49 protein-coding genes and 1 pseudogene are annotated in these 52,676 nt (G+C 39.8%); 47 read left to right on the plus strand and 3 right to left on the minus strand.

Annotation, left to right across the window (positions count from 1 at the left end; all coding sequences use genetic code 11):
- The 30 genes and pseudogenes from tnpA to pyrE all read left to right on the plus strand — a co-directional run.
- On the plus strand, nucleotides 1-294 hold a 294-nt coding region (tnpA, locus tag LMB57_RS06315; RefSeq protein ID WP_229278044.1), incomplete at its 5' end, for an IS200/IS605 family transposase.
- Nucleotides 295-645: 351 nt separating this feature from the next.
- On the plus strand, nucleotides 646-2,109 hold the full coding sequence (locus LMB57_RS06320) for an ABC transporter substrate-binding protein/permease (protein WP_229272535.1): 1,464 nt from the start codon (nucleotides 646-648) through the stop codon (nucleotides 2,107-2,109).
- A gap of 1 nt (nucleotide 2,110) precedes the next feature.
- Nucleotides 2,111-2,854 carry an amino acid ABC transporter ATP-binding protein gene (locus LMB57_RS06325; protein WP_229272534.1) on the plus strand — a complete coding sequence of 248 codons (744 nt, stop codon included), beginning with the start codon at nucleotides 2,111-2,113 and terminating at the stop codon, nucleotides 2,852-2,854.
- A gap of 305 nt (nucleotides 2,855-3,159) precedes the next feature.
- Entirely contained in the window at nucleotides 3,160-4,509 is a 1,350-nt protein-coding gene (locus LMB57_RS06330; protein ID WP_229272533.1) for an amino acid permease, read from the plus strand.
- 951 nt (nucleotides 4,510-5,460) lie between these two features.
- Entirely contained in the window at nucleotides 5,461-6,666 is a 1,206-nt protein-coding gene (locus tag LMB57_RS06335; protein WP_229272538.1) for a NupC/NupG family nucleoside CNT transporter, read from the plus strand.
- A gap of 81 nt (nucleotides 6,667-6,747) precedes the next feature.
- Nucleotides 6,748-7,656: a ribonucleoside hydrolase RihC gene (gene rihC, locus LMB57_RS06340; RefSeq protein WP_035157597.1), complete on the plus strand. Its 909-nt coding sequence runs from the start codon at nucleotides 6,748-6,750 to the stop codon at nucleotides 7,654-7,656.
- A 102-nt stretch (nucleotides 7,657-7,758) separates the two neighbouring features.
- Complete coding sequence (locus LMB57_RS06345; RefSeq protein WP_229272532.1) at nucleotides 7,759-8,643, plus strand: 3-hydroxyacyl-CoA dehydrogenase; 885 nt, start codon at nucleotides 7,759-7,761, stop codon at nucleotides 8,641-8,643.
- A 180-nt stretch (nucleotides 8,644-8,823) separates the two neighbouring features.
- The gene (rsmG, locus tag LMB57_RS06350) at nucleotides 8,824-9,549 is read left to right on the plus strand and encodes a 16S rRNA (guanine(527)-N(7))-methyltransferase RsmG (RefSeq protein WP_229272531.1); all 726 of its coding nucleotides are present in this window, start codon (nucleotides 8,824-8,826) and stop codon (nucleotides 9,547-9,549) included.
- A 17-nt stretch (nucleotides 9,550-9,566) separates the two neighbouring features.
- The gene (locus LMB57_RS06355) at nucleotides 9,567-10,535 is read left to right on the plus strand and encodes a ParB/RepB/Spo0J family partition protein (RefSeq protein ID WP_229272530.1); all 969 of its coding nucleotides are present in this window, start codon (nucleotides 9,567-9,569) and stop codon (nucleotides 10,533-10,535) included.
- A 12-nt stretch (nucleotides 10,536-10,547) separates the two neighbouring features.
- On the plus strand, nucleotides 10,548-11,318 hold the full coding sequence (locus LMB57_RS06360) for a ParA family protein (RefSeq protein WP_229272529.1): 771 nt from the start codon (nucleotides 10,548-10,550) through the stop codon (nucleotides 11,316-11,318).
- On the plus strand, nucleotides 11,305-12,189 hold the full coding sequence (locus LMB57_RS06365; protein ID WP_113896987.1) for a ParB/RepB/Spo0J family partition protein: 885 nt from the start codon (nucleotides 11,305-11,307) through the stop codon (nucleotides 12,187-12,189). The genes LMB57_RS06360 and LMB57_RS06365 overlap by 14 nt, the downstream gene beginning before the upstream one ends.
- 13 nt (nucleotides 12,190-12,202) lie before the next feature.
- On the plus strand, nucleotides 12,203-12,400 hold the full coding sequence (locus LMB57_RS06370; RefSeq protein WP_229272528.1) for a DUF951 domain-containing protein: 198 nt from the start codon (nucleotides 12,203-12,205) through the stop codon (nucleotides 12,398-12,400).
- An 83-nt stretch (nucleotides 12,401-12,483) separates the two neighbouring features.
- Complete coding sequence (gene ychF, locus LMB57_RS06375; RefSeq protein ID WP_229272527.1) at nucleotides 12,484-13,581, plus strand: redox-regulated ATPase YchF; 1,098 nt, start codon at nucleotides 12,484-12,486, stop codon at nucleotides 13,579-13,581.
- A 32-nt stretch (nucleotides 13,582-13,613) separates the two neighbouring features.
- Nucleotides 13,614-14,384: a DUF1129 domain-containing protein gene (locus LMB57_RS06380; RefSeq protein ID WP_229272526.1), complete on the plus strand. Its 771-nt coding sequence runs from the start codon at nucleotides 13,614-13,616 to the stop codon at nucleotides 14,382-14,384.
- A gap of 213 nt (nucleotides 14,385-14,597) precedes the next feature.
- Complete coding sequence (gene deoC / locus LMB57_RS06385) at nucleotides 14,598-15,272, plus strand: deoxyribose-phosphate aldolase (protein ID WP_229272525.1); 675 nt, start codon at nucleotides 14,598-14,600, stop codon at nucleotides 15,270-15,272.
- A 52-nt stretch (nucleotides 15,273-15,324) separates the two neighbouring features.
- Nucleotides 15,325-16,518, plus strand: a complete 1,194-nt coding sequence (locus LMB57_RS06390) for a phosphopentomutase (RefSeq protein WP_229272524.1) — start codon at nucleotides 15,325-15,327, stop codon at nucleotides 16,516-16,518.
- 28 nt (nucleotides 16,519-16,546) lie between these two features.
- Nucleotides 16,547-17,845 carry a pyrimidine-nucleoside phosphorylase gene (locus tag LMB57_RS06395; protein ID WP_229272523.1) on the plus strand — a complete coding sequence of 433 codons (1,299 nt, stop codon included), beginning with the start codon at nucleotides 16,547-16,549 and terminating at the stop codon, nucleotides 17,843-17,845.
- Nucleotides 17,846-17,865: 20 nt separating this feature from the next.
- Nucleotides 17,866-18,576 (plus strand): purine-nucleoside phosphorylase, encoded by a 711-nt coding sequence (deoD, locus tag LMB57_RS06400; protein ID WP_229272522.1) that lies wholly within the window; start codon nucleotides 17,866-17,868, stop codon nucleotides 18,574-18,576.
- Nucleotides 18,577-18,686: 110 nt separating this feature from the next.
- The gene (locus LMB57_RS06405) at nucleotides 18,687-19,625 is read left to right on the plus strand and encodes a sugar-binding transcriptional regulator (RefSeq protein ID WP_229272521.1); all 939 of its coding nucleotides are present in this window, start codon (nucleotides 18,687-18,689) and stop codon (nucleotides 19,623-19,625) included.
- 78 nt (nucleotides 19,626-19,703) lie between these two features.
- Nucleotides 19,704-20,846, plus strand: a complete 1,143-nt coding sequence (gene guaB / locus LMB57_RS06410; protein WP_003665395.1) for an IMP dehydrogenase — start codon at nucleotides 19,704-19,706, stop codon at nucleotides 20,844-20,846.
- Between the two features lie 180 nt (nucleotides 20,847-21,026).
- Nucleotides 21,027-21,716, plus strand: coding sequence for a response regulator transcription factor CroR (croR, locus tag LMB57_RS06415; RefSeq protein WP_003665397.1), 690 nt, complete (start codon nucleotides 21,027-21,029; stop codon nucleotides 21,714-21,716).
- Between the two features lie 31 nt (nucleotides 21,717-21,747).
- A complete protein-coding gene (locus tag LMB57_RS06420; protein ID WP_229272520.1) occupies nucleotides 21,748-22,893 on the plus strand; it encodes a sensor histidine kinase in 1,146 nt (381 codons plus the stop codon).
- Nucleotides 22,894-23,028: 135 nt separating this feature from the next.
- Entirely contained in the window at nucleotides 23,029-23,937 is a 909-nt protein-coding gene (locus tag LMB57_RS06425) for an AzlC family ABC transporter permease (RefSeq protein ID WP_229272519.1), read from the plus strand.
- Nucleotides 23,938-23,939: 2 nt separating this feature from the next.
- Nucleotides 23,940-24,284: an AzlD domain-containing protein gene (locus LMB57_RS06430; protein ID WP_229272518.1), complete on the plus strand. Its 345-nt coding sequence runs from the start codon at nucleotides 23,940-23,942 to the stop codon at nucleotides 24,282-24,284.
- Nucleotides 24,285-24,370: 86 nt separating this feature from the next.
- Entirely contained in the window at nucleotides 24,371-25,255 is an 885-nt protein-coding gene (locus LMB57_RS06435) for a LysR family transcriptional regulator (RefSeq protein WP_229272517.1), read from the plus strand.
- Between the two features lie 345 nt (nucleotides 25,256-25,600).
- Nucleotides 25,601-26,530 (plus strand): aspartate carbamoyltransferase catalytic subunit, encoded by a 930-nt coding sequence (locus tag LMB57_RS06440; protein ID WP_229272516.1) that lies wholly within the window; start codon nucleotides 25,601-25,603, stop codon nucleotides 26,528-26,530.
- 13 nt (nucleotides 26,531-26,543) lie between these two features.
- A complete protein-coding gene (locus tag LMB57_RS06445; RefSeq protein ID WP_229272515.1) occupies nucleotides 26,544-27,836 on the plus strand; it encodes a dihydroorotase in 1,293 nt (430 codons plus the stop codon).
- A pseudogene (locus tag LMB57_RS06450) lies at nucleotides 27,836-28,767 on the plus strand (dihydroorotate dehydrogenase). The gene LMB57_RS06445 and the pseudogene LMB57_RS06450 overlap by 1 nt, the downstream one beginning before the upstream one ends.
- Nucleotides 28,749-29,495 (plus strand): orotidine-5'-phosphate decarboxylase, encoded by a 747-nt coding sequence (pyrF, locus tag LMB57_RS06455; RefSeq protein WP_229278138.1) that lies wholly within the window; start codon nucleotides 28,749-28,751, stop codon nucleotides 29,493-29,495. Before LMB57_RS06450 ends, pyrF begins: the two are co-directional and overlap by 19 nt.
- Nucleotides 29,492-30,133 carry an orotate phosphoribosyltransferase gene (pyrE, locus tag LMB57_RS06460; RefSeq protein ID WP_229272514.1) on the plus strand — a complete coding sequence of 214 codons (642 nt, stop codon included), beginning with the start codon at nucleotides 29,492-29,494 and terminating at the stop codon, nucleotides 30,131-30,133. Before pyrF ends, pyrE begins: the two co-directional genes overlap by 4 nt.
- A gap of 66 nt (nucleotides 30,134-30,199) precedes the next feature.
- Here the strand turns inward: pyrE and LMB57_RS06465 are convergent, their stop codons facing one another.
- Nucleotides 30,200-30,859, minus strand: a complete 660-nt coding sequence (locus tag LMB57_RS06465; protein ID WP_324255230.1) for an HAD hydrolase-like protein — start codon at nucleotides 30,857-30,859, stop codon at nucleotides 30,200-30,202.
- A 123-nt stretch (nucleotides 30,860-30,982) separates the two neighbouring features.
- Nucleotides 30,983-32,158 carry an SAM-dependent methyltransferase gene (locus LMB57_RS06470; protein WP_229272396.1) on the minus strand — a complete coding sequence of 392 codons (1,176 nt, stop codon included), beginning with the start codon at nucleotides 32,156-32,158 and terminating at the stop codon, nucleotides 30,983-30,985.
- 170 nt (nucleotides 32,159-32,328) lie between these two features.
- Here LMB57_RS06470 and LMB57_RS06475 point away from each other — a divergent pair, with 170 nt between their 5' ends.
- The 16 genes from LMB57_RS06475 to LMB57_RS06550 all read left to right on the plus strand — a co-directional run bounded on the left by LMB57_RS06475 (nucleotide 32,329) and on the right by LMB57_RS06550 (nucleotide 50,412).
- Nucleotides 32,329-33,363 (plus strand): AI-2E family transporter, encoded by a 1,035-nt coding sequence (locus LMB57_RS06475; protein WP_229272397.1) that lies wholly within the window; start codon nucleotides 32,329-32,331, stop codon nucleotides 33,361-33,363.
- A gap of 169 nt (nucleotides 33,364-33,532) precedes the next feature.
- Nucleotides 33,533-35,194: a formate--tetrahydrofolate ligase gene (locus LMB57_RS06480; protein ID WP_229272398.1), complete on the plus strand. Its 1,662-nt coding sequence runs from the start codon at nucleotides 33,533-33,535 to the stop codon at nucleotides 35,192-35,194.
- A 274-nt stretch (nucleotides 35,195-35,468) separates the two neighbouring features.
- Nucleotides 35,469-35,954: a 5-(carboxyamino)imidazole ribonucleotide mutase gene (gene purE, locus LMB57_RS06485; RefSeq protein WP_229272399.1), complete on the plus strand. Its 486-nt coding sequence runs from the start codon at nucleotides 35,469-35,471 to the stop codon at nucleotides 35,952-35,954.
- Nucleotides 35,917-37,071, plus strand: coding sequence for a 5-(carboxyamino)imidazole ribonucleotide synthase (gene purK, locus LMB57_RS06490; protein WP_229272400.1), 1,155 nt, complete (start codon nucleotides 35,917-35,919; stop codon nucleotides 37,069-37,071). Before purE ends, purK begins: the two co-directional genes overlap by 38 nt.
- 71 nt (nucleotides 37,072-37,142) lie before the next feature.
- Entirely contained in the window at nucleotides 37,143-38,438 is a 1,296-nt protein-coding gene (gene purB, locus LMB57_RS06495; protein ID WP_065533559.1) for an adenylosuccinate lyase, read from the plus strand.
- Nucleotides 38,439-38,663: 225 nt separating this feature from the next.
- Complete coding sequence (purC, locus tag LMB57_RS06500) at nucleotides 38,664-39,383, plus strand: phosphoribosylaminoimidazolesuccinocarboxamide synthase (protein WP_229272401.1); 720 nt, start codon at nucleotides 38,664-38,666, stop codon at nucleotides 39,381-39,383.
- The gene (gene purS / locus LMB57_RS06505) at nucleotides 39,384-39,632 is read left to right on the plus strand and encodes a phosphoribosylformylglycinamidine synthase subunit PurS (RefSeq protein ID WP_003669720.1); all 249 of its coding nucleotides are present in this window, start codon (nucleotides 39,384-39,386) and stop codon (nucleotides 39,630-39,632) included. It begins immediately after the preceding gene.
- Nucleotides 39,633-40,313, plus strand: coding sequence for a phosphoribosylformylglycinamidine synthase subunit PurQ (purQ, locus tag LMB57_RS06510; protein WP_229272402.1), 681 nt, complete (start codon nucleotides 39,633-39,635; stop codon nucleotides 40,311-40,313).
- A gap of 3 nt (nucleotides 40,314-40,316) precedes the next feature.
- The gene (gene purL, locus LMB57_RS06515) at nucleotides 40,317-42,545 is read left to right on the plus strand and encodes a phosphoribosylformylglycinamidine synthase subunit PurL (protein ID WP_229272403.1); all 2,229 of its coding nucleotides are present in this window, start codon (nucleotides 40,317-40,319) and stop codon (nucleotides 42,543-42,545) included.
- Nucleotides 42,521-43,975, plus strand: coding sequence for an amidophosphoribosyltransferase (purF, locus tag LMB57_RS06520; RefSeq protein WP_229272404.1), 1,455 nt, complete (start codon nucleotides 42,521-42,523; stop codon nucleotides 43,973-43,975). Before purL ends, purF begins: the two co-directional genes overlap by 25 nt.
- Nucleotides 43,976-43,979: 4 nt before the next feature.
- Complete coding sequence (purM, locus tag LMB57_RS06525; RefSeq protein ID WP_229272405.1) at nucleotides 43,980-45,017, plus strand: phosphoribosylformylglycinamidine cyclo-ligase; 1,038 nt, start codon at nucleotides 43,980-43,982, stop codon at nucleotides 45,015-45,017.
- A 9-nt stretch (nucleotides 45,018-45,026) separates the two neighbouring features.
- On the plus strand, nucleotides 45,027-45,599 hold the full coding sequence (purN, locus tag LMB57_RS06530; RefSeq protein ID WP_229272406.1) for a phosphoribosylglycinamide formyltransferase: 573 nt from the start codon (nucleotides 45,027-45,029) through the stop codon (nucleotides 45,597-45,599).
- Nucleotides 45,600-45,602: 3 nt separating this feature from the next.
- The gene (purH, locus tag LMB57_RS06535; protein ID WP_229272407.1) at nucleotides 45,603-47,141 is read left to right on the plus strand and encodes a bifunctional phosphoribosylaminoimidazolecarboxamide formyltransferase/IMP cyclohydrolase; all 1,539 of its coding nucleotides are present in this window, start codon (nucleotides 45,603-45,605) and stop codon (nucleotides 47,139-47,141) included.
- Between the two features lie 15 nt (nucleotides 47,142-47,156).
- Entirely contained in the window at nucleotides 47,157-48,416 is a 1,260-nt protein-coding gene (purD, locus tag LMB57_RS06540; RefSeq protein ID WP_229272408.1) for a phosphoribosylamine--glycine ligase, read from the plus strand.
- Between the two features lie 95 nt (nucleotides 48,417-48,511).
- Nucleotides 48,512-49,198 carry a 2,3-diphosphoglycerate-dependent phosphoglycerate mutase gene (locus tag LMB57_RS06545; RefSeq protein WP_003665449.1) on the plus strand — a complete coding sequence of 229 codons (687 nt, stop codon included), beginning with the start codon at nucleotides 48,512-48,514 and terminating at the stop codon, nucleotides 49,196-49,198.
- Between the two features lie 167 nt (nucleotides 49,199-49,365).
- Nucleotides 49,366-50,412 (plus strand): MFS transporter, encoded by a 1,047-nt coding sequence (locus tag LMB57_RS06550; protein WP_229272409.1) that lies wholly within the window; start codon nucleotides 49,366-49,368, stop codon nucleotides 50,410-50,412.
- A gap of 92 nt (nucleotides 50,413-50,504) precedes the next feature.
- On the opposite strand, the gene LMB57_RS06555 is transcribed toward LMB57_RS06550, so the two are convergent.
- Entirely contained in the window at nucleotides 50,505-50,729 is a 225-nt protein-coding gene (locus tag LMB57_RS06555) for a hypothetical protein (protein WP_229278139.1), read from the minus strand.
- A 210-nt stretch (nucleotides 50,730-50,939) separates the two neighbouring features.
- Between LMB57_RS06555 and tyrS the strand changes: the two genes are divergently transcribed.
- Nucleotides 50,940-52,190: a tyrosine--tRNA ligase gene (tyrS, locus tag LMB57_RS06560; protein ID WP_113896925.1), complete on the plus strand. Its 1,251-nt coding sequence runs from the start codon at nucleotides 50,940-50,942 to the stop codon at nucleotides 52,188-52,190.
- Nucleotides 52,191-52,676: the final 486 nt, after the last annotated feature.

Consider the following 52,676-nt stretch of genomic DNA (forward strand, 5'->3'; position numbering starts at 1 on the left):
GGTCATATGATGCCAGATCATGTGCACTTGTTAGTAAGTATTCCGCCGAAGCTAAGTGTATCGCAGTTTATGGGATACTTAAAAGGGAAAAGTGCATTAATGATGTTTGATCGACATGCAAACTTAAAATACAAATATGGGAACCGACATTTTTGGGCTGAAGGCTACTACGTAAGTACAGTTGGATTGAATGAATCCACGATAAAGAAGTATATCCGAGATCAAGAGAAACATGATATAGCAATGGATAAGCTAACAAGTGTGGAATATTCGGACCCTTTTAAGGGTAAGTGAAGTAGTACAAACACCGCTTAAAGCGGTGGCAAAGTAGTCAGAGCATTTTGGCTTGAGCAAAGCGAAAGCCAGCGCCTTGAGACGCCGGCTTTTATTATCGGCTTATAGCCGATGTGCAAACCACCCGTTTGACGGGTGGTTATGATTAAAAATGTCTAAGAAAAAATCGAAAAACAAATAACTTATACTTAATAAAATTAACTTATCGCTAGTTCCTATCTTTAAAAATTATTGTTTGAAACGCTGACATCTTAGATAAACACAAACTTTAATGAAGGATATTTATTTTATTTTCTAGCGATGATAAAGTAATATCAACGTTAAAATTTGATTAAAAAGGAGTCGGTGTAGATGCATAGCAGCAAGATAAAAAATATGATCATCACCATTGTTGCAGTTCTTGGAATTGTAGTGGGGTGGCAAATGGTCGAACCTCAGCAGGTATCTGCTGCTGAACCGACTTATACGTTTGCAACTAACAACACCTTTGAGCCCTTTGAAATTCAAGATAGTAAAGGTGGGTACTCAGGAAATAATCCTGGGATTGAAATTGAAATGCTTAAGAAAATTGCTAAGCATGAGCATTTTAAGTATGAATTGAAGCCAATGAGCTTTAATGGTGATTTACAAGCTCTTGAAGCAGGACAAGTTGATGCAGTAATTGCCGGAATGAGCGTTACTGATGAACGAAAAGAAAAGTATGATTTTTCAACACCTTACTATACTAGTGGTGTTGTTATGGCTGTTGCAAAAGATAGCAATATTAAGTCGATGAGCCAATTAAAAGGCAAAACAGTTTCGGCTAAATCTGGAACGAGTGCGGCATTATTTTTGAAGAATAACCAAAAGAAATATGGTTACAAGATTCGTTACTTTGATTCTTCAAATACGATGTGGAATGATGTGAAGACTGGGAACACGGCAGCTACTTTTGATGATGGTCCTGTTCTTGAATACGGAATTAAAGAAGGGGTTCCGCTTAAGGTTGTGACGAAGAAGCCAATTGACGCACAACCAGTTGCCGTTGGCTACCAAAAGGGCAAGAACTTAGAATTACAGAAAAAGATGAATGATGGGATTAAGTGGCTAAAGGATACTGGCCAAATGGATCAAATCATTGATAAATATACTAAGAGTGACAAAACAACGAAGGACAGCGCGACTGATAGGACAATCTTAGGATTAATTCGCGCCAATTATCCAGCCTTACTTCGTGGATTATGGATGACAATTGAATTAACCGTTGTCGGCATTATTTTTGCGATGATCTTTGGAGTAATTCTAGGGATATTGGGGATTGCACAAAACAAATTCGCCAATGCTGTTTCTAGTACCCTGATTTATATATTCCGTGGTATTCCAATGATTGTGTTAGCCTTCTTTATTTACATGGGGATTCCGAACGTTATTGGCCATAAAGTTCCATTGTTCTTGGCAGGAATCTTAACGTTGACTTTTAACGAAGGAGCTTATATTGGAGCCATTGTTAAAGGTGGATTTGAATCCGTTAATATTGGCCAATGGGAAGCAGCACGGAGCTTAGGATTGCCATATAGCAAAGCCCTGATTAAGGTCATCGCTCCCCAAGGATTTAAGTTAATGATTCCTTCGTTAGTTAACCAGTTTATTATTACCTTGAAAGATACCTCAATTCTTTCTGCAATTGGTGTAATGGAACTTACACAAACAGGGACTGTCATCATTTCCCAGAACATGGAAGGATTTAAGATGTGGTTAATCATTGGGACGATGTATATCATCATCATTACCCTGTTGACTTGGTTATCAAACTACGTACAAAAGAGGATGGGTTAATATGGATAAAAACTATAAAGTACAAGTAAAAAATCTGCACAAAAGTTATGGAAGTAATGAAGTGCTGAAAGGTATTAGCTTGGACGTAAAAACCAATGAGGTGGTTTGCATGATTGGACCATCAGGATCGGGTAAAAGTACCTTTCTTCGTTGTATTAATAAGCTTGAAGAGCCAAATAGCGGTCATATTTATATTGATGGCTACGATATTGCTGATCCGCAAGTAAATATTAATAAGGTTCGGGAAAATATCGGGATGGTTTTTCAGCACTTTAATCTCTTTCCAAATATGAATGTTTTGGAGAATATTACTTTGGCGCCTGTTCAGCTTGGAAAAATGTCCAAGGAAGAGGCGGAAAAGGATGCGATGCACTATCTCGACTTAGTTGGGCTAGCTGATAAAGCAGAAGCGGATCCAACCAAGCTCTCTGGAGGCCAAAAGCAACGGGTAGCGATTGCCCGTGCCCTTGCGATGAAACCGGATGTAATGCTCTTTGATGAACCAACGAGTGCCCTTGACCCTGAAATGGTAGGGGATGTTTTGGAAGTAATGAAACGGTTAGCGCAAGAGGGAATGACCATGATCGTGGTAACTCATGAAATGGGATTTGCTAAGCAGGTTGCCGATCGAGTTGTTTTCTTCCATAATGGTGATATTCGGGAACAAGGTACCCCAGAAGAAATTTTTGATAATCCGCAACATCCAGATACGAAGAATTTCTTGGATAAAGTGCTAAATATTTAATTATCGACTGACTTTCAGTAATTTAAATTTGACAAAGTTAGGATAATCATTATAATAATGAGTAACTTCTAATAATTGGCTAACAGAGAATCCAGTATTTGCTGAAAGCTGGATCCAATTAAATGGCATGAGCGTTTGAAATGGAGTGGTTTCCTTATCAACCTAGAGGTAGTTCGCAAAGGTGAGCTATAAAGATGGGTGGAACCGCGTTAAAAAACGTCCCTGGTATATTGATTACCAGAGACGTTTTTATTTGTTTAAGAAAACGTTTTTGTTATTAACTAAATTTTTTAAGGAGGCATATTATGGACGAAAAACAACAACAGAAGTTAGAACGATCGCTTAAAAGTCGTCACGTGACGATGATTGCTATTGGTGGGGCTATTGGGACCGGTCTTTTTCTTGGATCAGGAACAGCTATTCATCAAGCAGGTCCATCAATCATTCTTTCATACCTAATCGTCGGTATCTTTTGCTTCTTTATGATGCGGGCGTTAGGGGAACTTATTTTAGCTGATACTTCAAAGCATTCCTTTATTGATTCAGTTAAAGAATATCTTGGTGACCGGATGGAATTTGTTGCCGGCTGGATGTATTGGGCATGCTGGCTGACATTAGCAATGGCTGATCTTACGGCAACTGGTATTTACTTGAAATATTGGTTTCCTAATTTACCACAATGGGTCGGGCCGTTAATTATTGTTATTTTATTAATGTTAGTAAACATGGTAAACGTTGGACTGTTTGGTGAACTAGAAAGTTGGTTCTCCATGATTAAGGTGATTGCAATTTTAGCCTTGATAGCAGTGGGAATTGTCTTACTTGTAATGCGTGGTCATGTTGAAGGACGGCCAGTAACCCTTTCGAACTTAGTTAATCAGGGTGGCTTTTTCCCTACTGGTCCAATGGGATTCTTGATGTCCTTCCAAATGGTAGTCTTTGCCTTTGTAGGAATTGAAATGGTCGGATTAACAGCTGGAGAAACTAAGAATCCAGATAAAGATATTCCTAAGGCGATCAATACCTTACCAGTCCGGATTGGTTTATTCTATATCGGATCAATGATTGCGATGATGTCAATTTACCCATGGTTCCAGATCAAGACTACTTCTAGTCCGTTTGTTCAAGTGTTTGCAGCAATTGGAGTTCCGGGAGCAGCCGCAATTCTAAACTTTGTGGTTCTGACTGCTGCCATGTCTGCAACTAACAGTGCGATCTTTAGTACTAGTCGTTCCCTCTACTCATTAGCTCGAAGCGGGAACGCCCCAAAACGTTTTGGGGAATTAAGTGCAAAGGCTGTGCCTAATCATGCATTAACCTTTTCTTCATTGATCCTTTTTATCACAGTTATCCTAAATTACATTATGCCGGCAGGAATATTCGATGTGATTGCTGGAATTTCAACAATTACCTTTATCTTTACGTGGATTATTATTTTGGTTGCCCACGTTAAATTCCGGCAACAAAATCCTAAGGGAGTTGCAAACTTCAGAATGCCAGGATATCCAATTACTAGTTGGTTAACAATTATTTTCTTCTTGGCAGTCCTAGTGATTTTACTATTTATTGATTCAACACGAATTCCATTAATCCTTTCAATCGTTATTTTTGTAATGCTCGCTTATGGTTACGGATTTTTGAAGAAGAAAAATTAAAAATCTGGAAGAGACTCGAAGAAATTTGGGTCTCTTTTCTTTGCATTTGATAATTATTAGTTTAAGAGAGTGGTAAAAAGTAATAGAAAAGAAGGTTTTGTTTAATAATTGTAAGGAGGATAAATCCCGCCATGACGCGGTTTTATTGTCTTTTGAGAGGGGAGGGATTATACTAAAAGTGTGGAAAGATAGAAGGCCGAATTTAACAAACATCTTCTCATAATAAAACTACTTTGAAGTACGTTAATTAGACTTTTTGCATGAAAATACCAACACCCCACTCCACATGAAACGCTTTAGTTTCCGTAAAAAGTATGTTAGCTAAAAGTAATTAGTGGCCATATCTACAACGAACCTATAATGATAAGCTTAAGTTCCTCGTATTAAGCAGATAGATAAGTTACCAAAAATTAAAATAATACTCGGCCTTTCTTCCCACTTCTTCATGGTTGAGAAGCCCGGAATGTTATTTCGATAAACGTCCCGGGCTTCTGCCAGTTTAAACCCTAAAGATTTTATATTATTTCCTGGGAAATACTAAAGTTAGTGAAACTGTAAATTCCTTCTTTAAATGTCTGAACATTTGCTCAATTGGGTTTATTGAGTATAATCGAAAAATTTGGCAGGAGCAACGGAAAGACACGTAGCAAAGACGATCTGCTACGTGCACCTTTCCGTTTATTTTCGCTAACAAATGATAACGTTTTCATAAGTTCTGAAAAAACTTTGTGAAATTTTAAAAAGCTGAAAAGTTAATAAAATGAGTGAATTGTAAAATTATAATTTAAAAAATAATAAAAATTCACAAATTGTCTACAAAACAGCGCTTTACAGGAATCAAATTTAAAGATATTCTTAAATAGTTAACTCGCCACAATTGCAATTATATTGTCTTAATTTGGAACGGCTGTTAACGAATATTCTATTTAAGGAGGGTACACAGCCATGTCTATGTATCTTATTATCAACATTATTGGGTTGATTGTCTTTCTTGGAATTGGATGGCTTTTCTCCAAGAATCGAAAGGAGATCAACTGGAAGACTGTAGGAATCATGGTAGTATTGAACTTACTTTTAGCATGGTTCCTAGTAAGTTCAGCAGCTGGTCGTGCTGGGGTTAAAGCGGCCGCTGATGGTTTTGCTTGGATTGTTAACGTCTCTGCAAAAGGAACTGTGTTTGCATTAGGTGATTGGTACACACCAAAGAACCTTAACTTCATTTGTTCTGCATTGATGCCAATCCTTATGATTGTTCCATTGTTCGATATCTTAAACTACATTGGTATATTGCCATGGATTATTAAGTGGATCGGACGTGGACTTTCCTTCATTACTGGTGAACCTAAGTTTGAATCATTCTTTGCTGTAGAAATGATGTTCTTAGGTAACACTGAAGTTTTGGCTGTTTCTGGTATGCAATTACGTGCCATGAACAAGGAACGTAATTTGACAATTGCCATGATGTCAATGTCTTGTGTTACTGCTTCAATTCTTGGTGCATATATTGAAATGATGCCAGGACAATATATTCTGACTGCTGTTCCAATTAACATTATTAATTCATTGATTGCTGTAAGTATGTTAAACCCTGTTAAGGTTCCAGCTGAAGATGACACCATCGAAAAGGTTGGTGCAGAAGTTGATTCTGATAAGCGTGAACCATTCTTCAGTTTCTTGGGAGACTCAATTTTAGGTGCTGGTAAGTTAATCCTTATCATCATTGCTAATGTTGTTGCCTTCGTTGCTTTGGCAGCCTTGATCGATGCTATCTTAGCATTGTTCTGGAAGGACCTTTCACTTGAAAGTATCTTAGGTGTTATCATGTTCCCATTCTCATGGTTGCTTGGGTTACCTGTTCACCAAGCATGGATGCTTTCTCAAGATATGGGTATGAAGTTAATTACTAACGAATTCGTTGTTATGGGTAAGGTGACTGGCGAAATCAACAGTTACGCACCTCACTTGCGAGCTGTCTTGACTGTCTTCGTAACTTCATTTGCCAACTTTGGTACTTTAGGTATGATTATTGGTGCCTTCAAGGGATTAGTTGACAAAGAAAACAACGATTACATCGCTTCAAACATTGGTTACTTAATGCTTTCTGGTATTTTGGTATCATTATTATCAGCCGCATTTGTTGGTCTCTTTGTTTGGTAGAAATGGAAAAGCAGCTGGTAAGGCTGCTTTTTTCAACATTAAATTCGAAAACGCTTGCACGAGAAAAAGGAGATAAAAATTATGACTACAAAGATTATTATGGATACTGATCCAGGTATTGATGACGCAGCTGCTTTAACAATGGCTATTAATGACCCATCATTAGACTTGAAATTAGTTACAACAGTTGCCGGTAACGTTACTGCTGATAAAACAACTGCTAACGCCTTGAAGATTATTCACTTCTTTGGTAAGGATATTCCCGTTGCAGCAGGTGCTAAGCAACCATTGATTAAGCCATTTGAAGATGCTGCCCGAATTCATGGTGAATCGGGAATGCCTGGTTATGATTTCGGTGACGACTATGGTAAGCCGCTTGATAAGACTGCTGTTGAAGCACTTCATGACGCAATCATGGCTGAAGATGAAGTCATCCTGGTTCCAACTGGTTCGTACACTAATATTGCATTACTCTTTAGCGAATACCCAGAAGTAAAGAGTCACATTAAGCAAATCGTTGCGATGGGTGGTTCATTCTCTGGCGGTAACATGACCAGTGTAGCTGAATTTAACGTCTTCACTGATCCAGATGCTGCTAAGATTATGTACAATGCGGGCGTTCCAATTGTAACTGTTGGATTGGATGTTACCTTAAAGGCTCTCTTAACTGCTGATACAATTGAAAAACTTGGTAGCCTTAATAAGACCGGTGAAATGTTGCATGGATTAATTACGCACTATAATGATGGTAATGATCAAGGTCGTCCAATGCACGATGTTAATACTATCTTCTACCTTCTTCATCCAGAAGCATTTACTACCAAGGATATGTGGGTTGACATTCAAACAGATGGCCCAGCAATCGGTGCTACTGTTGGTGACATTCGTGCTGCTTATCATGATGGTAAGACCAACGCAAAAGTTTGCTTAGATATTGATGCTGAATACTTCAATAAGTGGTTCTTAGAGGAAGTAAGCAAAATGAAATAAGATACTGAGAGCTGAGAGCTTGCTTTCGGCTCTTTTTATTACTTTCTTGTGTAAGCGCTTCACGATATAATGGCAGTAATTAAAGTAAGGAGGAAATGAAAAATGAAGAATATTATGATTGCTGGCGCTGGTGTATTAGGTAGTCAGATTGCATATCAAACGGCTTTATCTGGCTTTAATGTCAGTGTATATAACCACCATATTGATACTGCTGAACGACGAATTAAGGCGCTGAAAAGTGATTATGAACGTGACTTGCATTTGACAGATAAGGAATTTCAACAGGGCCTTGATAATATTAAAGTAATTACTGATGATATTGCGACTGCAGTTAAAGATGCTGATTTAATGATTGAAGCATTACCGGAATCATTAGAGTTAAAAGAACAGTTTTACGAAGCAGTTTCAGGATTAGCCCCTGAAAAAACAATCTTTGCCAGTAATTCCTCTACATTTATCCCTAGTCAACTAGCTTCTTATACTGATCGGCCAGAAAAATTTCTTAATATGCACTTTGCTAACCAGATTTGGAAATTTAATGTGGTCGAAATTATGGGTACCTCCCAAACAACTCCAGAGGTGATTGAAGAAGCTACAAAGTTTGCCCGGGAAATAAAGATGATTCCTGTTATCCTTAACAAGGAACAACACGGTTATATTCTGAATTCCCTTTTAATTCCGTTACTTGCATCTGGTCTTAGCTTATGGGCTAAAGGAGTTGCTGATCCAGAGATGATTGATAAGGATTGGATGATTTCGACAGGTGCACCAATGGGACCATTTGGTATTTTAGATATGGTCGGTTTACGGACGGCAGCGCAAATTGAACGGAATGCCTATGCTCAGACTAAGGATGAAAGTCATAAGGAAATTGCCGATAAGATGGAAAAGATGATTCAAGAAGGGCACGAAGGAAAAGAATCAGGACAAGGATTTTATAATTATCCCAATCCAGCCTTCATGGCTCCAGACTTTTTGAAACATTAAGATTAAGTATTGAAAACGCTAGGAAAGGGAGCAAGATAAAAGTCGCTCGTGACTGATATCTTGCTCCCTTATTTTGCGCTCCAATTTTTACGTAATCCGGTTGCAACAATGGCAAAATTACGGTACAGTAGTAGAGAACGTGAAACAAAAAATGTTTCACGAAAGGAGACCTAATAAATAATGAATCCTGAACAATTTCAACAAGCATTAGCTGATCATGGGATTACCTTATCAGTAGAACAAATGCAACAATTTGCTGACTATTATCAATTATTAGTTGAAACTAATGAACATGTAAATTTGACACGGATTACTGAAAAGGATGAAGTGTATTTAAAGCATTTTTATGACTCAATTACAGGAGCGTTTGCTGATCCATGCTTAGAGAGCGAAGAACTGACATTATGTGATATCGGTGCTGGGGCCGGCTTTCCTTCCTTACCGTTGAAGATCGCTTTTCCGCAATTAAAGGTAACGATTGTTGATTCGTTAAATAAGCGGATTGCTTTTCTTGAAGCCTTAGTTGCCAAGCTCGGTTTAACCGATGTTACTTTGATTCATGATCGAGCAGAGACTTTTAGTGCTAAGAAGAGTCCATATCGGGAGAAATTCGATATTGTTACCGCCCGTGCAGTTGCCCGCCTATCAGTTTTAAGCGAATTATGCTTGCCCGCCGTTAAAGTTGGTGGGGAATTCATCGCTTATAAGGCAAGTGCAGCTCCCGAAGAACTTCAACAAGGTGGGACAGCAATTAAACAGCTTGGGGGAAAAGTTCAAAAAACAGTGACATTGACCTTACCGGAAACTGATGAAGAACGTAATATTATTGTGATTGATAAGATAAAGGCGACCCCTAATAAATATCCACGGCGTCCAGGATTACCAAGCAAAAAACCAATTCAATAAGATAAGGAGTTGAAAGTATGGCTTTTTCATTATTTGGCATTGGAAAAAATAATTCCGATAATACAAAAAATAAGGTCGTAGAAGTAAAAATTGATCAAATTATTCCTAATCGTTACCAACCACGGAAGGTATTTGATCAAGACGGGATTCGTGAATTAGCACAAACAATTGACGAACACGGGTTGTTACAACCAATTGTTTTACGTGAATACGAACCAGCAAAATATGAAATTATTGCTGGGGAACGTCGATACCGGGCGATGAAGCTCTTGAAGTGGGAAAAAGCACCAGCAATAATTGAAAAGATGAGTGATCAAGAGACTGCTTCACTTGCCCTCATTGAAAATCTGCAACGGTCGCAATTGAGTTCAGTAGAAGAAGCGCAGGCTTACCGGCAATTAATGGACTTGAACCATCTTACTCAATCGCAATTAGCAAAAGGAATGGGGAAGAGTCAGTCCTTTGTTGCCAATAAATTACGGTTGCTCCGTTTAATTACTCCGGTCCAAACAGCTATTTTAGATCACCGGATTACGGAACGTCATGGTCGAGCATTGTTAGATTTAGATGAAAAGCAACAACGTGATATGTTAATGCGGATTGTTAATGAGCGGTTAACAGTTCGGCAGACGGAAGATGAAGTTGCTCGCTTGTTAGGGCGTCCTTTACCTTCAGAGATTGCAGAATTAAAAGCAGCTGCTAAGCGCAAAGAATTAGCTTCTATTGAGGGCCATACTGAAGAAACAGCAGAGGTTGCAGAGGTACCAGTAGAAAAACCGGCTGAAAAGAAGCGAGCTCCTAAACGAAAGACAACTAAGAGGGCCCAAAACAAAAAAACTCAGCAGGCTAATGATGCGCGTTTAGCTTTAAATACGATTAAAAAATCAATTAAGCTGGCGACAAATGAAGGCTTTGAAATTAAAATGCATGAGGAAGAAAACGGCGATACTTATCAATTAACAATTGAGATTCCGAAGAAACAGTAGGGAGGCCAAAAAATGGGTTCTGTAATTGCCCTTGCAAATCAAAAAGGCGGTGTTGGTAAAACAACAACGAGTGTTAATTTGGGTGCATGCTTAGCTGAGACTGGCCAGCGCGTCTTATTAATTGATCTTGATCCTCAAGGGAATGCCACTAGTGGTTTAGGCGTTGAAAAGCAGAATATTAAGCAAAGTATTTATGATGTCTTAATTAATGAAGTGCCATTAGAGAATGTCATTCAAAAGACAAGTCATGAAGGGGTTGATATTGCTCCAACGACAATTGCCTTATCTGGTGCCGAAGTAGAATTAACTAATTTAATGGCCCGGGAAACACGGCTTAAAGATTCTTTTGGGGAAATTCGCCAAAAATATGATTTTGTTTTAATCGATTGTCCACCATCCCTAGGGCTACTGACAATTAATGCATTTACTGCTTGTGACTCAATTCTAATCCCTGTCCAAAGTGAATACTATGCACTGGAAGGCTTAAGTCAACTTTTAAATACCATCAAGCTTGTTCGTAAGCACTTTAATCCTCAACTTAAGATTGAAGGAGTTCTTTTGACAATGTTTGATCGGCGCACAAACCTTGGACAACAGGTAAATTCTGAGGTTAAAAAGTTTTTTGGTGACCAGGTTTATGATACGATTATCCCTCGTAATGTCCGTTTATCAGAGGCCCCAAGTCACGGCTTAGCAATTATTGATTATGATAAAAATTCAACGGGGGCGCACGTCTACCAACAATTAGCAAAGGAAGTGTTGGCTAACCATGGCAAAGAATAAAAAAGGTGGGCTTGGTCGAGGCATTGAGGCCCTCTTTGCGGAAAATGAAGTAACTGAGCTTGCGGATGAAACGGTTCAAGATATCAAGCTATCGTTAATCCATCCTAATCCCTACCAACCACGGCGAACGTTTGACAAGAAAGCTTTAGCAGAATTAGCTTCATCGATTGAAAAATCAGGGGTGTTTCAACCAATTATTCTTCGACAAACGGATCCCCAAATTAATCGTTATGAGTTGATTGCTGGGGAACGACGGTTTAGGGCTTCTAAGATTGCTAAACAAAAGACTATCCCAGCAATAGTGCGTAAGATGAGTGATGAGCAGATGATGGAAATCGCGGTTCTTGAAAATCTTCAACGTGAAGACCTCACGCCACTTGAAGAAGCGCAGGCCTACCAAATGCTAATGGACAAGTTATCATTAACTCAAGCACAGGTGGCAAGCAGACTAGGGAAGAGTCGACCTTATATCGCTAATTACTTGCGGTTACTAGGTTTACCAAAAGTAATTAAGGAATTTCTTAATACTGGCAAACTTTCGATGGGCCAAGCACGAACAATTCTCGGCTTAAAAGATAAGTCAAAACTTGTTCCACTTGCCCAACGAGCTGTTGAACAAAACCTTACAGTGCGACAATTGGAAGAGATTGTAACGCAAACTAACGGAACAGCAAAAAAGAAAGAAGAACGGCGAACGCAACGCAAACCAGTTTATATTCGAGAAGCTGAATCACAGTTACAGAGTAAATTTGGTACAAAAGTTGCTGTCGCCCAAAGTCGTAAAAAGGGCGCAGGAAAGATTGAAATACCTTATACGTCAAATGAAGATTTAACCCGTATTCTTGAATTATTAAACATAACCCTAGATTAAGGAGGAATAACTCATGGCAGCATATGATAAGGGTGACATTGTAATGATGAAAAAGGCTCACCCATGTGGAACTAACCGTTGGAAGATTACACGAGTGGGTGCAGACATTAAAATTGAATGCCAAGGCTGTGGTCATATTGTCATGATGACCCGTCAGAAATTTAATAAGGGATTAAAAAAGGTTATCGAAAAAGCTGCTCAAGCTGATTAATATTTTTAATGATTGATGATCACAAATAACTAATTGTAGATTAAAATAATAAATGATTAATTGAAAAGGAAAGTGAACAATTTATGTCATTAACTGCAGGAATCGTTGGTTTGCCAAACGTTGGGAAGTCAACACTTTTTAACGCAATTACTAAAGCTGGTGCCGAAATGGCTAACTATCCATTTGCAACAATTGACCCCAATGTGGGGATGGTTGAAGTTCCGGATAGTCGACTTGACCGGATTCAAGAATTAATTCCAGCGAAGAAGATCGTCCCAACTACCTTTGAATTTACCGACATTGCCGGAATCGTTAAGGGTGCTAGTAAGGGTGAAGGGCTTGGGAACAAGTTCTTGGAAAATATTCGTCAAACTGACGCAATTGTTCATGTTGTGCGGGCATTTGATGATAATGATATTACTAGTGTTTCTGGTAAAGTGGATCCAATTGAAGATATCGATACTATCAACTTAGAATTAGTAATGGCGGACTTAGATGCTGTTAATAAGCGTTTGGCAAAGGTTCAGCGGGCTGCTAAGGGGCGTGATAAGGATGCTTTAGCAGAATTAGAAGTGCTCGATAAGATTAAGCCAGTTCTTGAAGATGGCAAGAGTGTTCGCTCAATTGATTTTAGTGATGCTGAACAAAAGATTGTCAAAGGGCTTTTCTTATTAACAAGTAAACCAGTCCTATACGTTGCTAACATTGCCGAAGAAGATATGGCAGATCCAGATAGCAACAAATACATGGATGCAATTAAAGAACATGTAAAAGATGACGGAGAAGTTATTGGTGTTGCAGCAGCTGCTGAAGAACAAATTGCTGAAATGGATGAAGCGGATAAGGCTGATTTTCTTGAAATGGAAGGCGTTACTGAACCAGGTTTGAACCGGTTGATTCGGGCAGCCTATAAGCTCTTGGGTCTTGAAACATTCTTTACTGCTGGTGGTCCTGAAACACGGGCCTGGACTTACAAGAAGGGTACAAAGGCTCCCCAAGCAGCGGGAATTATTCACTCTGATTTTGAACGCGGATTTATCCGGGCGGAAGTAATGAGCTTTGAAGATCTTGATGAATTAGGTTCTGAATCAGCAGTAAAGGAAGCGGGAAAGCTCCGTCTTGAAGGAAAAGATTACGTAATGCAAGATGGCGATATTGTTGAATTCCGGTTCAACGTTTAAACCTCTGAAGCTAAGAGAGGAGTAGTATTATAGTGAGTGAAGAACAACCACGGAATGCACAAGCTGGTCAACGTCAAAAACAACTAGAAAAAGAACGACGGCAAGCAAATGGAAGGGTTTTTAGCAACTATGATCTAACACGAAAAAATGAAGATTTTATGTATCAATTAAATAAACAGTTGGATCGTCTCGATGTTCCTTCAGATAAGAAAGACTCAATGCTAAAGGAAACCATTGATAAATTGTTAGCAGGACAAAAGAAGGGACAAACTGCGCGGGCATTATTTGGTACGCCAACCGAATATGCTAAAGAATTGAAGAATCCTAAGCCAACTCCTGCTGAAGCAAGTAAGCAATCAATTAAGTTGTTAGCAATTGATAATATGCTGATTTTCTTAAGTATCTTTACTTTTATGTTTGGCTTAATGTTCTGGTTATCACCAGCTGCAATGCAAACAAAGAATGCTGGAAGCAGTGGTATTACTGCAATCTTAATCGTGGCGATCACTGGAGGATTGATTTTTGGTTATGTGGCTACCCAAGTTCAACCGCAAATTGATAAGAACGGTAAACGAGTAAGTAAGAAGCCATTATGGCAACGAATCCTTTTGATAGTTGCTGGATTAGCAGCTTGGTTGATTATTTACATGCTCGTAAGTATGTTGCCAAATGTAATCAACCCACGGCTCAATCCATGGGTCTACATTGGCATCGGAGTTATTACTTTCATTGGGGATATGTATTTCAGGTCTAAATTCCATGTTACAGGTTCCCTTTACGGTAATCGTGCGCCACGGCGTTAAACAACAAATAGTCTCAGCAATGGAACTATTTTCCAAGGTATCTTTAAAATAAATGAGGGTGAGAAAAGGCAAAAGTTTTTTTCTCACTCTTTTCTTTTTTCTCTTTTTGAAATAAATTTCTCTAATTATATGGACAAATGTTCATTAGGTTGTTAAGATATAAATGTAAACTTATGAAACCGCATTCAAAAATTGAGAGGAGATCATATTATTATGAAGTTAACGCAAGCACAATTAGCAAAATACATGGATCACACAATGCTTAAACCAGAAGCTACCCCCGAAATGATAGATAAGACAGTGGAAGAAGCTCGAAAATACAATACAGCTTCCGTTTGCATTAATCCTTACTGGGTTAAGCGAGTTCATGAAGGCTTAGAAGGTACGGATATTAATACTTGTACAGTTATTGGCTTTCCTCTGGGGGCAACTTCAACAGAAAGCAAAGTTTTTGAAACTAAGCAGGCAATTGAAGATGGCGCCGATGAAATTGATATGGTTATTAATATCGGCGAATTAAAAGCCGGAAATGATGATGCGGTTGTTGCTGATATTAAAGCGGTTGCTGACGCTACTCACGAAAAGGGTAAACTTCTTAAAGTTATTATTGAAAATGCTCTTCTTACTGACGAAGAAAAAGCACGTGCAAGTAAGCTTACTGTAAAAGGTGATGCTGACTTTGTGAAGACCTCAACTGGTTTTTCAACTTCAGGAGCTAAGGTAAACGACGTTAAGATCATGCGTGAAGCAGTTGGCCCAGACTTTAAGATTAAGGCTGCTGGTGGAATTCACAGCCTTCAAGAGGCTTACGATATGATTGAAGCTGGTGCTAACCGTTTAGGGGTTTCTGCTTCAGTTCAAATCTTGGAAGAAGCTGCAAAACAATAGGAATAAAGTTTAATTACTAATCTTAATTTACAGAAATAGGAGGAGTCAGAAAATGTCATATAAACGTGTTTTTGTTATTGTAATGGACTCAGTTGGTACAGGTGCCGCTCATGACGCCGCAAAGTTTGATGATGTTGGATCAGATACACTTGGCCATGTTGGTGAGTATTACAAAGGTGCCTTGAAGTTACCAAACCTTGGCAAATTAGGGATTAGTAATTTACGTGATACTCCGATTGAAAGTGTTCCAGTTGCTGATCCAGCTATTGGTCATTACGGGAAAATGGAAGAAATTTCTGCCGGAAAAGATAGCATGGATGGTCACTGGGAAATGATGGGCTTACCAGTAATGAAGCCATTGTCAACGTTCCCTAATGGTTTCCCACAAGAAATTGTTGATAAGCTTGAAAAATTCTCGGGACGAAAGGTTATTGTTAACAAGCCATACTCAGGAACCGAAGTAATTCATGACTATGGTGAACGTCAAATGGAGACTGGAGAATTAATTCTCTACACGTCTGGTGATTCAGTAATGCAGATTGCTGCTCATGAAGATGTTATTCCTGTTGAGGAACTCTACAAAATTTGTGAATATGCTCGGACACTTGTTAATGGACCAGAATATACTGTAGGTCGGATTATTGCCCGTCCATATGTTGGTCCCGATAAAGATCACTTTACTCGGACTGCTAATCGCCATGACTTTAGTTTGAAGCCAATTGGTGAGACTGATATGGATCGCCTTCGTGCAGCTGGGTACGATGTAATTGGGGTTGGTAAGATTAATGATATCTTCTCTGGTGAAGGGATCGATAAAGGATACCATAACGAAAGTAACATGGACGGAATGGATCATGTTGATGAAGTAATGAAACAAGACTTTACTGGTTTCTGCTTTACAAACTTGGTTGATTTTGATGCAATGTATGGTCACCGTCGTAATCCAAAGGGCTTTGGTCAAGCATTAATGGACTTTGATAAGCGTCTAGGCAAAGTTCTTGATGAAATGAAGCCGGATGACCTTTTGATGGTAACTGCTGATCACGGTAATGACCCTGGCTTTAAGGGAACTGATCATACGCGTGAAAATGTTCCATTGTTGGTTTACTCCCCTTCAATGAATAAGCCAAATCAATCACTTGGATTACGGAAAACATTCTCAGACCTTGGTGCAACTATTTTAGAGAACTTTAATGTTGAACCAGTAAAAGGTACCAGCTTCTACAAAGAAATCAGTAACGATTAAGATTAATTAGGGGAAGAGGCGAAACGCGATGCGAATGGTTGATATCATTGACACCAAGAGAAATGGCGGAGTTCTAAGCGATGAGCAATTACAATTTTTTGTTGATGGCGTCGTTAATGGAACGATTCCTGACTATCAAATTAGTGCTCTCCTCATGGCAATCTATTTTCAGGATATGACCAAAGAAGAACAGACGAGTCTAACGATGAAAATGATGGCGTCTGGTGAACGATTGGACTTAAGCCGAATTCCTGGTATTAAGGTTGATAAACATTCAACGGGTGGTGTTGGTGATAAGGTGAGCTTGCCACTTGCAGCAATGGTCGCCGCTACTGGAATTCCAGTTCCGATGATTTCAGGTCGTGGCCTTGGTCATACAGGAGGCACGCTGGACAAGTTGGAGGCGATTCCGGGATTTCGGGTAGAACTTTCTGAAGATGAATTCATTAATCAAGTTGCTAAAGAAAAGTTAGCAATAGTGGGTGCGACTGGTGAGGTTGCGCCAGCAGATAAGAAGATTTATGGATTACGAGATGTTACCGATACTGTTGACTCGATTCCGTTAATTGCTAGTTCAATTATGAGTAAGAAAATTGCTTCTGGAACAGATGCGCTTGTAATCGATGTTAAAACTGGTAGCGGGGCCTTTATGAAGACGCTTGATCAATCAAGACTATTAGCTAAAGCGCTAGTTGAGATTGGTAAACAAGCGGGATTAAAGTGCATGGCAGTAATCTCAGATATGAATCAGCCGCTGGGGAATAAAATTGGCAATACCCTTGAAATTGAAGAATCAATTGATGTCTTAAAAGGAAAGGGACCAAAAGATCTTACGGAATTAGTTTTGACGCTTGGTAGTTATATGGTAGTAATGGGTGAAAAAGCACAAAATACTACTGAGGCGCGAGAAATGTTAGAGCAAACTATTCAGGATGGCTCTGCTCTTGAACGATTTGCGGCAATGATAAAAGCACAAGGAGGAGATCCTGCTGTTGTTGATAACTATCAATTGATGCCGCAAGCTAAATACAAGATTCCTTTCAAAGCTGATCGGGATGGAGTATTGACAAAACTTTCAGCGGATGAAGTTGGAACTGCTAGCATGTTATTAGGAGGAGGCCGTCAAAAAGCAGATGATGCCCTGGATTATAGTGTAGGAATTGAATTACATCATAAGCTAGGGGATTACGTTAAAGACGGCGAACCAATTTTAACCATCTATAGTAACCGCCAAGAAATTCCAGACGTAGAACAGTTATTAAGAGAAAGTATTAAAATTAGCGATGATGGCAAAGTACCAACGCTAATTCATGAAATTATTGAATAAAGAGACAGGAGGATACTTCAATGAGTACACATATTAATGCTAAAATGGGTGATTATGCAGATACTGTATTACTGCCAGGGGATCCGCTACGTGCAAAATATATTGCAGAAAACTTCCTTGAGAATGTTAAACAAGTAAATTCAGTTCGGAATGCCTTTGGTTATACTGGTGAATATAAGGGGCACCGGATTTCAGTACAAGGATCTGGGATGGGAATTCCTTCGATGTCAATTTATATTAATGAATTGGTACGTGAATTTGGCGTTAATACGATTATCCGGGTTGGTTCTTGTGGAGGGATTGCTCCAGATGTTCATGTTCGCGACGTTCTTCTTGCTCAAGGGTCTTCAACCGATTCAGCAGTAACGGTAAATACATTTGGACCAGGATTCCATTACGCACCATTAGCTGATTTCAAGTTGTTAGATACTGCTTACCATGTAGCTGGTAAATTAGGTATTGAAACAAAAGTTGGGGATATTTTTGCTGCCGATCGTTTCTACAATGATGAGCTTGATATGGAAAAGCTTCGTGACTATGGAATTTTAGGAACAGAAATGGAATCGGCTGGACTTTACTTATTAGCGGCCAAGCTTCATTTCCGGGCACTTTCAGTTTTGACTGTTAGCGACCTAATCTTTGGCGACGAAAAGGCAACTGCTGAAGAACGTGAGCGAACATTTAATGATATGATTAATATTTCGCTTGAAACGGCGATTGCTGGAAAGTAAGTCCTTGCATAGGCTAGGGAATGTATTTTATAGTAAGATGTAACTTAGATAGTGAAAGAGACTGAGGTAATGCCCAGTCTCTTTTAGTATGGAGAAAGGAGGGAAATTAGATGGATGATAAAAATAAGATCGAATTAGCGCTAAAAGTAGCAACCTTATATTATCGTGACGGATGGAACCAAAGTGATATTGCAACTGAATTGAATATTTCCCGGGCAACAGTGTCCCGATTATTACAATTTGGTCGAGATCGCGGATTAGTAACCATTAAAATTAATAATCCAGTTGCTCCGCTTCACCAGTTGGAAGTGGACTTGCTTGCTAAATATCCATCATTGCATAAAATTATTATTGTTCCAGGCACGGATGATCCGCTTGAAGAAGTTGGCGCAGCCGGTGCTAAATATATCGAACAAGTTGTGGAAGATAAAGATATTATTGGATTAGGCTGGGGAAAAACAGTTTATCAAGTAGGGTTGCATTTGAAACCTAAAGACGTTACTGATATTACTGTTGTTCAAATGAAAGGCAGTATGGCAAATACTAATACGCGAAATTATGCGTTTGAAACTGTTAATATCTTTGCAAATGCTTTTAATACCGTTCCACAGTATTTGCCGTTGCCAGTTATCTTTGATCATGCAAAGACGCGTGAACTAGTCGCCAATGATACTCATATCAAGCATATTATGAAGTTAGGGGAGCAATCCAATATTGCCATTTTCACAGTGGGGACAGTACGTGACTCAGCATTATTATTTAAATTAGGTTACTTCACCAAGCAGGAGCAATTAACGTTACAACATGAGGCGGTAGGGGACGTTTTCTCTCGTTTCATTGATAGCAAGGGCCAGATAGTAAATGAAGATATTAACCAACGAACAATTGGGATTGCGCTTCCAGAACTGCGAAAGAAAAAACATAGTATTTTAGTGGCAGCAAATGTTGCTAAGGTACCAGCAGTGCATGGTGTTTTGACTGCCGGGTATGCCAATACATTGGTTATTGATCAAGAGAGTGCGAATAGCCTAGTTAATTTTTTAAATTAATTTAAATATTTAGATTGACCTCAGTGCGAAATCCTAGTAGAGTATACCTAATTAAAAATCAAAGGAGTTGCACTACAGATGTCAAATTGGGACACGAAATTTGCCAAGAAGGGCTTAACCTTCGATGATGTATTACTTATTCCAGCCGAAAGTCATGTATTACCAAATGAAGTTGACTTGAGTACACAGTTAGCTGATAATTTGAAGCTTCATATTCCGTTGATTAGTGCGGGAATGGATACTGTTACTGAAGGACCAATGGCGATTGCAATGGCCTTACAAGGTGGCTTAGGGGTTGTTCACAAAAACATGTCAATCCAGGCCCAAGCAGGAGAAGTAGCTAATGTAAAGAGCGTAGTGGTACCTGCAGGCGCAACTAAGGCTGCTGTTGATGATAATAATCGATTATTAGTTGCTGCAGCAGTTGGGGTTACTAGTGATACTTTTGAACGGGCTGAGGCCCTTTTGAAGGCGGGCGCAGATGCAATTGTTATTGATACAGCTCATGGACATTCCGCAGGTGTTCTTCGTAAGATTGCAGAAATTCGCGAACACTTCCCAGACGCAACCTTAATTGCCGGTAATGTTGCTACTGGTGAAGCTACTCGTGCTTTGTTTGATGCTGGTGTTGACGTTGTAAAAGTTGGTATCGGTCCTGGTTCAATTTGTACTACTCGGGTAGTCGCTGGAGTTGGTGTTCCACAAATTACTGCTATTTATGACGCTGCTAGTGTTGCTCGTGAATATAACAAGCCAATTATTGCTGATGGGGGTATTAAGTACTCTGGTGACGTTGTGAAAGCTCTTGCTGCTGGTGGTAATGCAGTAATGCTCGGTAGTATGCTTTCTGGTACGACCGAAGCACCTGGCGAAGTTTTTGAAGACAATGGCAAGAAGTACAAGGCTTATCGTGGAATGGGTTCGGTTGGCGCAATGGCTCAAGCACATGGTTCTTCCGACCGTTACTTCCAAGGTGGGGTAAATGAAGCCAACAAGCTTGTTCCAGAAGGGATTGAAGCTCGGGTAGAATACAAGGGCGATGTTTCTGATATTATTTTCCAAATTGATGGTGGCCTTCGCTCAGGAATGGGTTATGTTGGTGCTGGTGATATTCCAACACTAATCGAAAAAGCTCAATTTGTCCAAATTACCAATGCAGGACTTATCGAGTCACACCCTCATGATGTCCAAATTACTCGTAGTGCACCTAACTATAAATAACTAATTCAATAAGAAACTGCTATGGCTTTATTCGTGAAGAGATAGTCACAGCAGTTTTTATTTCCCGAGAAATAATGGAGGGTAAACTTTTTGTTAAGGCTATCTTAGAATGATCGCTTTTTTCGCATAGTTAGTTATAATATTCAATAGGATATTATGCTGTAAAAAGGAGTACCTCTTATGAAAATTCTAGTTGTTGATGATGATAAAGAAATTGTTCAATTACTTGAAATTTACATCCGAAATGAAGGATATGAGCCAATTTCTGCTTACGACGGAAAAGAAGCATTAACAAAGCTAAATACTAATCCTGATATCGGTTTGATTATTCTTGACTTAATGATGCCAGAAATCGATGGAATGGATGTAATTAAACGGGTGCGGAAAGATTCTGATATTCCAATTTTAGTGCTTTCAGCTAAGACGGCAGACATGGATAAGATACAAGGTCTAATCACTGGTGCGGACGATTATGTTACTAAGCCATTTAATCCGCTTGAAGTAATGGCACGAGTTAAATCATTACTTCGTCGGAGCCAAGGAGAAGTGACGAATGATCAACCGGATATTCTTAATGTTGGGCCATTATTAATCAATAAAGATTCCCACGAGGTTAAGACGATTAAAGGGGATGTAATTCAGTTAACAGCCCTTGAATTTGGTATCTTATACTTACTTGCCAGTCACCCTAACCGTGTTTTCTCAGCAGATGATATTTTTGAGCGAGTATGGCAACAAGAAAGTGTCGTATCAGCTAAAACAGTCATGGTTCATGTGAGTCATTTACGGGATAAAATTGAAGAAGCAACTAACGGTGAAAAAGTTATTCAAACTGTTTGGGGTGTTGGTTACAAGGTGGAAGACCACTAAAGCGTAGCCTTAATGATGTGGAGGAAAAATTGTGAAGTTAACGGGGCGTGAAAAGAGTTCGCTTATTTTAGAAGGGGTAGTAACGGTTATTCTATTGTTATTGCTGAATATGGCGATTATTGTAATTGTTCAAGATGCCATTCAGTCAAATCCAGGAGTAACTAATGGAATCTTTATGATTAAGCAATCATTGAAGATTGGCCCTCTTCAAGCACAAATATGGAGCTATCAGCGGATCTTAATTGCCTTTTTAGTAATTATTGATGTGTGGGTGGTATGGTGGCGATTGCGTCGACGGTACCACCTTTATCAAATGGATCATATTATCGCGGAATTACACTATATTGCGCAGGGACATTTGGATCACCGGATTCCATTTCGGCTAAAAGGAAATCAACAGCATGTTATTGCTAGTGTAAATGCATTAGTTGATAGCGCGGTGCGTTCAATGGATGATGAACGGAAGATTGAGAAGTCAAAAGATGAGCTGATTACTAATGTGAGCCATGATTTACGGACGCCATTGACTAGTATTATTGGCTACTTGGGATTGATTGAAGATAAGCAGTATCGTAGTGAGGAAGATATTCTAAAATACACCCATACTGCTTATGAGAAGGCTAAACAAATGAAGACCTTGGTTGACGATTTGTTTGAATATACAAAAGTTCAGCAACATGGGGCGCCAGTAAATATTATGAAAATCGATCTTAACCAGTTAATTGAACAGTTAACGGCAAGTTTTGAATTAGAAGCCCAGCATCGCGGAATCGAAATTACTTCCTCAGTTATTCCTAATCCCTTAATGATTGAGGCGGATCCGGAGAAACTTGGTCGAGTTTTTAATAATTTAGTTTCAAATGCCTTTAAGTATGGCAATGGCGCAAGTTACATTCGGATCGATGCCCGGCAAGAAAATGATATGGTGGTCGTCAAAGTTGCTAATGATGGTACACCAATTCCTGAAAAAGCACTTGACCACCTATTTGAACGTTTCTACCGCGCAGAAGCTTCCCGTTCACGAGCTACTGGTGGAACGGGATTAGGTTTAGCGATTGTCAAAAGCATTGTTGATCTTCATCACGGGAGCGTCAAGGTTACCTCAAATGAAGACGAAACAGCATTTGTTGTCACATTGCCTTTAAAACAAGAAGTTAAAGAAAACAAGCAAAAATGAGAAAAAAGTCTAAAATCATTTGATTTTAGACTTTTTTCTTTTTCAATTATATTCAACTAATTTTATATGTGGTAGACTAAAAGAGCATTGTGTCACTTGATATTATAAAAGATACAAATTATTGGAGGAAATTCTGTGGCTAAAGCACAAATAAATCCAGAAAGGACACGCTGGCTTGAGGTGCTTGGTGTCTCAATGCCATTGTGTCTTAGTTATATTCCGATTGGATTGGCCTGTGGAATCTTACTACACGCAGCAGGTTTAAACTTTATAATGATTTTATTGGTGTCGGTATTAGTGTTCTCTGGTGGGGCACAATTTATTCTGGCATCGTTATTAGCAAGTAACGCTCCATTAGGGACTATCTTTATCTCACTTTTCTTCTTGGAGTTACGATATGCATTGTTAGGATCGAGTTTATCTAAATATATTAAGGATAAATCAGCACGTTTCATCCTCATCTTTTCTGCATCAATGAACGATGAAAACTATGCTGTTAACTATATGAAGTTTGCAACTGATAAGAAATGGGATCCCGATGACGCGTTGTTAGTGGAGTATTATTCACTTGCAGCATGGTCGATTTCAAACATGGTTGGTGGTTTGATTGGTGGTGCAATTTCGATTGACCTTGAAGTGGTTGATTTTGCATTAACGGCCTTATTCTTATATATGATCGTAATGCAGGTTCAAAACCACTTGACCCTAGTTATTGGAATCTTGGCAGCTGTTCTTGGTGTATACTTCCAGGCGTTGACTAAAAGTACACTTGGGATTATTATTGCAACCTTAATTGCTTCCTTTGTTGGATTCTTGATTGAAAATACAGTTCGTCACCATAGTAAGCATCCAAATTCGAACTGGTTCTTGACAAAAATGTTTAGGCCGAAGATCACAAAGACTACGATCGAGGATAAACAAGCTCAACAAAAAGAAGTTAAGGAAGTTGAAAAACTGGAAACTAAGATTGAAGATGTTATTGAACACCATGATGAAAAACATGAAGAGAAAAAACATGATGATCAACATCCTGATGAGGGCTAGACATGGAACAACTATTAAGTAATAAAATCGTTTACCATATTATAGTGATTATCTTGGCAGCTTTAGCGGCATTTATTCCCCGTTATCTACCAGTATTATTCTTCTCAACGCGAAAAATCCCAGAATGGTTTAATGAATGGATGAAATATGTCCCAGTTAGTTTATTTGCGACCCTGGTTGTGAAGGGGATCTTCTTAACTGGCTCTTATCATTTTACTTTATTTGGTTATCCAGAACGAATTATTGCAGCAGTGATCGTGATTGTGATTGCATACTTTACACGGTCAATGTCGATTTCAGTAATTGCTGGATTACTTGCTGTTTGGCTTCTGAGTTTAGCGTTATAAGAGTAGTTTTGTTATAATTAAATTAAGCTTTAAACAGTGGATTGGTTTCTAACTTGCGAAGGAGCCAATCCCTTTTATTTTAGGAAGTGAGTACGTTGGATTTTAAGCAAACAATTGCATTTGTTAATCTTGCTAATACTTTGGATTATCAATATGCGGCAAAAAAATCAGGGATAACGGTTGATGAATTGGTTCGCACAATTAAGGCACTTGAAGATGAGCTTAACATCAAGCTTATTAGACCAGAAGGCGGCGTAGTTGAATTAACTGAAATCGGGGCAAAACTTTTACCGTTGATCACTGAAATTGCTCAAAAACATGCTAAATTATTATCGGTGGTTACGGATTATCGAAAAAAGGAAGCAGAAGAAGCGATCAAAGTTGCTGTCGTCCCAGGCTTTGCTAATTATCAAGCAGCTCCGGTTGTTAAAAAATTAGCCCAACAACATAAAATGAATATTGTTGAAGATGTTGATCCAATGGAACAGCTACAACAAGGGGACAGTGAGCTGGCATTTATTAGTTATGCTGGTAAACTTCCTGATGATTTTGAGGTGCTTTCAGTGGGAACTGATGATTTAGTAGCTTATATTCCAGCGCGGAATCCACTTTCTAAACAAAAGGAATTAACGCTTATGGATCTAAAAGCAGAAAAGTTCTTAACACTAAACCATCAAAATCCGTTTGCGGTCTTTGTTCAACAAGTTTGTGCTGCGGCTGGGTTTGACCCATATTCCGTTTTTGAAGGCGAAAAAGGAAGAACATTAGTAAATATGGTTGCTTTGGGGATGGGGATAACCTTGTTGATGGAACAATCAATAAGTGAAAACTTAGATAGCAAAGTGGTTAAAGTGCCAATTGTTCCCCACGTTACCCAAAAACTTGCTTTTGTTCGTCGCAAAAATAATGTCGAACAGACACCAAGGCAGGAAAAGCTATGGCAAGCTCTAAAAGAATCTTTTGCAAAATAGAAAAAAAGATTTGACATTTTCATGAACTACGCTTATTATCATAAATAACAAAAATACCTTTAACTTAGTCCCGTGAGGCTAGGAAGGATTTAATTGAGCGTTTAAGTACACCTTCTTAGCTATTGCTGAGGAGGTTTTTCTTTTAAGCAGTAGTACCAAGAATACGCCAGTAAAATCAATAGGTATTTTGAAACGACCGACCATTTAATTGTTTCCAGAGAGAGCAGAACGGTATGTTGTTTTTAGCCTACTTATATCCTAAAAGCAAACAGTGATGACTCTCGAAATCTAAATGGGAAGTTATCACTGTTTTGTTGTAATTAGACTGGAAAAGGAGCGCTATTGATGATTAGTACAGAAAGAATTCAACCAAATTTAGTAACAGTTGCCGACATGGATGCAGCAGATGCAATTGATTTAATTCATGAAGCTCAAGCATATAAGGCTGGAAAGCAAGCAGTTCTCACTGCACCTGCATACGCGGTTAACCTCTTCTTTGAAAACTCAACCCGAACAAAGACCAGTTTCCAAATGGCACAAATGAAGTTGGGGATGAATGTACTAGAATTCGAAGCGGGTACGAGTTCAGTGAAAAAAGGGGAAAGCCTCTATGACACTGTTAAGACAATGGAATCAATTGGTGTAAATGTTGCGGTAATCCGTCATCCTGAAAATGAATATTACAACCAATTGCTTAACCATTCAGACCTTAAGATCGGAATTGTAAATGGTGGTGATGGCAGTGGTCAACACCCATCGCAATGTTTACTTGATATGATGACAATTAATGAAGAATTTGGCGATTTCAAGGGCTTAAAAGTACTAATTATTGGTGATCTTAGTCACTCCCGAGTAGCGCACTCAAATGCAATGATGCTTAATCGCCTAGGAGCAGAGGTTTATTTTGCTGGCCCAGAAAAATGGTATGATCCTACGCTGGAACAATATGGAACTTTTGGTAACTTTGACGAATTGCTGCCCCAGATGGATGTGGTTAATTTATTACGAGTTCAAAATGAACGATTAACGACTGCTGACGGTCAGGCTTTTGATGCTAATCAATATCACCAAGCTTATGGTTTAACTTTAGAACGGGCCGCAAAGATGAAGCAGGGCGCAATCATTATGCATCCAGCGCCAGTTAACCGGGGTGTTGAAATTGATAGCTCCCTTGTTGAAGCGCCTAATTCCCGCATTTTCCAACAAATGACAAACGGCGTATATACCCGGATGGCAATTCTTAGTCGAGTTCTTCGTTACCAAGGATTGATGTAAAAAGGTGATTGCGATGAGTAAGGCAATTTTACTAACGAATGGCCAGCGAATTTATAATGATGAATTGGTTAAGAGTGAAGTTTTGATTGTAGATGGCAAGATTAAGGCAATTGGCGAGCATATCCAGGCACCAAGTGATGCAGAAATAATCGACCTGGATAATGGCTTGATTACACCAGGACTAATTGATGTTCATGTTCATCTTCGCGAGCCAGGCTATACCAATAAAGAAACGATTGCCACAGGAAGTAAAGCTGCTGCACACGGTGGCTTTACGACAATTGCTGCAATGGCCAACCTTAATCCGACATGTGACACACCAGAAAAATTTAAAGAACAGGTTGATCGAAACGAGAAAGCTGGACTGGTAAAAATCCTCCAATATTCACCAGTTACAGTTGGTCGGGCTGGAAAACAAGCAGTTAATGTTGCTGAGCAGTATGCTGCAGGTGCCCGTCTTTTTAGCGATGACGGTGCGGGAATTCAAGATGCTGGAGTTGTATACCAAGCAATGCAACAACTAGCTAGAGTTAACGCACCGTTATGTGATCATGCTCAAGATAATCAGCTTGCACAAAATGGAGTAATTAATGATGGGGCAACTATTGCTAAAAAATTAGCTCTACCGGGAATGCCAGCGATTAGTGAAACAGCGCAAATTGCCCGGAATTTGGTGATTGCGCAGGCAACTGGGGTTCATTATCATGTTTGCCATGTTTCAACTAAAGAAAGTATTGACCTGATTCGTCATGCCAAACAACAAGGAATTAACGTTACATGTGAAGTGACTCCCCATCATTTACTTTTAGCCGATGCTGACATTAAGGAGGATGATGCTGAATTTAAGATGAATCCACCTCTTCGGCAGCGTCTTGATCAACAAGCTTGTTTAATTGGGTTATTAGATGGCACGATTGATTGTATTGCTACCGATCATGCACCCCACACCGATGCGGAGAAACAACAAGGATTTCTTAAATCACCAAATGGCATTGTTGGCTCAGAAACAGCTTTTGCCTTACTCTATACACACTTTGTTAAAACGGGTATCTTTACGCTTGCCCAATTGATTGACTGGATGGCCGTTAAGCCGCAAGCGATTTTTAACCTTGATAACGCTGGATTATTAAAGGTACGGGACCCAGCAGATATTGTTGTATTTGACATTGATCATCAAGATGTAATTCAACCAGACCAGTTTTTCTCTAAGGGTCACAATACTCCATTTGTTGGTGAACAAGTATACGGAATGACTAAGCGAACTTATGTCGATGGAAAGCTCGTATATCTGGAGGGAGAAGGCTAATGCAAGAAACACAACGATTAGCAGTTGAATTGCCGGGATTATCACTAAAAAATCCGATTATTGCGGCAAGCGGGACTTGTGGATATGGGCAAGAAGCAGCTAAAAAGTATAATCTTAATCATTTAGGCTCCCTGGTGTTAAAATCCACGACCCTTCATCCCCGCCAAGGCAATCCGCGTCCGCGAGTTTGTGAAACCAGTGCCGGTTGGCTTAATGCTAATGGTCTTCAGAATGTGGGCATTACCGTAGCAACTAATGAAAAAATTCCGTGGTTACGAAAAAACTATCCGCAACTACCGATTATTGCAAGTGCTGCTGGTTTTTCTGAAGATGAATACGTTAAAGTCGTTAGTGAATTCGCTAATACGGCTGGGGTGAAAGCAATTGAATTAAACGTATCATGTCCGAATGTAAAACACGGTGGGATGGCAATGGGAACTGATCCAGAAGTACTTCAACGACTAGTAAAACAAGTAGTTAAAGCTGCCCGAGGAATTCCCATCTATGTAAAGTAAAATTGACGCCGAATGTAACTAATATCGTGCCCCTCGCGCAAGCAGCTGAGCAAGGTGGCGCTAATGGCCTGACGATGATTAATACGTTAACGGGATTAAGCATCGACTTAAAAACGCGGCGCCCGGCTTTAGCTAATGTAACTGGCGGTTTATCAGGTCCTGCAATTAAACCTTTAGCATTAAGAATGATTCACCAAGTACGCCAGGTTTCTTCTTTACCTATCATTGGCGTAGGTGGAATTGAGTCAGCTGAAGATGTCCTTGAATTTATGATGGCAGGTGCTAATGCTGTTCAAATCGGCGCGGCTAGCTTTCATGATCCATTGGCTTGTCCCAAGATTGCAGCTGATTTACCGATCGTAATGGATAGATACGGGATTAAAAAACTGACGGATTTATGGGAGGTAAGATTTTGAAACGCTTTGTACCGATGGTGGCGATCGATGTTGCAACTAAGCAGGAAGCAATTGACCTATTTGACAAATTAATGGTAAAACCGCAGCCGATCGTAAAAATTGGGATGGAATTGTATTATGGCCTAGGACAAGTAATTGTTAAAGAGGCAAAAAAGCAGGGATTTAAGGTATTCCTTGATTTGAAATTATACGATATTCCAAATACTGTTCATCGCGCAATGGCAGCTATTGGCCGATTGGGAATTGATTTTACGACAATTCACGCAGCGGGGGGCAGTGAAATGCTGATTGCCGGATTAGCCGGTTTAGAAGAAGGAGCTAAGGAAGCAGGCGTTGAACCAGCAAAGTTATTAGCAATTACCCAACTTACTTCGATTGATGAAAAAATTCTTCATGAACAACAGCATGTTGATTTGTCGTTGATTGAGTCAGTTCAAAGCTACGCACAACTAGCAGAGAAAGTAGGATTGGCCGGCGTAGTATGCTCAGCCCATGAAATCAAGGCGATTCGTGAAGTGACGGGGGATGATTTCCTATGTGTAACGCCAGGAATCCGCCCGACTCATGCAATAAAAGATGATCAAAAACGAGTGGTTACCCCTGCCCAAGCAAGAATAGATGGAAGCAATGCGATTGTGGTTGGACGGCCGATTACTCAGAGCTTTGACCCAGTTGCTGCTTATCAAGAAGTCCAAAAAGCATTCTTAAATGAGGAGGAAGAAAAATGACATATTCACAACGCGTTGCAAAAGCATTATTAGATATTCATGCTGTTACCCTTAACCCAGACCAACCATTTACCTGGGCAAGTCGTCTAAAATCCCCAATCTATACAGATAATCGATTGACGATTTCTTATCCAGAAGTTCGGCAAGCAATTTTTAATGGGATGGTTGAACAAATTAAACTCCATTTTAGTGAGGCTAATGTTATTGCCGGGACAGCAACTGCTGGAATTCCTCATGCGGCATGGGTTGCTCAGAATATGGAATTACCGATGATTTATGTTCGGACTAAGCCGAAAGATCATGGCCAAGGAAAGCAAATTGAAGGGGTGCTTAAAGAAGGACAAAAAGTCGTTGTGATTGATGATCTTATTTCAACTGGTGGTAGTGTACTAAATGCTGTACGGGCGGTTAACAATGCCGGTGGAAAAGTAATTGGCGTTGTTTCTGTCTTTACTTATGATTTGCCTGCCGCTGAGCAAAACTTTATGGCAAATGGGCTGAAGTACTATTCAGTAACAGATTATATGACTTTGATTAAGGTTGCAAAGGAAAATAACCAAATTAGTGCAGATCACCTCAAATCTCTGCAAGAATGGCGAAAAGACCCGTTAAGTTGGAGTAAAGAGCAAGCATCATAATAAATTAATTATCAAAAAAGCCTAAGATTGATTCAGAAAAAAGTTGAATTAATCTTAGGCTTTATCTTATTGCTTATCTTCCCAAATCTTTTGGAGCATTGGGTAGCGTAAGTCACCAACTTGTACTACTTGATAATCTGCACTTGCTAATGTTTTGGCATCACCAACACCAATTGCAATCGCATTTATGTGATGAATATTCTCGATATCATAAGCTGTCGTTCCAACTCCAATGCAATTAGCGCCGATAAGGTTTAATTGATTAGCAGCAGTTAGATATGGGTTTTCTTTATCATTAGTCTTAACGATACTATCGACATAGTTATCAAGCCCAATTTGTTTGAGGACATTTTGCACATCTCCATTAGCATCTAAAACGGCAATTTTAACGTAATGATCATAGAGATTTAGTAAAAGACGCTTAATCCCTGGAAGTTGATCTTTTTCGCTTAGGCTATCCGCTTCTTCGTTAAGAAATTTTTGCCATTCTGCAATCATTGAAGCCCTTTCGCTTGGGGCAGGATTAGCATTAAAATGTGCTAAGACTAAGGTTAGCCCTTGTGAAGGGGTAAGGTTATTGAATTGAGAAGCAAATTTTCCGGGTAATCCCATCCCAAATTCATACATTGCAAAACGTTGCCATGCAGTAAAAGATAACTTATTTGAATTAACAAAGATATTATTAAATGAAAAAATCGCACCGTCCATGATTAAACATCCCTTCATAGGTAATTATGTCTATATTTTAACGTAATCGAAAATGAAAGGGAATACATCTATAATGGCGAACGATATAATAATGGTCCCCATCGACCAGTTAAGCTGAATGATGGAGACCATTTGTTTTTTCTATTTTGTCATGTAATCCCGAGTCATTGGTAAGTTTTTACCTGAAGGACCCTTAGTAATCAAGTATTGAATAACATCAATGTTTCCAGATTCGAATGAGGCAGCACATGCTTGAAGATATAAATCCCACATCCGTGTAAACCGTTCACCCATCATATCAAGGATTTGGGCACGATGTTCATTGAAGTTCATATCCCAGATTTCGAGGGTGCGTTGATAGTGACGGCGAAGCATTTCGATATCAGCGATTTGCATATGATTTTCTTCAATGTGACCGATCATTTCTTCAAGACCAGGTACATAACCGCCAGGGAAGATATACTTGTTAATCCACCCGTTATATGCGCCGCCTTGTTGACGAGTAATCCCATGAATCAAGGCAACACCATCATCGGCAAGGTAACCTTGGATATCTTTAAAGTAAAGACCTAGATTTTCTTTTCCAACGTGTTCAAACATACCAACGGATGTAATGTAATCCCACTTTTGATCACCGAGTTCACGATAATCAACAAGCTTAACTTCGGCAACGTTTTGCAAACCTTCTTTTTCAATCCGTTCCTTAACAAAGCGATATTGTTCTTCACTTAAAGTAACCCCAGTAACTTTTAAGCCGTATTCTTTTGCAGCCGTTAACATTAATGTTCCCCAACCACATCCAATATCCAGCAATGTTTTGCCAGGTTTTGGATCAAGCTTCTTTAAGATGTGATGAACCTTATCAACTTGTGCTTTTGTAAGATCATCATGGTTGCCATCAGTAAAATAAGCACATGAGTAAGTTAGCGTATCATCAAGCCATAACTTGTAGAAGTCGTTTCCCACATCATAATGACTTTGAACATCATTTTCGCTCTCTTTTTCTGAGTGGCCTTGTTTAGGTAAAAATTTGCGGAACTTAGAACTCCGCATAAAACTATCGGCACTTTCATATGCTGATTCGATCAATTCTTGAATGCTACCCTGGATCTCAATCTTCTTATCCATGTAGGCTTCCCCAAGTGCAATTGAGGCGTTCTTGGTAATATCACGCATTGGAATTTTCTCATTAAAGGTGATAGTTACCTCAGGAGTTCCGTCACCATAGATAACACTTGATCCATCCCAAAATACGATCTTTACGGGAATGTTAAATGAGTGCTTTAGTAGTGACTTATAGAACGTCTTTTCTAACATGAAACGCATCCTTCTTTCTGCAATAATAATATTAATTATAACACCCTTAAAATAAAAGTGTTTCAAGACAATTAATAAAAAACATTTCATAAGAAAGCGATAAACTAATTGCTGAAAAAATGAAAGCTTGCTACTATGCTAATTAGTAGGGAAAATAGGGAGATGATTGAATGACGAATGCCTGGAAGCATTTTATTGAGAATGTAAAACTACGGCGTTTCACCGTCTTATTATTAGTCATTGTCGTACTCTGGCTAATGAGATCAATGATGAATTTAATTTTATTTACATTTATTCTTACTTATCTTGTTGTTAGTTGGGTAAGACTCGTCCAGCGATGGTTACCACGAATGTCGACGAGTTTAATTGTAATCGTTACTTATGTATTGTTAATTGTTCTTTTATACTTAGGGGTGACACGCTATTTGCCAGTTTTATCTCGGCAAGTTATTAAAATGGTCAATTCAGTAGTTCATTTCTATAGTACGCATCAAGCGACGATGATATATCGTTATGTCAGCCATTATGTAAGTACCGCCACTATTATGAGTCAGGTTCGACATGGGATAACAATCGCGGTTAGCACTTTGACAAGTATTGGTGCAATTACCGTTTCATTTGTAATGTCTTTAATCTTGAGCTTTTTCTATACGCTTGAATTAAAACAGATGAATGAATTTTCACATAGCTTTTTAGATAGTGATTTTGGTTGGCTTTTTCAGGATATTGATTATTTTGGCAAGAAATTTGTCAATACTTTTGGGGTAGTATTAGAAGCCCAATTTTTTATTGCTATTTGCAATACAGTGATTACCACGATTGGCCTATTATTTATGCGGATGCCACAGATTTTCGCCCTATCGTTGATTGTATTTATCTTTAGTCTGGTTCCGGTTGCCGGAGTAATTATTTCAACAATCCCATTGGCGATGGTTGGTTACTCAGTCGGTGGAATTCGCGATGTGGTTTACATTATTATCATGATCATCATCATCCATACTTTGGAGGCCTACGTCTTAAATCCTAAGTTTATGTCTAGCCGGACAGATCTGCCAATCTTTTATACTTTTATTGTCTTGCTGATTGGTGAACATCTTTTTGGTACATGGGGATTGATTGTTGGGGTACCAATCTTTACCTTCTTACTTGATGTATTAGGAGTAAAGCCCATTCGTGGTGCAAAAAAAGAAGTAAGTAAAAAATAAAATTCCATAGCGGAATTTTATTTTTTACTTTTTTGTTATCCGAACAATCGATGCTGTTTAGTTGGATAAAGTTAATAAAAATCGAACTTATTTTGCAAAACAGCTGAAAAAGTCTTGAGCTAGTGTATAATAAAATGAAGATAGGTCTAAAGAAAGGAAGCTGATATTCATGACAGATATCGAGATTGCAGACCAAGCGACACTGGAACCAATTACAAAAATTGCCGAGAAACTCGGACTTTCAGAAGACGAAATCGAACAATATGGTAAGTATAAAGCTAAAATTGATTTAAATATAAAGCCTTTACCTGATAAAAAACATAAATTAATTTTAGTTACGTCCATCAATCCAACTCCTGCTGGCGAAGGAAAGTCAACAGTGTTAATTGGCTTAGGGGATGCAATGAACCAGTTGAACTATCAAACAACAATTGCAATGCGTGAACCATCAATGGGCCCCGTATTTGGGATTAAAGGTGGTGCAACTGGTGGTGGCTATAGTCAGGTTGTTCCAATGGAAGATATTAACCTGAACTTTACCGGTGACTTGCATGCTCTTACAAGTGCTAATAATACCTTGGCCGCTTTAATTGACAACTACATTATGCGTGATAATGCAATGAATCTTGATCCGCAGCGAATCATTTGGAAACGGGTAGAAGATGTTAATGATCGGGCTTTGCGAAATATAGTTACTGGTCTTGGTGGTCCGATGGATGGTGTTCCACGTGAAACAGGCTTTGACATCACAGCTGCTTCCGAGTTGATGGCAATTTTATGCCTTTCAACTAGTCTTCATGACTTGAAAGAACGGATTAGTCGAATTGTAGTAGGATATACATATGATAAAGAGCCGGTTACAGTTGGTCAGCTTAATTTTCAGGATGCAATTACAATTATCTTGAAAGACGCATTAAAGCCTAACCTTGTTCAAACTTTAGACCATACCCCAACAATTGTACACGGGGGACCATTTGCCAACATTGCGCATGGATGTAATAGTGTTCTGGCGACGCAAACCGCCCTTAACCTTTCTGACTATACTGTAACGGAGGCTGGTTTTGGGGCTGACCTTGGCGGAGAAAAGTTCCTTGATATTAAACAACGTGTACTTGGTAAGCATCCAGATGCAATTGTCATCGTAGCTACTGTCCGAGCACTAGAATACAATGGCGGTGCCAAGCTTGCAGACTTAAATGAAGAAAATCTTGATGCACTGAAAAAAGGAATGGCAAACCTTAATCGGCATATTAAGAATATGCAATTATATGGGTTACCAATCGTAGTTGCAATCAACCATTTTGTCAGTGATACCGATAAAGAAATCCAAATGATTAAGGATGATTGTGCTAAGCAAAATGTTGAAGCAATTTTGACTGATGCTTGGGCTAAGGGCGGTAAAGGCACCCATGATTTGGCCAATAAAGTAGTCGAACTTGCTGATAGTCCAAGTGAATTTACTCATATCTATGACGTTCAAGTTGATGACCTTCAAACTAAGTTAGAGAAGATTGCTAAGCAGATTTATGGTGCTAAAGAAGTATCATTTAGCCGTAAAGCACAAAATCAATTGAAGCGGTTTGCTAAGTACGGATGGAATGATTTGCCAGTATGTATTGCTAAGACCCAGTACTCATTTACAGATGACCAAAAACAACTAGGTGCCCCAACTGACTTTACTTTCCATATTCGGGAATTGGTACCAAAGATCGGTGCCGGCTTTGTCGTGGCCTTAGCTGGTAATATGATGACAATGCCAGGTCTCCCTAAAGAACCAGCTGCAGTAAACATGACGATTGACGATAATGGTAAAATTACCGGATTATTCTAAATAACCAACATGAAACATCGATTGTGTAATGACGTACATCGATGTTTTTTTGTGATGGTATTGCCAAATCGGAAGGTAATGCTGAATAGGACGCTTAACCCTCCGTTCTTCGGGGGTGGGACTGAAAACTCGCAAGTGAGTTCAGTCCCACTCCCTTTCTTTTTCACTTATTAAACACGAACTATCTATTGCTTATTTAATTTAAAGTTCGAATTTATATTGAATTACGGAAAATGATTTGCTATCCTTAAAGCAGATTTTAGGAGGCGTTGTTATGAGTGATATTAGTGTTGTGATGGGCAGCAAATCGGACTGGCCAACTGTTAAAGAAACTTGTGATATTTTAGATGAATTTGGTGTTTCATATGAAAAGAATATAATTTCTGCTCATCGGATGCCAAATGAAATGTTCGCGTTTGCGCAAAACGCAGTTGATAATGGCATTAAAGTGATTATTGCTTGTGCCGGGGGAGCAGCTCATCTTCCAGGGATGATTGCAGCAAACACCCCCTTACCAGTAGTTGGGATTCCGGGACAAACAAAGGCTCTCGGTGGAATGGACTCGCTTTTATCAATTGTTCAAATGCCAGCGGGAATTCCGGTGGCAACTACTGCGATTGGGAAAGCAGGCGCTAAAAACGCTGCGTTATTAGCATTGCAAATTCTGGGGATCACAGATAAGCATATCCAACAACAAATCATCGAGTATCGACAGGCAATGCATGATCAAGCAAAAGAAAGCGGGCAGTATCTTGAATAAATTTATTCCACAAGGCTCAACGATTGGCATTATTGGTGGTGGCCAATTGGGACAGATGATGGCATTGGATGCCAAACAGACGGGGATGAAGGTTATTATTTTAGATCCGACACCTCATTGTCCAGCGGGGCAGGTTGCTGATGAACAAATTGTTGCTCCTTATGCCGGTACTAAAGCGATTGAAAAGTTAGCTGATAAAGCGGATGTACTAACTTACGAATTTGAAAATGTTGATTTAAACGCTTTGGAAGATGTACAGGATCGCGTTTATCTTCCCCAAGGAACTAACTTGCTTTACACGACCAAAAATCGTTTGCGAGAAAAGAACTTCTTGCGTCAGGCAGGGGTAAAAACAGCACCTTTCATGGCAGTGCACACTTCTGCTGAATTAAAGGATGCGGTAAAGAAAATCGGTTACCCGGCAGTTTTGAAAACCAGTGAAGGGGGATATGATGGACACGGGCAAGAAGTGTTACGTAATAAGGATGATCTCGATAAGTGTGCGCCTATTTTAGCCACTGGCGACTGTATCTTAGAGGGATGGGTGCCTTTTAGCCGCGAATGTTCAGTGATGGTCGGACGTAATGAAGATGGAGAAATAACGGTTTTTCCGGTTTCAGAAAATATTCACCATGATGAAATTTTACATTTAAGCATTGTCCCAGCAAGGATCTCTTCTGAATTACAACAAAAGGCGCAAAAAATAGCGGTGCAGATTGCCCAAGCGATTAATTTACGAGGAATTTTAGGGGTTGAAATGTTTGTAACAGATGATGGAGAGATTTATATTAATGAGCTTGCTCCCCGCCCGCACAATTCCGGCCATTATTCAATTGAAGCTTGTAACTTCTCCCAGTTCGCCATCCATAACCGAGCAATTTGTAACTGGCCACTCCCGCAAGTAGAGTTATTAAAGCCGGTGGTAATGGTAAATGTTTTAGGTCAGCATGTTAATGGAGTCCGACAACAGATTCAGAAAAAGGCAAATTGGCATTTTCATGATTATGGGAAAGCAGAAGTTCGTCATAACCGGAAAATGGGCCACGTTACAATCTTGACTGATGATATTGAAGCTACTTTAGCAGAAATTGACAATGTAGGAATTTGGAGTGCATAAAGTTCGGCTTTACGTAACCGCTTTTTCTGTGCGATAATACATTTAGAAAAAATAGAGAGGATTTTTAACTGATGATTGATCGTTATACCAGTCCAGAGATGAAAAAGATTTGGAGCTTAGAAACACAATACCAATGTTGGTTAGATGTTGAGATTGCTGCTGATGAAGCGTGGAGTAAGCTTGGACATATTCCGGCAGAAGATGTGGAAAAGATTAAAAAGAATGCCAAATTTTCTGTTGAGGGAATTGCAGAGATTGAAGCAGTGACCCATCATGATGTGATTGCTTTTACCCGAGACGTTTCTAAATCATTGGGGCCTGAACGAAAGTGGGTTCACTATGGAATGACGAGTACAGATGTAGTTGATACTGCACAAGGCTTGCGTTTAAAAAAGGCGAACGATATCCTTCGTCAAGATATCGATAACTTTATGGATGTCCTTAAAGAACTAGCTGAAAAGTATAAGTACACAGTTTGTATGGGACGGACGCATGGTATCCACGCTGAACCAACAACTTTTGGCTTAAAAGCTGCTCGTTGGTATTCAGAAATGAAGCGCAATAAGGAACGTTTTGAACATGCTGCTAAGGGTGTTGAAGCGGGTAAAATTTCTGGTGCAGTAGGAACTTTTGCGGAAATTGATCCATTTGTTGAGGAATACGTCTGCAAAAAACTTGGCTTACGTCCCCAAGAAATTTCCACGCAAGTTCTTCCTCGCGACTTGCATGCTGAATATATTGCTACCATTGCGCTTATTGGAACAAGTATGGAAGAAATGGCAACCGAAATTCGCTCGCTGCAACGGACGGAAATCCATGAAGTCGAAGAACACTTTGCCAAGGGACAAAAAGGATCTTCTGCTATGCCACATAAACGTAATCCAATTGGCTCAGAAAACATTACTGGTTGTGCGCGGATGCTTCGTGGCTTTATGGTACCTGCTTATGAAGATGTTTCACTTTGGCATGAACGGGATATTTCTCATTCCAGTGCAGAGCGAATGATTTTACCAGATGCCACTTCATTACTTGATTACATGTTGCGGCGCTTTGGTCGAATTTTAAAGAATCTCGATGTATTCCCTGAAACAATGAAGAAGAATATGGATAAGACATTAGGCTTGATTTACAGTGGCCGAGTTCTTTTGAAGCTGGTTAATAGTGGGATGACGCGGGAAGCAGCTTATGATTTGATTCAACCATATACCGCTAAGTGCTGGGCAGAACAGATTCCGTTCCGCCCGCTATTGGAAGATGACCCAACGATTCAAAAACAATTAACCAAAGAAGATCTTGACGATGCCTTTGATTACCATTGGCATCTTCGCCATGTTGATGACATTTATAAGCGATTGGGACTAGACTAATCTAAGCTAGTTTCAGGGGCTAGACGAACAAAAAGTTTGTCTAGCCTTTTTTTTGTTATGCTTTATTCCGCAAAACACGAACTATAAAACTAAATAACAAAATAAATATCGTGATTTGTGTTGACAAGGGAAAGGGAGAAAGAGTATATTGTTGTCATAAAATATCGAATTAAATTTCGGATTATAAAATGATTGTTCGTATTTTATTGAAAGGAAGTTCCGTAAATGGAGAAGTTATTGTATACCGGTAAGGCAAAACAGATGTGGCAAACGGAAGATCCAGCAGTTTTACGAGTAGTTTATCTGGACCAGGCTACTGCCCTCAACGGGAAAAAGAAGGATCACTTTACTGGTAAGGGTGAGGCTGCCAATGCTATTTCTTCCCTCGTTTTTGATTATTTAATGAAGCAGGGAATCGAGACCCACTTCATTAAGAAACTATCAACTAACGAAGACTTGGTAAAAAAATGTGAGATGTTCCCGCTTGAATTTGTAACGCGAAATGTAATTGCTGGTCATTTTGCGAGTCGGTATGGACTTTCAGAAGGAGAAGCGCTTCCTTCACCAGTTGAGGAAACATTCTATAAAAGCGATGAACTTAATGATCCCTTTATCAATGAATCCGCAACGATTGCTCTTGAGATTGCCAGCAAAGAGGAGCTTGCACAAATGTGGGGGATCTGTCGGAAGGTCAATAACTTACTTAAACCATTATTTGCCCAAGCTAATTTACGACTGGTTGACTTCAAACTCGAATTTGGCCGTTTGAATGATGGCAAGATTATTCTTGCAGATGAATTTTCGCCAGATAACTGTCGGTTATGGGATCTGACAACTAAGCAACATATGGATAAAGACGTATATCGACGCAAGCTTGCTGATTTAACCCAAACATATGATGAGGTATTGGAACGGTTAGAAGCAGTGATTAAGGAGGAAGCATAAATGGTCAATGTTCGGATTTTCGTAACATATAAGCAATCAGTCTTTGATCCGCAGGGAGAAACAATTAAGGATGCGATCCATTCTCTAGGTCATGATGAAGTAACTGCCGTTAAAGTTGGAAAATTCTTTGACGTTACCTTGGATACAAATGAGGATGAGGTAGCAACGGCAGTAAAAGAAATTGCTGATCAGCTCCTTGTTAATTTCAATATGGAAACTTATACATACCAAGTTATGGAGGAAGCCTAGATGAAAATTGCGGTGGTTGTTTTTCCAGGATCCAATTGCGATGTGGATTTATATGAAGCCCTTCATTCCGCTTGTCATGCAGATGTGGAGTATGTTTCTCACCGGCAAAAAAGTTTAGCTGGTTTTGATGCTGTGATGTTACCAGGAGGATTTTCCTATGGTGATTATCTACGAGCTGGCGCAATTGCCCGGTTTACCAATATCATGCCTGCAATAATCAAGATGGCAAATGAGGGGAAACCAGTCTTTGGAACGTGTAACGGATTTCAAATTTTGACAGAAGCAGGTCTTTTGCCAGGTGGACTCAAACGCAATGATAGCCAACGCTTTGTTTGCAAAACTGTTCCTTTAGAAGTAGTGAACTCGCACACTCTTTTTACTAGTCATTACCAGGATCACGAACGAATCGCATTACCAATTGCGCATGCCGATGGTAGTTACTATGCAGATGAAAAAACATTAGATGAACTGGAAGCAAATAATCAAATTGTTTTTCGTTACGCAACTGAAAATCCAAATGGTAGTTTACGTAACATTGCTGGAATTACTAATAAGCACGGAAATGTTTTAGGCATGATGCCCCATCCTGAACGGGCAGTAGAAACTATTCTTGGTAGTACGGATGGCTTACGGTTATTTGAGTCCTTGTTAGAAAACGGCAGAATTAAAGTGGAGGCATAGTTAATGAAGCAAGCAATGACCCCAGAAGAGATTAAAGAAAAGAAACCATACTTAGATTGGAGCTTGACTGAAGCAGAATATGATTACATTCGCACTCAGCTCTTGGGACGATTACCAAATTATACTGAAACCGGCTTATTTTCTGCGATGTGGAGTGAGCACTGTTCATATAAAAAGTCAAAACCGGTTCTGCGTCTCTTCCCTAATAAAAGTGAGCGAGTATTGCAAGGTCCCGGAGAAGGAGCAGGGGTTGTTGATATTGATGATGGACAAGCAGTGGTATTCAAAGCTGAAAGTCACAATCATCCGACAACTGTTGAACCTTATCAAGGAGCGGCAACCGGTGTCGGTGGGATCCTGCGAGATATTTTCAGCATGGGGGCACGACCAATCGCTTCCCTTGATTCCCTTCATTTCGGTGAATTAGATAATTCGACAACGCAAATGAAAGTAACTAATACCGTTCGGGGAATTGGTGATTACGGTAATTGTATGGGAATTCCTACAATTGCGGGTGAAACAACATTTGATCCGTGCTATCAGGGCAATATTCTGTGTAATGCAATGAGTGTTGGCTTAATGGACCAAAAAGATATCCAGCAGGGTCGCGCTGCCGGAATTGGAAATGCAGTGATGTATGTCGGCGCTAAAACCGGCCGTGATGGAATTCATGGCGCTACCTTTGCTTCCGCAGACTTTAATGATGAAAATATGACGCAACGTTCGGCGGTTCAAGTTGGTAATCCTTTTATGGAAAAACTCTTATTAGAAGCCTGTCTTGACCTTATTAGAAATCATCCAGACTGGTTAGTAGGAATCCAAGATATGGGGGCAGCAGGGATTGTTTCTTCAAGTGCGGAAATGGCTTCCGAAGGTCAAAGTGGAATGGAACTAAACTTAGATCTTGTTCCGCAACGTGAACCCGGGATGTCGGCTTATGAAATTATGCTTAGTGAATCCCAAGAACGGATGCTACTTTGCGTAAAAAAAGGTCATGAAGAAGATGTCAAAAAGATTTTTGATTTTTACGATCTTGAAGCGGTCATAATTGGCCGGATTACTGCGGGTCATGATTATGTTCTCTTTCATGATGGTGAAGAAGTATGTCATATCCCAGTGTCGAGTTTAACGGATGACGTACTAGAAGAAGAAAGCCTAGAAAAAAAGCCTGTGCGGATTGAATTAGCCGAACAGCAGCCAGCGTGGATTCCGGATATTGATAACGTTGCTGAAGTTTTAACTAAGTTGCTTGCTCAGTCAACAATTGCGGATAAAAGTAGTCTTTATCAGCAATATGATTCTCAAGTACGGACAAACACAGTGGCTGGTCCCGGGAGTGATGCTGGGGTTCTGCGGATTCGTGGAACACATAAAGGGTTAGCGATGACAACTGATGGGAACGGTCGGTTTGTTTACCTTAGTCCAGAAGTTGGTGGACAAATTGCCTTAGTTGAAGCGGCTGCCAACATAATTGCCAGTGGAGCTGAGCCGTTAGCAATTACTGACTGCTTAAATTATGGTGACCCAACTGATCCAGAAATTTTCTGGGAACTTCATCAATCTGTCCAAGGGATGGCTGATGCTTGCCGTGAATTTAATACCCCGGTTATTTCTGGGAATGTTTCTTTATATAACGAAAACAATGGGCAAGCAATTCATCCGACGCCGATGGTTGGAATGGTTGGTCTAATTAAAAATATTGATCGCGTAATTCCTTCGTTTATCCAACGCCCGGGAGATAAGGTTTATCTAGTGGGCCAAACTCATGATGATTATGCGGGGTCTGAGTTGCAAAAAATGATGACCGGCGATATTAGCGGAATTGTTAAGTCATTTGACCTTCACCATGTTCATCAATATATGCAACGGTTACTGACGACGATGGAGAACGGCCTTGTTTCCAGTGCCCATGATTTGAGTGAAGGTGGCCTCGGAGTAGCTTTAGCAGAAACGGTCTTCAAAACTGATTTAGGGTTGAAAGTTGACTTTGCTGATCAGCCAGCAGCTCGCCTGTTTAGTGAGACTCCTGGAAGACTTATCGTGACGGTTGCTCCTGAAAAGGCAACCGAATTCGAACAGGTATTAGGAAAAGATGCACACCTAATTGGAGAAGTTACAAATAGCCACTGGTTAATGGTTAAACTGGCAAATGGTGAACTCAATGAAAGTGTTGCAAAATTACAAAAAACATGGGAGGAGGCAATTCCATGCCAACTGAAATCAAAGGATTAAATGAAGAATGTGGGGTCTTTGGGGTTTTTGATGCGGCTAACGCTAGTCAATTAACCTATTACGGCCTGCATACTCTTCAACATCGCGGCCAAGAAGGAGCCGGCATTGTCTCAACTGATGGAACGGAACTTTATCAGCACCGTGACCGAGGATTGTTGGCGAAAGTGTTTGCTGATCCGGCTGAGCTTAAACGATTAAAAGGAAACGCTGCGATTGGCCATGTTCGTTATGGGACAAGTGGACATAACTCGATTGCCAATGTTCAACCCTTCCTTTTTCACTTTCATGATGGTGCTGTTGCCCTCGCCCACAATGGTAATTTAACTAATGCTGTTACCCTTCGTCGTGAATTGGAAAATGAAGGGGCGGTTTTCCAGTCAGATTCTGATACGGAAATTTTAATTCACCTTATCCGGAAATATATTAATGAAGGTTTTATTCCTGCTTTGAAGAAAAGCCTCAACCTTGTCCATGGTGGATTTGCATATCTATTACTACAAAAAGATCGACTGATTGCGGCTTTAGATCCTAATGGGATTCGTCCTCTATGTATTGGAAGGTTAGAAAATGGTGGTTATGTTATTGCTAGTGAGACTTGTGCTTTAGACATTATTAATGCTCAATTTGTGCGTGATGTTTTGCCAGGAGAATTAATAGTTATTGATAAAAATGGGTTACATATTGACCATTACACTACCCAAACTCAGCTGGCAATTTGCTCAATGGAGTATATCTATTTTGCCCGTCCTGATTCTATTATTCATGGGGTAACGGTACATAATGCGCGGAAACGAATGGGAAGGTTATTAGCAAAGGAACATCCGGTTGATGCTGATATGGTGATTGGAGTACCTAACTCATCGTTGTCTGCTGCTAGTGGATATGCTGAAGAAAGTGGCCTTCCATATGAAATGGGGTTAATAAAGAGCCAATATGTTGCGCGAACGTTTATTCAACCAACTCAAGAGTTACGGGAGTTAGGCGTTCAGATGAAATTATCAGCTGTCCGCGGAGTTGTAAAAGGAAAAAGAGTGGTAGTAGTCGACGATTCGATTGTGCGCGGAACAACTTCTAAGCAGATTGTCCAAATGCTAAAAAGAGCTGGGGCTAAAGAAGTTCATATGCTTATTTCCTCACCACCATTTAAGTTTCCATGTTTCTATGGAATTGACGTATCAACGCGTTCAGAACTGATGGCTGCTCATTACTCCATTGAAGAAATGCGGCAGTTAATTGGTGCAGATTCTCTTAATTTTTTGAGTATTGATAGTCTAATCAAAGCAATTAACGTACCAGACGCAGGAGATGCTCCTAATGGTGGACTTACCGTGGCATATTTTGATGGGAAGTACCCAACACCACTTTATGATTATGAAAAAGGGTACTTAAAGTCGTTAAGCGAACAAGAGCGATTAGCAAGAAAGGGGTAAGAGGATGAGTCGTTATCAAGATGCAGGGGTAGATGTAAATACCGGGTACGAACTTGTTCACCGTATTAAAGATGCAGTCAAATCAACTGATCGCCCAGGTGTGATTGGAGGAATTGGCAGCTTTGGGGGGGTGTTTGACTTAGAAAAATTACAGGTGCAGCATCCAATTCTTGTCTCTGGTACTGACGGTGTAGGTACGAAACTCTTAATTGCTCAACAAATGAATAAGCACGATACAATCGGGATCGATGTTGTCGCAATGTGCGTTAATGATGTCCTGGCGCAGGGAGCGGAACCAATAACATTTCTCGACTATATTGCGACCGGCCATAATGATCCGGCTAAGATGGCAGCAATTGTTAGTGGAGTAGCAACTGGTTGCCGAGAAGCTGGGACCGCTTTAATTGGTGGAGAAACAGCGGAAATGCCAGATATGTATGCAGCCAGTGAGTATGACCTGGCAGGAACAGTAATAGGAGTAGCAGAAAAAGAAGAACTTCTTACCGCTGCTGGACCACAAAAAGGTGATATTTTACTTGGCCTCCCATCAAGCGGCTTGCATTCCAATGGCTTTTCCCTTGTCCGACAAATCTTATTTAAGGATAATCACGTCAAATTAACTGATCGCCCAGAAGCATTGAGAGGAAAAACGGTCGGAGAAACGATTCTAACTCCTACTAGGATTTATGTTCGAGCGGTCTTACCACTAGTTCATCGCAAATTAGTTCATGGGATTAGCCATATTACTGGTGGCGGATTGATTGAAAATGTTCCCCGAATGTTGGGTGATAATTTGCAAGCGGTGATTGATCCTAGTCGGTGGCCACAGCTTCCAGTCTTTGACTATTTGCGGGTGCTAGGAGGCCTTGCTAAGGAGGATTGTTTCGAAGCATTTAACATGGGAATAGGAATGGTCTTAGCAGTGGCACCAGCTCAAGTAGCGCAAGTTCAAGAGATATTAGCAAATAAAAACATGACAAGTTATCAAATTGGTTATCTTCGTCATTGTTTACCAGGTACAAAAAAGATTGTTATCAAGTGAGGGTTGTAAATGAGAGTCGCAATTTTAGCATCAGGAAACGGAACGAATTTTGAAGTCTTAGCACAACACTTCAAAAATAATGATCTTCCTGGTGAATTATCATTATTATTCTGTAATCATCCAGATGCTCCGGTAATGAAAAGAGCTGCCCGGCTGGGGATTCCGGCAGAGAGCTTTACGGTCAAATCTTGTGGGGGCAAAGAGAAGTACGAAGAAAAATTATTAGGAGTATTGAAAAAGTATCAAATTGACTTTATTGCCCTTGCCGGTTATTTACGAGTAATCGGGCCCACGATTTTGGATCATTATGCTCACCGAATTATTAATCTCCATCCAGCATGGTTGCCAGAATATCCTGGACTGCATTCGATTGAGCGGGCATTTGCTGATCAACAAGCGCAGACAGGTGTGACCGTCCATTATATTGATGCGGGACTCGATTCCGGCCCAATTATCGCCCAGGAACACGTCCCAATTTTACCAACCGATACTATTGAAACTTTAGAAGCACGGGTTCATGAAACTGAACACCGGTTGTATCCTGAAGCACTGAAGCAGGCACTAGAAAAGGAGCAACATTAAGTTATGAAAAGAGCATTAGTAAGCGTTTCTGATAAGCAAAACCTGGTCCCATTCGTTAAAGGATTAGTTGAAAATGGTTTTGAAATTATTTCGACTGGGGGAACGAAGCGGGTTTTAGACGAAGCAGGAATTGAAACAATTGGTATTAAGGATGTTACTCATTTTCCAGAAATTCTTGATGGTCGTGTAAAGACTCTTAACCCATACGTCCATGGGGGACTATTGGCTCGCCGGGACTTGCCAGAACACATGGCGACCCTCGCAAAGCTTAATATTACGCCAATCGATTTAGTCTGCGTTAACCTTTATCCATTTAAAGAAACGATCGAAAAACCGGGAGTGGAATTAGCCGATGCAATTGAAAACATTGATATTGGTGGCCCTAGCATGGTCCGCTCAGCTGCTAAAAACTATCATGATGTAACAATCGTGGTGGACCAAGCCGATTACGATGAAGTCTTAGCCCAGATCAAAGAAGATGGCGAAACATCATTAGCAACCCGAGCACGCTTAGCAGCGAAAGCCTTTCGTCATACGGCAGCCTATGATTCTCTCATCTCTCAATACCTTACAAAACAGACAGGACTTGAAGATCCAGAAAAATTAACTTTAAGCTGGGATTTAAAAGAAACAATGCGTTATGGTGAAAATAGTCACCAAAAGGCTTGGTTATATGAAGACGCGCTCCCTAAGGATTTTTCAGTTTTACAGGCTAAACAATTACATGGTAAGAAGCTTTCCTACAATAATATTAAAGATGCTGATGAAGCATTACGGTGCATTCGCGAATTTGATGAACCAACAGTTGTAGCGATGAAACATATGAACCCATGTGGCATTGGTCGAGGGGAGAGGTTGGTTCAAGCTTGGGATCGTGCCTATGAAGCTGACCCTGTTTCTATTTTTGGGGGAGTGATTGCTCTTAATCGCCAGGTTGATTTAGCTACCGCCGAGAAAATGCACAAAATCTTTTTAGAAATTGTCATTGCCCCCGGCTTTGACGATGATGCATTTGAGTTATTGGCAAAGAAGAAAAATATTCGTTTGTTGAGTCTGGACTTCAGTAAGAAGGATGAACCAACTAAACATGAAGTTGTTTCAGTGATGGGTGGAATGTTGTTGCAGGAACAAGACACGCTTAAGGAAGATTACCACGACTGGCAATGTGTTACTGAAAAGCAACCAACAGAGGAACAGCTTAAGACATTAATGTTTGCCTGGAAAGCAGTTAAGCATGCCAAATCAAATGCGATTGTCTTAGCAAATGATGAGCGGACATTAGGGGTCGGAGAAGGTCAACCTAACCGAATTGATTCATTAAAAATTGCCGTAAAACATGCTGGCGAGGCGATTGATGATCGGACAGTGATGGCATCGGATGCTTTCTTCCCATTTGGTGATTGTGTTGAATATGCGGGCCAAAATGGCATTAAGGCGATTGTTCAGCCAGGGGGATCAATTCGCGATCAAGAATCAATTGAGATGGCGAATAAGTATGGAATTGCAATGGTCACAACAGGTATTCGTCATTTTCGTCATTAAAGCTAGGAGGGTATCATGGAAAAGCGGGTCAACGTATTAGTTGTAGGTGAAGGTGGTCGTGAATTTGCCGTGGCGAAAAAATTACAAGAAAGTCCCCGTGTTAGGCAAGTTTATTGTGCGCCAGGCAACGTGGGGATGTCGACGGTAGGAGTAGTTCCCATTGCAATTGCGGAAACTGACTTTGCTAAGCTGATTCAATTTGCTAAAGAACATAATGTCGCGTGGACATTCGTGGGCCCTGAGGATTGTTTGGTTGATGGGATTGTTGATGAATTTAAGGCCGCTGGATTAAAGGTTTTCGGTCCTGATGCGCGGGCTGCCCAATTAGAAGGTTCGAAAGACTATGCCCTTAATTTTATGAATAATTATCACGTTCCCACTGCCCGCCATGCGACATATCGGGATCAAACAGCAGCGATTAATAACGTTGGGCAATTTGGCTTTCCGGTAGTAATTAAAGAAAATGGTTTAGCTGGTGGTAAGGGAGTTGTCATTGCAAAAGATCGTGCGGAAGCAATTAAGACAATCAAAGAAATGTTTGTCAATGGTCAGGCGCGCCTTGTGATTGAAGGGTGTTTATCAGGTCCTGAATATTCAATGTTTGTTTTAATTAGTAATGGCCACTACCGAATTTTGCCCATGGCTCAAGACCACAAACGAGCCTTTGATGACGATAAAGGTCCTAATACTGGGGGGATGGGGGCTTATAGTCCCTTGCCACAACTTTCCTCAGCCGTTCGTCAACAGATGATTGATGAAGTACTTAAGCCAACAATTGATGGCTTGGTGGCTGGCGAGTATCACTACCATGGGATTTTATATATTGGCCTTATTTTGACTGATGATGGTCCCAAAGTGATTGAATATAATGTTCGTCTAGGTGATCCAGAGACCCAGGTGATTTTGCCCCGCATGAAAACCGACTTGTTCGAACTTGTAGATGCAGCAATTAATGATCGACCATTACCAGAAGTTGAAGAAAATGAAGATGCTTGTTTTGGCGTTGTTTTGGCATCAAAAGGCTATCCAACTAAGCCAATCCATGGACAAAAGCTGGGAACATTTCCCGTTGATCCCAATGTTACTATTGATTACGCAAATGTTGCTGGAACAATTAATGACTTAAAAGGTGCAGGTGGACGTTTACTAATGGTGATCGGGAAAGATGATTCTCTTCAAAAAGCCCGCGATCACGTTTATGGCTACTTGCGCCAGCTTGATGAACCTGAATGTTTTTATCGTCATGATATTGGTGCAAAAGCTGGACTGCAATAATTTCTTCATCACTATTGGCATTTGCAGGGGAATGGATTAAAATAATATGGTAATGCTGTTTATAGCGATTTTAAGAAGAAAGAGGTCAATTGAACATGGCTAAATTAGTATTAATTCGTCACGGTCAAAGTGAATGGAACTTATCTAACCAATTTACTGGTTGGGTTGATGTTGATTTAAGTGAAAAGGGTGTTGAACAAGCAAAGAATGCTGGTAAAGCCCTTAAGGAACACGGCATTGAATTTGACTACGCATACACTTCTGTTTTGAAGCGTGCTATCAAGACTTTGCACTATGCTCTTGAAGAATGTGACCAATTATGGATCCCTGAATACAAGACTTGGCGTTTAAACGAACGTCACTATGGTGCACTTCAAGGCCACAACAAGCAAAAGGCCGCTGAAAAGTACGGTGACGAACAAGTTCACATTTGGCGTCGTTCATACGATGTATTACCTCCATTGCTAAGTGCTGACGATGAAGGTTCTGCTGCAAAGGATCGTCGTTACGCTAACTTAGACCCACGTGCTATTCCTGGTGGTGAAAACTTAAAGGTTACTTTGGAACGTGTTATTCCATTATGGCAAGATGAAATTGCACCAAAGCTTTTGGACAACAAAAACGTTATCATCGCTGCCCACGGTAACTCTCTTCGTGCATTGAGCAAGTACATCGAAAACATTTCTGATGAAGACATCATGAACCTTGAAATGGCTACTGGTCAACCAGTTGTTTACGACTTCGATGACAAGCTTAACGTATTAAGCAAGGAAAAGTACTAAAATAAATTTACGATATTAAATTTGGAGAGGCGGGAAAGTTAAATTTCTAACGCCTCTTTTTTGTAGCCTTTTTTGAAAAAATATTGAAGATATTGGCGAATAAATTGAGCTTATAGTGAGTTGTGGTATGATTAACATCAGAATCTAATAAGGTGGAGAGAATTTAAATGAAAATGGAAAAACAACGAACACTCCCAATGAAGGAATTTTTTCCTTCATTGAAAGAACTGGTAAAGCCTAACTATTTAAAGGCAATGTGGCCAGTTGCAGGGGTATCAATTATTTTTATTGCTTTAGTAGCGATCTTAGCACTCCTTAATTCAAATATTGCTGCCTCATTGAGTATGACAATGATGATGGTAATGTACGGAATGGCTTCCCCAGTTGCAATCTTGTTCTCATTATTAGAAATTGTGGGGATTGTCGCAATTATTGCTGCGTTAGCTTTCTTCTATACTTTCTTTGGCGTTGCTACTCAATATACATACCAAGATAAGATGGCTCATCCAGAACAACCAGTTAGTGCTGGCTCAATCTGGATGCACTATAAGCACTTGCGAAAGAATCAAGTATGGCGGATCGTGCTTTATATTGGATTGTTCACTTTCTTATGGAGTTTACCACTCAACATTGTTAATGCATTGCTCTTGCCACGTTTATCAGGCGTTGCTGCTGTTTATACTGGGTGGGCAATTCGAATCCTTAACGATATTGTTGTATTGTGGAAGAGTATCGAATATTCGCAGTCATACTTCCTTTATCGTGAAAAACAACCACAATTCCTTGGTCAATCAATGCGTTATGCCTTAACTGCTAGTCGGCGGTTCATGACTGGTCGAAAGTGGAACTACTTTGTAATTCTGTTTGTTTTAGAATTCCTTCCAATTTTTATCTGGACCTTAATTTTGGGTGGATTGGCATTTTACGGTGTTTACACGGCAACTTATGTCCTCACTTATATCGGAATCGTCTTAGTGATTGTTGGTATTTCCTGCTACCTTCCAGTGGTATATGCAATTCTTGCTTTGTACTACAACAAGGCTCGAGCAGGAATGGAAATGGATGTGCTCTTCAAGGATACTTTTAAGCCAGTAGCCGAATTAACCGGTGAAGCTTATGTTCATGAAGTATATGTAGAAAAACAACCAAAAGAACAGCCATCACCAACTGTTAAGCGGGATGATGAAAAAGAAACACGAAGCAAAAAAAGATGAATAGTGAAAAAAGAGGCTGAGAAAAAATTTATTTTTTCAACAGCCTCTTTTTTATACGAATCTTGTTACGATATCGTGGAAATCCTCGTAGGCTAGCTTCGCGTCGTAACTACAAGGCTCGAGGCTAAGTCCGAACGATAATCAGCCCGTGCCGTGCTAATCACCGTTCTATCCTTAGCCCACCGCCTTGTCGAGGAAGTTAATTCCCACTCACTTTTGTGTTTTAAATACTTCTTGACAGTAATCGTTAATTCCATGTACAATGACGGCAATAACCAAAGATGAAGAAGTAATTTTAGTAGTAAGCGGCTGGACATTTAGGAAGCAAGTGGTAACTGTAAACTTTGCCAATGCCGTTATACGAATTACACTTACGGAGTCTTTCAGTATTTGAACGGATCGTCTCGTTATCGACTAGAGTGGTAGCTATTTAGTTGCAAATCAAGGTGGTAACGCGGTAAATCGTCCCTGACTTCATTATTTGAAGTTGGGGATTTTTTGTATCCGAGAAATTTATGGAGGTAAACATGGATATTCTTAATGAACTAGAATGGCGTGGGGCTATTAACCAAGTTACAGACGAAGAAGGCTTACGCAAATTAACATCAGAAGATAAAATTGCTCTTTACTGTGGAACGGACCCAACCGGGGATAGTCTTCATATTGGGCACTTAATTCCATTTATGATTTTGAAACGGTTCCAATTAGCTGGTCACCACCCAGTAATTATTATTGGGGGAGGAACTGGTGCAATTGGTGATCCATCCGGCCGAAAGTCAGAACGGCAGCTTCAAACAATGGATCAAGTTCACCACAACGAAGAAGCATTAACTGCTCAAATGAAGAAGTTATTCGGCACTGAAAACTTCACGATTGTAAACAACTACGAATGGTTATCAAAGATCAGCTTGTTAGACTTCCTTCGTGACTACGGTAAACTGTTTAACATCAACACCATGTTAAATAAGGAAGTAGTAGCAAGTCGGTTAGATGCTGGAATTTCATTTACTGAGTTCACTTACCAAATTCTTCAATCAGTCGATTTCCTTCATCTTTATCGTCACAACGATGTGCAATTACAAATTGGTGGCTCCGATCAGTGGGGAAACATCACTGCCGGGATTGATTTGATTCATAAGGTTGAAGGACCAGATACTAAGGTTTACGGACTTACCATTCCATTAATGCTCAAAGCTGATGGAACTAAATTTGGAAAGACTGCGGGTGGTGCAATTTGGCTTGACCCAGAAAAGACTTCTCCATACGAATTTTATCAATTCTGGATTAACCAAGATGACCGTGACGTTATTAAATACTTGAAGTACTTCACTTTCTTATCAAAGGAAGAAATTGATGACTTGGCAGAAAAAGTTGAGAAAGAACCATGGAAGCGAGAAGCTCAACGTCGCCTAGCCCAAGAAGTAACTAAATTTGTTCATGGCCAAGAAGCAGTTGAAGAAGCAGAACGAATTAGTAAAGCATTGTTCTCTGGGGATGTTGCTGACCTTTCTGCTGCAGAAATTGAACAAGGCTTTAAGAATATGCCTTCAGTAGATGTAGAAAATAAGAAAGAAAATATTGTTATTTGGTTAACCGATAATGGTATTGAACCTTCACGTCGCCAAGCTCGGCAAGATGTATCGAGTGGGGCTATCAGAATTAATGGGGAAAAAGTTGACGATGTTGACGCCGAGATTGATCCCCAAGCGCATTTTGATGGTAAGTTTGTGATTGTCCGGAAGGGTAAGAAGCACTATTACTTAGCTCGCGTAAAATAAACTAGACCAATTGTTAGTAAATACGTTCTTAAAAGATAATTTAAGGGCGTATTTTTTTGTTTTTAGATATAAAAAAACAAATTTTTTCTATTTCGAATAATAAAAAAGTTCAGGTTTAAAAAATAAATTAAAAAAGTTGGAAAAAGTTGTTGACGAAAGGATGAAATCCATGTATAGTAGTTATTGTTGTCAAAACAGTTAAGTGCTGTTAAGTTGATTCAACAAAAAAAGTTAAAAATAACTGTTGACATCTGATTGATGACATGATATATTAACGAAGTTGCTGATTGAGTTATCGATCAAAAGAAATTCAAAAATAATTAAAATTTCTTCTTGACAAGCTAATCTGATACATGTTATAATAAATATGTTGATTGGCTGCTTGATTAGCCAACAGGTAGACCTTTGAAAACTGAACAAAGTTTCGACGAATCAAATGTGTAGGGTCTTCAATCACGATGTGATTTGAAGCAAAACATTTGCGAA

It is taken from the genome of Limosilactobacillus secundus (assembly GCF_020784695.1).
In the GTDB taxonomy this organism is placed as follows: domain Bacteria; phylum Bacillota; class Bacilli; order Lactobacillales; family Lactobacillaceae; genus Limosilactobacillus; species Limosilactobacillus reuteri_F.

Coding starts and splice junctions, on each gene's coding strand:
- LMB57_RS06365 (WP_113896987.1), top strand. CDS start 11,305: ATGGCAAAGAATAAAAAAGGTGGGCTTGGTCGAGGCATTGAGGCCCTC.
- LMB57_RS06475 (WP_229272397.1), top strand. CDS start 32,329: ATGACGAATGCCTGGAAGCATTTTATTGAGAATGTAAAACTACGGCGT.
- LMB57_RS06545 (WP_003665449.1), top strand. CDS start 48,512: ATGGCTAAATTAGTATTAATTCGTCACGGTCAAAGTGAATGGAACTTA.
- pyrF (WP_229278138.1), top strand. CDS start 28,749: ATGGGAGGTAAGATTTTGAAACGCTTTGTACCGATGGTGGCGATCGAT.
- rihC (WP_035157597.1), top strand. CDS start 6,748: ATGACTACAAAGATTATTATGGATACTGATCCAGGTATTGATGACGCA.
- LMB57_RS06395 (WP_229272523.1), top strand. CDS start 16,547: ATGCGAATGGTTGATATCATTGACACCAAGAGAAATGGCGGAGTTCTA.
- purK (WP_229272400.1), top strand. CDS start 35,917: ATGATCAAGCAAAAGAAAGCGGGCAGTATCTTGAATAAATTTATTCCA.
- LMB57_RS06550 (WP_229272409.1), top strand. CDS start 49,366: ATGAAAATGGAAAAACAACGAACACTCCCAATGAAGGAATTTTTTCCT.
- rsmG (WP_229272531.1), top strand. CDS start 8,824: ATGAATCCTGAACAATTTCAACAAGCATTAGCTGATCATGGGATTACC.
- purC (WP_229272401.1), top strand. CDS start 38,664: ATGGAGAAGTTATTGTATACCGGTAAGGCAAAACAGATGTGGCAAACG.
- LMB57_RS06555 (WP_229278139.1), bottom strand. CDS start 50,729: ATGTCCAGCCGCTTACTACTAAAATTACTTCTTCATCTTTGGTTATTG.
- purE (WP_229272399.1), top strand. CDS start 35,469: ATGAGTGATATTAGTGTTGTGATGGGCAGCAAATCGGACTGGCCAACT.
- LMB57_RS06440 (WP_229272516.1), top strand. CDS start 25,601: ATGATTAGTACAGAAAGAATTCAACCAAATTTAGTAACAGTTGCCGAC.
- purQ (WP_229272402.1), top strand. CDS start 39,633: ATGAAAATTGCGGTGGTTGTTTTTCCAGGATCCAATTGCGATGTGGAT.
- LMB57_RS06445 (WP_229272515.1), top strand. CDS start 26,544: ATGAGTAAGGCAATTTTACTAACGAATGGCCAGCGAATTTATAATGAT.
- purM (WP_229272405.1), top strand. CDS start 43,980: ATGAGTCGTTATCAAGATGCAGGGGTAGATGTAAATACCGGGTACGAA.
- purS (WP_003669720.1), top strand. CDS start 39,384: ATGGTCAATGTTCGGATTTTCGTAACATATAAGCAATCAGTCTTTGAT.
- purL (WP_229272403.1), top strand. CDS start 40,317: ATGAAGCAAGCAATGACCCCAGAAGAGATTAAAGAAAAGAAACCATAC.
- LMB57_RS06465 (WP_324255230.1), bottom strand. CDS start 30,859: ATGAAGGGATGTTTAATCATGGACGGTGCGATTTTTTCATTTAATAAT.
- LMB57_RS06430 (WP_229272518.1), top strand. CDS start 23,940: ATGGAACAACTATTAAGTAATAAAATCGTTTACCATATTATAGTGATT.
- LMB57_RS06335 (WP_229272538.1), top strand. CDS start 5,461: ATGTATCTTATTATCAACATTATTGGGTTGATTGTCTTTCTTGGAATT.
- deoC (WP_229272525.1), top strand. CDS start 14,598: ATGAAGTTAACGCAAGCACAATTAGCAAAATACATGGATCACACAATG.
- LMB57_RS06320 (WP_229272535.1), top strand. CDS start 646: ATGCATAGCAGCAAGATAAAAAATATGATCATCACCATTGTTGCAGTT.
- purB (WP_065533559.1), top strand. CDS start 37,143: ATGATTGATCGTTATACCAGTCCAGAGATGAAAAAGATTTGGAGCTTA.
- purH (WP_229272407.1), top strand. CDS start 45,603: ATGAAAAGAGCATTAGTAAGCGTTTCTGATAAGCAAAACCTGGTCCCA.
- purF (WP_229272404.1), top strand. CDS start 42,521: ATGCCAACTGAAATCAAAGGATTAAATGAAGAATGTGGGGTCTTTGGG.
- ychF (WP_229272527.1), top strand. CDS start 12,484: ATGTCATTAACTGCAGGAATCGTTGGTTTGCCAAACGTTGGGAAGTCA.
- croR (WP_003665397.1), top strand. CDS start 21,027: ATGAAAATTCTAGTTGTTGATGATGATAAAGAAATTGTTCAATTACTT.
- LMB57_RS06390 (WP_229272524.1), top strand. CDS start 15,325: ATGTCATATAAACGTGTTTTTGTTATTGTAATGGACTCAGTTGGTACA.
- LMB57_RS06325 (WP_229272534.1), top strand. CDS start 2,111: ATGGATAAAAACTATAAAGTACAAGTAAAAAATCTGCACAAAAGTTAT.
- LMB57_RS06405 (WP_229272521.1), top strand. CDS start 18,687: ATGGATGATAAAAATAAGATCGAATTAGCGCTAAAAGTAGCAACCTTA.
- LMB57_RS06480 (WP_229272398.1), top strand. CDS start 33,533: ATGACAGATATCGAGATTGCAGACCAAGCGACACTGGAACCAATTACA.
- pyrE (WP_229272514.1), top strand. CDS start 29,492: ATGACATATTCACAACGCGTTGCAAAAGCATTATTAGATATTCATGCT.
- LMB57_RS06355 (WP_229272530.1), top strand. CDS start 9,567: ATGGCTTTTTCATTATTTGGCATTGGAAAAAATAATTCCGATAATACA.
- LMB57_RS06360 (WP_229272529.1), top strand. CDS start 10,548: ATGGGTTCTGTAATTGCCCTTGCAAATCAAAAAGGCGGTGTTGGTAAA.
- guaB (WP_003665395.1), top strand. CDS start 19,704: ATGTCAAATTGGGACACGAAATTTGCCAAGAAGGGCTTAACCTTCGAT.
- LMB57_RS06470 (WP_229272396.1), bottom strand. CDS start 32,158: ATGTTAGAAAAGACGTTCTATAAGTCACTACTAAAGCACTCATTTAAC.
- purN (WP_229272406.1), top strand. CDS start 45,027: ATGAGAGTCGCAATTTTAGCATCAGGAAACGGAACGAATTTTGAAGTC.
- LMB57_RS06370 (WP_229272528.1), top strand. CDS start 12,203: ATGGCAGCATATGATAAGGGTGACATTGTAATGATGAAAAAGGCTCAC.
- deoD (WP_229272522.1), top strand. CDS start 17,866: ATGAGTACACATATTAATGCTAAAATGGGTGATTATGCAGATACTGTA.
- tyrS (WP_113896925.1), top strand. CDS start 50,940: ATGGATATTCTTAATGAACTAGAATGGCGTGGGGCTATTAACCAAGTT.
- purD (WP_229272408.1), top strand. CDS start 47,157: ATGGAAAAGCGGGTCAACGTATTAGTTGTAGGTGAAGGTGGTCGTGAA.
- LMB57_RS06345 (WP_229272532.1), top strand. CDS start 7,759: ATGAAGAATATTATGATTGCTGGCGCTGGTGTATTAGGTAGTCAGATT.
- LMB57_RS06330 (WP_229272533.1), top strand. CDS start 3,160: ATGGACGAAAAACAACAACAGAAGTTAGAACGATCGCTTAAAAGTCGT.